The 51,741-nt window shown below is 51.3% G+C and carries 32 protein-coding genes and 12 pseudogenes (1 of these 44 cut by a window edge); 21 read left to right on the top strand and 23 right to left on the bottom strand.

Annotated elements, in window-relative coordinates; all coding sequences use genetic code 11:
* Window positions 1–281: 281 nt before the first annotated feature.
* Window positions 282–2,216: a heavy metal translocating P-type ATPase gene (locus JCM15908_RS05635; protein ID WP_025002608.1), complete on the bottom strand. Its 1,935-nt coding sequence runs from the start codon at window positions 2,214–2,216 to the stop codon at window positions 282–284.
* Window positions 2,217–2,431: 215 nt separating this feature from the next.
* Window positions 2,432–2,644, bottom strand: a complete 213-nt coding sequence (locus JCM15908_RS05630) for a heavy-metal-associated domain-containing protein (protein WP_025002607.1) — start codon at window positions 2,642–2,644, stop codon at window positions 2,432–2,434.
* Between the two features lie 396 nt (window positions 2,645–3,040).
* On the opposite strand from JCM15908_RS05630, the gene JCM15908_RS12575 reads away from it, so the two are divergent.
* Window positions 3,041–4,429 (top strand): tetratricopeptide repeat protein, encoded by a 1,389-nt coding sequence (locus JCM15908_RS12575; protein WP_025002606.1) that lies wholly within the window; start codon window positions 3,041–3,043, stop codon window positions 4,427–4,429.
* Window positions 4,360–4,731, top strand: coding sequence for a TPR end-of-group domain-containing protein (locus JCM15908_RS14110; protein WP_148295533.1), 372 nt, complete (start codon window positions 4,360–4,362; stop codon window positions 4,729–4,731). Before JCM15908_RS12575 ends, JCM15908_RS14110 begins: the two co-directional genes overlap by 70 nt.
* A gap of 358 nt (window positions 4,732–5,089) precedes the next feature.
* Here the strand turns inward: JCM15908_RS14110 and JCM15908_RS05615 are convergent, their stop codons facing one another.
* The 5 genes and pseudogenes from JCM15908_RS05615 to JCM15908_RS12565 form a co-directional block, all read right to left on the bottom strand.
* Entirely contained in the window at window positions 5,090–6,592 is a 1,503-nt protein-coding gene (locus JCM15908_RS05615; protein ID WP_025002604.1) for a BspA family leucine-rich repeat surface protein, read from the bottom strand.
* 785 nt (window positions 6,593–7,377) lie between these two features.
* Window positions 7,378–8,946, bottom strand: a complete 1,569-nt coding sequence (locus JCM15908_RS05610; protein ID WP_025002603.1) for a peptide chain release factor 3 — start codon at window positions 8,944–8,946, stop codon at window positions 7,378–7,380.
* 14 nt (window positions 8,947–8,960) lie between these two features.
* Window positions 8,961–9,835, bottom strand: a pseudogene (rfbD, locus tag JCM15908_RS12570) (dTDP-4-dehydrorhamnose reductase).
* Window positions 9,836–9,862: 27 nt separating this feature from the next.
* Window positions 9,863–10,471, bottom strand: coding sequence for a DUF4924 family protein (locus JCM15908_RS05600; protein WP_025002602.1), 609 nt, complete (start codon window positions 10,469–10,471; stop codon window positions 9,863–9,865).
* A gap of 37 nt (window positions 10,472–10,508) precedes the next feature.
* Window positions 10,509–11,182 (bottom strand): annotated as a pseudogene (locus JCM15908_RS12565) (LysE family translocator).
* Window positions 11,183–11,523: 341 nt separating this feature from the next.
* On the opposite strand from JCM15908_RS12565, the pseudogene JCM15908_RS12560 reads away from it, so the two are divergent.
* Window positions 11,524–12,287: pseudogene (locus JCM15908_RS12560) on the top strand (ROK family protein).
* Window positions 12,288–12,673: 386 nt separating this feature from the next.
* Here the strand turns inward: JCM15908_RS12560 and JCM15908_RS05580 are convergent.
* From JCM15908_RS05580 to JCM15908_RS12555, 4 genes and pseudogenes are all read right to left on the bottom strand, one after another.
* A complete protein-coding gene (locus JCM15908_RS05580) occupies window positions 12,674–13,549 on the bottom strand; it encodes a M48 family metallopeptidase (protein ID WP_025002601.1) in 876 nt (291 codons plus the stop codon).
* Window positions 13,550–13,874: 325 nt separating this feature from the next.
* A complete protein-coding gene (locus JCM15908_RS05575; RefSeq protein ID WP_025002600.1) occupies window positions 13,875–14,237 on the bottom strand; it encodes a DUF2023 family protein in 363 nt (120 codons plus the stop codon).
* 56 nt (window positions 14,238–14,293) lie between these two features.
* Window positions 14,294–14,782: a flavodoxin FldA gene (gene fldA / locus JCM15908_RS05570; protein ID WP_025002599.1), complete on the bottom strand. Its 489-nt coding sequence runs from the start codon at window positions 14,780–14,782 to the stop codon at window positions 14,294–14,296.
* Between the two features lie 228 nt (window positions 14,783–15,010).
* Window positions 15,011–17,109, bottom strand: a pseudogene (locus JCM15908_RS12555) (S8 family serine peptidase).
* 359 nt (window positions 17,110–17,468) lie between these two features.
* On the opposite strand from JCM15908_RS12555, the gene JCM15908_RS05560 reads away from it, so the two are divergent.
* Together JCM15908_RS05560 and aroC are read left to right on the top strand one after the other, a co-directional pair.
* Window positions 17,469–18,182, top strand: a complete 714-nt coding sequence (locus JCM15908_RS05560) for an FKBP-type peptidyl-prolyl cis-trans isomerase (protein WP_025002598.1) — start codon at window positions 17,469–17,471, stop codon at window positions 18,180–18,182.
* A 130-nt stretch (window positions 18,183–18,312) separates the two neighbouring features.
* Window positions 18,313–19,406 (top strand): annotated as a pseudogene (gene aroC, locus JCM15908_RS12550) (chorismate synthase).
* A 592-nt stretch (window positions 19,407–19,998) separates the two neighbouring features.
* Here aroC and JCM15908_RS05545 read toward each other — a convergent pair.
* The 5 genes and pseudogenes from JCM15908_RS05545 to JCM15908_RS05525 all read right to left on the bottom strand — a co-directional run bounded on the left by JCM15908_RS05545 (window position 19,999) and on the right by JCM15908_RS05525 (window position 26,090).
* Window positions 19,999–20,589, bottom strand: coding sequence for a GNAT family N-acetyltransferase (locus JCM15908_RS05545; RefSeq protein ID WP_025002597.1), 591 nt, complete (start codon window positions 20,587–20,589; stop codon window positions 19,999–20,001).
* A 118-nt stretch (window positions 20,590–20,707) separates the two neighbouring features.
* Window positions 20,708–21,136 (bottom strand): BT0820 family HAD-type phosphatase, encoded by a 429-nt coding sequence (locus JCM15908_RS05540; protein WP_025002596.1) that lies wholly within the window; start codon window positions 21,134–21,136, stop codon window positions 20,708–20,710.
* A 71-nt stretch (window positions 21,137–21,207) separates the two neighbouring features.
* Window positions 21,208–23,727 carry a GumC family protein gene (locus JCM15908_RS05535; protein ID WP_025002595.1) on the bottom strand — a complete coding sequence of 840 codons (2,520 nt, stop codon included), beginning with the start codon at window positions 23,725–23,727 and terminating at the stop codon, window positions 21,208–21,210.
* A gap of 26 nt (window positions 23,728–23,753) precedes the next feature.
* Window positions 23,754–24,630: pseudogene (gene rfbA / locus JCM15908_RS12545) on the bottom strand (glucose-1-phosphate thymidylyltransferase RfbA).
* Between the two features lie 35 nt (window positions 24,631–24,665).
* Window positions 24,666–26,090: an undecaprenyl-phosphate glucose phosphotransferase gene (locus JCM15908_RS05525; protein ID WP_025002594.1), complete on the bottom strand. Its 1,425-nt coding sequence runs from the start codon at window positions 26,088–26,090 to the stop codon at window positions 24,666–24,668.
* A 180-nt stretch (window positions 26,091–26,270) separates the two neighbouring features.
* On the opposite strand from JCM15908_RS05525, the gene JCM15908_RS05520 reads away from it, so the two are divergent.
* The 7 genes and pseudogenes from JCM15908_RS05520 to JCM15908_RS05495 all read left to right on the top strand — a co-directional run bounded on the left by JCM15908_RS05520 (window position 26,271) and on the right by JCM15908_RS05495 (window position 32,210).
* Window positions 26,271–26,897: a DUF8491 family protein gene (locus JCM15908_RS05520; protein WP_025002593.1), complete on the top strand. Its 627-nt coding sequence runs from the start codon at window positions 26,271–26,273 to the stop codon at window positions 26,895–26,897.
* A gap of 120 nt (window positions 26,898–27,017) precedes the next feature.
* Window positions 27,018–27,311, top strand: coding sequence for a coiled-coil domain-containing protein (locus JCM15908_RS05515; protein WP_025002592.1), 294 nt, complete (start codon window positions 27,018–27,020; stop codon window positions 27,309–27,311).
* A 10-nt stretch (window positions 27,312–27,321) separates the two neighbouring features.
* Entirely contained in the window at window positions 27,322–27,615 is a 294-nt protein-coding gene (locus JCM15908_RS05510; RefSeq protein ID WP_025002591.1) for a cell division protein ZapA, read from the top strand.
* 29 nt (window positions 27,616–27,644) lie between these two features.
* A pseudogene (rny, locus tag JCM15908_RS12540) lies at window positions 27,645–29,185 on the top strand (ribonuclease Y).
* A gap of 620 nt (window positions 29,186–29,805) precedes the next feature.
* Entirely contained in the window at window positions 29,806–30,072 is a 267-nt protein-coding gene (locus JCM15908_RS14590; protein WP_148295532.1) for a hypothetical protein, read from the top strand.
* A gap of 127 nt (window positions 30,073–30,199) precedes the next feature.
* Entirely contained in the window at window positions 30,200–30,904 is a 705-nt protein-coding gene (locus tag JCM15908_RS12535) for a PorT family protein (RefSeq protein WP_234396386.1), read from the top strand.
* A gap of 34 nt (window positions 30,905–30,938) precedes the next feature.
* A complete protein-coding gene (locus tag JCM15908_RS05495; protein ID WP_234396385.1) occupies window positions 30,939–32,210 on the top strand; it encodes an acyloxyacyl hydrolase in 1,272 nt (423 codons plus the stop codon).
* Between the two features lie 117 nt (window positions 32,211–32,327).
* Here JCM15908_RS05495 and fmt read toward each other — a convergent pair.
* From fmt to JCM15908_RS05480, 3 genes and pseudogenes are all read right to left on the bottom strand, one after another.
* Window positions 32,328–33,346 (bottom strand): annotated as a pseudogene (fmt, locus tag JCM15908_RS12530) (methionyl-tRNA formyltransferase).
* Window positions 33,347–33,476: 130 nt separating this feature from the next.
* On the bottom strand, window positions 33,477–35,264 hold the full coding sequence (locus JCM15908_RS05485) for a chloride channel protein (RefSeq protein ID WP_025002589.1): 1,788 nt from the start codon (window positions 35,262–35,264) through the stop codon (window positions 33,477–33,479).
* A 26-nt stretch (window positions 35,265–35,290) separates the two neighbouring features.
* Window positions 35,291–35,860 (bottom strand): L-threonylcarbamoyladenylate synthase, encoded by a 570-nt coding sequence (locus JCM15908_RS05480; RefSeq protein ID WP_025002588.1) that lies wholly within the window; start codon window positions 35,858–35,860, stop codon window positions 35,291–35,293.
* 857 nt (window positions 35,861–36,717) lie between these two features.
* Here JCM15908_RS05480 and JCM15908_RS05470 point away from each other — a divergent pair.
* Both JCM15908_RS05470 and JCM15908_RS05465 read left to right on the top strand, forming a co-directional pair.
* Entirely contained in the window at window positions 36,718–37,239 is a 522-nt protein-coding gene (locus JCM15908_RS05470; RefSeq protein ID WP_025002586.1) for a zinc-ribbon domain-containing protein, read from the top strand.
* Window positions 37,239–37,580: a hypothetical protein gene (locus tag JCM15908_RS05465; RefSeq protein WP_025002585.1), complete on the top strand. Its 342-nt coding sequence runs from the start codon at window positions 37,239–37,241 to the stop codon at window positions 37,578–37,580. Before JCM15908_RS05470 ends, JCM15908_RS05465 begins: the two co-directional genes overlap by 1 nt.
* A gap of 539 nt (window positions 37,581–38,119) precedes the next feature.
* Here JCM15908_RS05465 and JCM15908_RS15405 read toward each other — a convergent pair.
* The gene (locus tag JCM15908_RS15405) at window positions 38,120–38,428 is read right to left on the bottom strand and encodes a hypothetical protein (protein ID WP_304621698.1); all 309 of its coding nucleotides are present in this window, start codon (window positions 38,426–38,428) and stop codon (window positions 38,120–38,122) included.
* Between the two features lie 6 nt (window positions 38,429–38,434).
* Window positions 38,435–38,796, bottom strand: a pseudogene (locus JCM15908_RS15400) (SAM-dependent methyltransferase); the annotation flags it as partial.
* Between the two features lie 415 nt (window positions 38,797–39,211).
* Here JCM15908_RS15400 and JCM15908_RS12520 point away from each other — a divergent pair.
* Window positions 39,212–41,193 (top strand): annotated as a pseudogene (locus JCM15908_RS12520) (OPT family oligopeptide transporter).
* Window positions 41,194–41,545: 352 nt separating this feature from the next.
* On the opposite strand, the gene JCM15908_RS12515 reads toward JCM15908_RS12520, so the two are convergent.
* Window positions 41,546–42,376, bottom strand: a complete 831-nt coding sequence (locus tag JCM15908_RS12515) for an SGNH/GDSL hydrolase family protein (protein ID WP_051530764.1) — start codon at window positions 42,374–42,376, stop codon at window positions 41,546–41,548.
* A gap of 40 nt (window positions 42,377–42,416) precedes the next feature.
* A complete protein-coding gene (locus JCM15908_RS05445) occupies window positions 42,417–43,394 on the bottom strand; it encodes a bile acid:sodium symporter family protein (RefSeq protein ID WP_025002583.1) in 978 nt (325 codons plus the stop codon).
* Between the two features lie 566 nt (window positions 43,395–43,960).
* On the opposite strand from JCM15908_RS05445, the gene JCM15908_RS05435 reads away from it, so the two are divergent.
* The 6 genes and pseudogenes from JCM15908_RS05435 to JCM15908_RS14355 form a co-directional block, all read left to right on the top strand.
* Entirely contained in the window at window positions 43,961–45,466 is a 1,506-nt protein-coding gene (locus tag JCM15908_RS05435) for a glutamine synthetase family protein (protein WP_025002581.1), read from the top strand.
* Between the two features lie 174 nt (window positions 45,467–45,640).
* Window positions 45,641–46,890 (top strand): annotated as a pseudogene (locus tag JCM15908_RS12510) (nucleotide sugar dehydrogenase).
* A 43-nt stretch (window positions 46,891–46,933) separates the two neighbouring features.
* On the top strand, window positions 46,934–47,893 hold the full coding sequence (locus JCM15908_RS05425; protein WP_025002580.1) for an alpha/beta hydrolase: 960 nt from the start codon (window positions 46,934–46,936) through the stop codon (window positions 47,891–47,893).
* A gap of 608 nt (window positions 47,894–48,501) precedes the next feature.
* Window positions 48,502–49,011 (top strand): hypothetical protein, encoded by a 510-nt coding sequence (locus JCM15908_RS05420; RefSeq protein ID WP_025002579.1) that lies wholly within the window; start codon window positions 48,502–48,504, stop codon window positions 49,009–49,011.
* Window positions 49,012–49,221: 210 nt separating this feature from the next.
* The gene (locus JCM15908_RS05415; protein ID WP_025002578.1) at window positions 49,222–49,632 is read left to right on the top strand and encodes a hypothetical protein; all 411 of its coding nucleotides are present in this window, start codon (window positions 49,222–49,224) and stop codon (window positions 49,630–49,632) included.
* A 634-nt stretch (window positions 49,633–50,266) separates the two neighbouring features.
* Window positions 50,267–51,741: pseudogene (locus tag JCM15908_RS14355) on the top strand (DUF4922 domain-containing protein) (it continues 2,307 nt past the right edge of the window).

Raw genomic sequence — 51,741 nt, 5'->3', positions numbered from 1 at the left:
TATAAATTTTCCGCTTGCCGCATATAAATTTTCCGCTTGCCGCAGGCGGCTTTCCGGCTGTCGTACTCCGGCTTTCTCTCCGTTGGCTTTCCGCCTGCCGGCGGCTTGGCTCGCCTGACGGAGCAGGGCCATCCCCCCGTCGGGAGACAGCCCTGCAATCCGTGTCGTCCTGTATGTCTGCCCGTATCCGTCTGTCGTAACGGAAGGGCAAAAAAGTTTTTAGGCTTTTCCTGTCAGTCTGTCAGCCTTCTGCAACTGTCTGATAATAAGAGACCGGGATGTTAAAACCGCTGACGGCCTGACAGCAGCTTCAGCCGCAGGCTGTTCAGCACGACGCTGACACTGGAGAAAGCCATCAGCGCACTGGCCCACGAGGGCGTTATCTGCCAGTCGATGCCGAAGAGATGGGGCAGCCCGGCGGCGAGGGGGATGCAGACGATGTTGTAGACGAACGCCCAGAAGAGGTTTTCCCCAATCATCCTGACGGTCAGCCTGCTCAGCCTGACCGCCTCGGGAAGCGTCGCGAGGTCGTCGCCCATGAGCGTTACCTGCGCCACGTCCATTGCCACGTCAGTGCCCTTCCCGATGGCGATGCTGACGTCGGCCAATGCCAGAGCCTGCGTGTCGTTGATGCCGTCGCCCATCATGGCCACGGTCTTCCCCTCGGCCTGCAGCTGCCTGACGAGGTTCTCCTTGTCCTGCGGCAGCACCTTGCTGCGGTAGTGGCCGATGCCTGCCTTCCCGGCCCAGTAGCGGGCGGCCTCCTCCCTGTCGCCGCTCATCATGTAGACTTCTATTCCCATCTGGCGGAGCGCGTCCATCGCCTCTCGCGCGTGTGGCTTCAGATGCTCGCGCGCTTCCGGCGGCAGGTCATCGGCCTTGGTGAAGTCTATGCTCTGGTTGGGTATGGTCAGCGTGCCGGTCTTGTCGGTGACGAGCGCGTCCACCTTGCGCAGGCGTTCCAGTGCGGTGGCGTCCTTTATGAGAATCTGACTCTGCGCCGCCCTGCCTATGCCCACCATGAGAGCCGTAGGCGTCGCCAGTCCCATGGCGCAGGGGCAGGCTATCACCAGTACGGCAACGGCAGACATGACGGCCTGCGGCAGCGAGGCACTTCCGCCTGCCGCCCACCACGCAAGGAAGGTAGCGAGGGCGATGCCTGCAACGACGGGGACGAACACGCGGGCCGCCCGGTCCACGATGCGCTGCACGGGGGCTTTGCTCCCCTGCGCCTCCTGCACCATGCGGATGATGTGTGCCAGTGCCGTGTCCTCGCCTATCTGCCGTGCCCGCATGCGGAACTTTCCCTGACTCGGGATGGTTCCTGCCAGCACCTTCGACCCTTTCCGCTTCTCTGCCGGGGTAGGCTCGCCCGTAATCATGCTCTCGTCCACGTAGGCAGCGTCGGCGGTCATGAAGCTCTCCGCCCGGACTACTTCGCCGTCGACGGGCACCTTCTCTCCCGGCCGCACTTCGAGCACGTCGCCTTTCTCTATCGTCGAGATGGGCACTTCCTCTATCCTGTCGCCGTCTACGATGCGTGCCGTCTTCGGTGCCATGCCCATCAGCTGGCGGATGGACGATGCCATGCCGTCCCGGGCTTTCTCCTCAATCATCCGCCCCGTAAGGACGAACGTGATAATCATTACCGAGGCGTCGAAATAGGTGTGCCACTCAATGCCGCGGCTGCCCCATACGCGCTCGCCCCAGAAGGTGTTGAACGCGCTGAACAGGAAGGCGATGCCCGTGGAGAGGGCAACGAGCGTGTCCATGTTGGCCGTGCCGTGCCGGAGCTGCCGCCATGCCGTGGCGTAGAACTGCCGGCCGCAGTAGAGCATGTTGGCCAAGGCCGTCAGCAATGCCACCTGATTGGCGACGGCGGGCGGCCCTGCCGGAATCCATCTCATGGAGACGCACATCACCGCAACGGCAAAGCCCCACGAGACGACCGTCCTGCGCCGGAGCAGCGTGTATTCGCGCTTCTCTATCTCTTCCGCCGAGCGGTCTTTCTCTATGATGAGGTCGTAGCCGATGGCGTTTATCTCTGCCTTCATCTTTTCGGGCGTAATCTCTTCCGGGTCGAAGTCTACTACGACGGAGCGTCCCGGCAGCGAAACCTCGGCCGTCTTTATTCCGTGCAGCGAGTTCAGTTTCCGTTCCACGTTGGCAGAGCACGCAGCGCATGCCATGCCCGTTACTGGTATGGTCTGTTTCATAAAGCGTCTGTTCGGAGCCTTTCCGTCGTCTCCGCGAGGGGGGGAGACGCAGGGAAGATGCTCCTTGATTGATTATTCCGTATGTTATCCCTGACAATCTGGGCTGTCCGCCCGATAATTCCGATTGTTCCCGACGGGAATCCTCCCCTCCTCCTCCGAAAGACGGGAGAAGACAGGGAGGATGATTCGTGCCTCGGCAGCGACGGGAGAGGGGCTTATAGTTCCATCTCGTATCGTCCGCTGTTCTCGACGGCATCCTTGAGCTGTTCCGGTGTAACGGCCTTCTCGTCGTACTCCACCGCCACACTGCCGTCGGCAAGGCTCGCCTCGGCCGAGCTGACGCCACCAAGACTGCGCAGGGCGTTCTCAACATTCGCCTTGCAGTGTTCACACTTCATACCGCTGACTGCAAATACATTCTTTGTCATAGTTCTTTCCTTTCTGTTTTATGTTGTCTTTTGTTCGGATGAGAGGTGCGGAGCCGTCCGGCGCGCATCTTTCCGACGACTGCAAAGGTACGAATATATTGTGTAATCCGTGTTACGTAATTATGGATAAGAGTTATGATATTCCGTCGCCGCGCTCCCTGCCATGCTCCGTAGCGCAGCTTGCTGACCATATTCCTGTCTCTGACATCGGCCTTCCGGTGTGGAGGGAAAACTGCTCCCGCACAGCGAAAGTGCCGTCCTCATGCAGCGAAAACGGCACTTTCACCACGTCAAAGTGCCGTTTTCGCAGGGCGATAGCAACGGTATGAAAAAACGGCAATAAAATTATGGCAAAGCCTTTGTGTTGTCGGAGAAAATCGCTACCTTCGCAACATAATGGCAAAGACTTCCGTCAGACGGCATGGCGACGTAGTGCCGCACGAAATATCACATTATCATAACTATATAATCAACTTGAAAATGAAACACATCAAAGCAATCTGGTTATTTCTCTTTGCCGTGCTCGTCTTGTCCGTACAAGGCGTGAAGGCACAGCAGAACACCTACAACTACACCCATGCCGTACAGGCATTGCAGGAGGGCGACATCGCCAACGGGCAGGCCTACCTGTTCAAGGAGCTGGCTATAAACCCGAAGAATGGCTATGCGTGGTCGATGCTGTCGGCATCCTACGCCATCGAAACAAACGTGGACAGTGCGCTGATAGCCATAGACAACGCCATCAGGTACTTGCCGAAGACCGACGAGCAGACGCTCGTGAAATGCTACAACGCCAAGACCAAGTATCTCTCTGCCATCAATGAGGACGGGAAGATACTGGAGACCATCAACGAGGCCATCAAGAGGCTGCCCAACAACTCCGACCTCTATGCCCTGCGCGGCGACTACTACACCAACCACGAGCAATACGACCTTGCGCGGAAAGACTTCAAGAAGCTGCTGGACATCGACAAGGGAAGCGTGGACGGAATGATACTGATAGGTCATGCGTTTCTGAATGAAGACAAATACACCGAAGGTCTGGAATGGTACGACAAGGCACTGGCTGCCGACGCAAGCAACGACGACGCCCGAATGGGAAGGGTGTTGGCCCTGTTGGCAATGGAGAAGACAGAGCCGGCACTCGACGACCTGCTGACGCTGCACAAAAGCGGAAACGAAACATCGGGAAACCTCCTCGTAGCATTGACGGACAGCATAGAGACGCGCGAAATAGTACTGACGAAGACAAAGGCCCGCCAGGCAGCCGAGCCGGCAGAGGGCATCTGGCCCTATACCTTGGGAGGGCTGTATGCCCAAATAAAGCAGCGCGACGAGTCTATCAAATACTATAAGCAGGCATTCGAGATATACAAGGATGCCGAGACGGCTGAAAAAGTCGGCAGGCAGTACTTCGCCGTCAACCAATACAAGGAGGCGGAAGAATGGGCAGACAAGGCCGTGGCCCTTGCCAAGGATTCCGACCTGTTGGTAGGAGACTACTACGAGTTCAAGGGCGATATTCTGAAAGACCAAGGCGACTATGACGGTGCCATCAGGCAGTATTCCGAGACCCTCAAAGAGGACGACGAGAGAGCCAATGCCTACTTTCAGCGCGCATTGTGCCATATCTATCAGGGCAAGAACGAGGAGGCACTGCCCGACCTTGATGCCGCTGTCAGTCATGGCGAGAACGGTGTGGCAGTCGCCTATGCTTGGCGCGGCTGGATTTACAAGATGTCAGGAAAGACGATGGAGCACAGGGCGACTTCCGCAATGCCGTAGAGAAAGACAGCGTGGGGACGCCCATCATGCCGACCTTCATGGGGCAGCACTTCCTCGGTATTGACAACATGGCCAAGGAGAGTGCCGCAAGATGCCTGAAAGAGAACGGTGAACCCGACGACTATTTATGCGTGGCCTGCCTCTATGCACTGATGGACGACAAGCCCATGGCTGTCCGCCATCTTGAATTGGCCATAGAGAAAGGCTTCAACAGCTGGTACGTGCTCCGCGACCATCCTTGGCTGAAGAGCCTGAAAGGCTATACCGACTATGAGGCGTTGCTGAAGAAATATCTGAAATAGTCCCCCCTATTTATGCCAAACAAAGGGATTCCACACGCAAATGGTGGAATCCCTTTGTTCTTTTGATGCTTTGATATTGTAAAATATCCATTACGCCTGAAATAATAGATTGGGTGTAAGTGACAAAAATCTATTTGCTCATCGCTTGCTGCTTGCATCTATCCCAAAAACAAAGCGAGTCCGGCTGCAAATGCAAACTGGACTCGGTTATATTTAATTTCATTTGGTTTCTGCCTATTGACAGAATAAAAGTTATAGAGGGATGTAAGGAAATACTTATCCTATTTCAGCAAATCCCCGGCAATGTCTTTCGTTGTATTTAAGAGTGCTTTTCGGACGCACTCCCTACTATCCGAGGCTACTTCTTCATTTCTTTCTTTCCGTTCACAATATAAATACCCGCGGGCAGACCGTCAAGCGAGACTCCAAGATACACGCCCTGTAGATTATAGACGCCCTTGCACTTTTGTGGTACGTCGGTAATGGTAGAGACAATGCCGGTTTCTCCTTTCTTGGTGAAATATCCTGTCGTGGGGTTAGCCATAGTTACGTCTGTTCTGCCCTCGTCGAATTCTACTGCCCCCACAAGTTGTCTGCACGCAAAGAACATGTCAGTGGAACTTTCGCACGTCCACGCATCATTACAGAAAATGGTAGTCAGGGATTTGCAATCGCCGAACATAATGTACATTTCGGTTACATTCTTTGTGTTGAAGTTTGTAAGATCAAGTATTGTAAGAGCTTTGCAACCGCCAAACATGCCTTCCATGTCGGTCACGTTCTTCGTGTTGAAGTTTTTGACATCAAGCGATGCAAGGGATTCGCAATTGAAGAACATGTTGCGCATTCTGGTTACGTTTTCCGTATTGAAATGCGTGACATCAAGCGATGTCAGGGATTTACAACCACCGAACATGCCTTCCATATTAGTCACGTTCTTCGTGTTGAATTTTGTAACATCAATCGATGTAAGGGCTGCACAACCGCTAAACATACCGTTCATGTCGGTAACATTATCCACCTTGAAGCTCGTGACATCAAGTGATGTAAGGGTTTCACAACCATAGAACATATACCCCATATTGGTTACATTCTTGGTGTTAAACTTCATGACGTTGAGCGATGTCAAGACTTTACAACCAAAGAACATGTAGCTCATGTCGCTCACATTCTCTGTATTGAAGTTCGTAATATTAAGCGATTCCAAGGCTTCGTCGAAACAGAACATACCTTCCATTTCGGTTACGCTTACCGTATTGAAATTTGATAGGTTGAGCGAAGTCAGAACTTTACACTCATAGAACATATAGCCCATGTCAGTTACGTTCCCTGTATTGAAACTTGACAAATCAAGTGATGTCAAGGATTTGCAGCTACCGAACATGTTTCTCATATTAGTCACATTTTCCGTATTGAAGTTCGTGACATCAAGCGATGTCAGGGATTCGCAACCAAAGAACATGAAAGACATGTCTTTCACTTGTGAAGTGTTGAGGTTTTCTATTCCCGAGACTTGCTCTAAGGCATTCATGTTATAGAAAAGCCGAAGGGTACTTGTGAGACGGAAGTCTTTGAACGAGGTATCGAATATGACATTGGTTATGGTCTTATTCGGTTCGGTATCATTTCCACTCCAAGCAGGATTCTGATCCGTTTCCTGCTTATCATCTATGCCACACACGGTACCTGTGCGCGAGTTTTGCTTAGTGTCGTAATAGAATGTGAGGGTCTTTTCATCGGTACTTTTCACTACATAGGCTTCCTTGGTCTGTGCTTGCGCCCGTTGCGGAAAGGCGAGTAGGGTGAAAAACAGCATGATAATAGCCACTACATGTTCTTGAGTAATCTTTGCTTTTTTCATGAGATTTCCGTCCCCCTGTTAAAATCCCCTTATACGGAGCAATGTCTTTAGAGGACTCGGACATTTGGTTTTGATAAATCTTTTATTTGAACAATACACAATTTAATCTATTTAGGCTATAAATAAACGGATATTTTTTGAGATAAATGCTGGATTATTGTTATTTTTTATTAAATAATAACACAAACATAAATATTTTTCAGGAAAGAGATGGATAGTTCACAATAAACACTTTTTTGCACTCTAAAATAAACAAAAGCCTTTAAAAGACAATAAAATATAGGCGTAATGAACATTTGACTGGCTGAAATCTCTCAAAGATTCTTTATTTATTACCTTTGCAACATTTGAAAACCCATAAATAACTATATTTTCCGTAGCAGCTCAAATGTTAAAAAGAACAACCATCGTCAGTCCATTCAAATGTACTTTATACACCGCTTGCGGTAAATAGTTTCAAGTAGATCACCGGATAGACAAAGTTCATTTGTGGCAAAGTTATCTTATAGAGAAACGTACCATAGCCGAGTTTTCTGCTTTCCACAAATGTGCAGAAAAAACAATACGGAAGAGACTAAGGCCAATCGCAGATAACGTTGTCGAATTCCATCCCATATCAGCCGTCGTTATAATTTATACGAGACGTAATAGCAATGAGACTGCCTCGCTTTTCGGAACTTTTTGCAGCGTCTATTTGTCCTTACAAGGCAAGACTCTTTGCCGCTCTTTGAGCATTACTTCCTAAGAGTCAAGAAAACTTCTTCATGTCAAGTTTTCCACACTGCTTAGAACTCACTCGTGAAGTGGAACTTGATGTGTTCAAAGTCCTGTTGTGCCATGCTCAGCACGTAGCCGGAATCAGCGAGAAACACGTCCCTGCCCTCATTATCCTTCGCCATATACTGGTACTTCCGCTTCTTGAAATTGTCCAGTTCTGCCTCGCTGTCGGCTTCTATCCAGCATGCCTTGTGAAGATGGACGGGTTCCCAACGGCACTTGGCGTTATATTCGTGTTCCAAGCGGTACTGAATCACTTCGAACTGAAGCTGCCCTACCGTTCCGACAATGCGGCGGTTGTTGAACTGATTGACAAAGAGCTGTGCCACACCTTCATTCATCAGCTGTTCGATACCTTTCATAAACTGCTTCGACTTCATGGGGTCGTCGTTCTCAATATACTTGAACAGCTCCGGGGAGAAGCTCGGCAGCCCACGGAAGTGGATGTTCTCACCTTCGGTCAGCGTGTCGCCAATCTTGAACACGCCACCGCTGTCCGGCAATCCGACGATGTCGCCGGGATAAGCCTCGTCTACCGTACTCTTGCGCTGCGCCATAAACTGCGTCGGAGAGGAGAAACGGAGCGTCTTTCCATTGCGGACATGCAAATAGGGCTGATTGCGCTGAAACTTGCCGGAGCATACTTTGCAGAAGGCAATACAGCTGCGGTGGTTCGGATCGATGTTGGCGGTAATCTTGAAGATGAATCCCGTGAATTTCTGTTCGGCAGGTGCTACCATCCGCTCCTCCGCCTTCGTGGGACGGGGACTCGGTGCTATCTCCACAAAACAGTTGAGCAGCTCCTGCACACCGAAGTTATTGAGGGCCGAGCCGAAGAATACGGGAGCCACTTCGGCCGAACGGTAACTCTCTACGTCAAATTCCGGGTAAACGCCGTTGACGAGTTCGAGGTCGTTGCGCAACAAGCCGGCAAAGTCGCTGCCTACCTGTCGGTCAAGCTCCTCGGAATCTACGTCCACCTCTATGGTCTCCGTAACGCGCTGTTTGTTCGGTGTAAAGAGGTTGAGCTTCTGTTCGTAGATGTTGTATACGCCCTTGAAGCGTTGCCCCTGCCCGATAGGCCACGACAGGGGGCGCACTTTGATTTTGAGTTCTTCCTCCAATTCATCAAGCACATCAAAGGGGTCGCGTCCCTCGCGGTCCATCTTGTTGATGAAAATAATAACCGGTGTGTTGCGCATACGGCAAACTTCCATCAGCTTTCGGGTCTGTGCCTCCACACCTTTGGCGGAGTCTACCACGATGATGGCGGAATCTACGGCGGTCAGCGTGCGGTAGGTGTCTTCGGCAAAGTCCTGATGGCCCGGTGTGTCGAGGATGTTCACCTTATAGTCCTCGTAGTCGAACTCCATCACGGAGGTGGATACGGAGATGCCGCGCTGCTTTTCGATGTCCATCCAGTCGGATGTTGCCGTCTTGCGTATCTTATTGCTCTTAACCGCACCCGCCACTTGGATTTGCCCACCAAAGAGGAGGAACTTCTCGGTAAGGGTCGTCTTGCCGGCATCCGGGTGGGAGATGATGGCAAAGGTTCTTCTGCGTTCTATTTCGTTCATTCCTGTTTCGTTGCTTATGCGTTAAGGTTTTTCATGCAGATCTTGAGGCTGTCTACCCAGTAAGGAATCCTGATGCCGAACGTTTCCTTAATCTTTGTCTTGTCGAGCACAGAGTAGGCAGGACGCTTTACGGGCGAGGGGAACTCGTCGCTATGGCATGGCTGGATGTCGCAGTCCCTGTTGCCGGCAAGCTCGGCTATCTTAATGGTGAAGTCATACCAGCTGCATACGCCTCATTGGAGAAGTGATAGATGCCGCTCTTACCCTCGTACTTTCGGTTTTCTACGATGTCAAAGATGGCATTGGCAAGGTCGCCGGCATACGTCGGAGTCCCACACTGGTCGAAAACAACCTTCAGCTGTGGCTTGGTAGCGGTAAGATTCATCATCGTCTTTACGAAGTTGTGCCCGAACTCGCTGTATAGCCATGCAGTGCGGAGGATGATATGGTTCACCCCGACAGCCTGTATCCGCTCCTCGCCATGCAGTTTGGTAAGCCCGTAAACGCCTGTCGGCGTACCTTTCTGGTCCTCCTTGCAGGGCGTGTTGTACGGATCGCCGCCAAAGACATAGTCGGTGCTGACATGGACGAGCAGTCCGTCGGCTTCCTTCATCGCCTTGGCGAGATTCTCAGGAGCCGTGGCATTGAGCGTCTCCACGATGTCTCCGGCCGTCTCAGCCTTGTCCACATTGGTCCAAGCAGCACAATTGATGATGCACTTCACATTGTTTTTCTTCACCACCTTGCGTATTTCGTCAAGGCAGGTAATGTCTAACTTCTCATAACCATCGCATACATCGGTGAAGATATAGTTGTCCTTGCTGTCTTTAGCGACTAACTGCATCTCGTTGCCGAGTTGTCCGTTGGCACCTGTTACAAGTATATTCATTTCTTTTCTCTTTAGTTTCGTTCATCCTTAATCGTCTTCAAACTTCAGCCCCTCGGTCTTATCCTTGATGTAATAGTCCGAGAGCATGCCTATGAGTGTCGTTATTTCCTTTACGGCATGGCTGGTTTCCTGACTGATTTCCTTTTTCTGCAAGCGCAGCATCATCACTCCGTAAAGCGTGTCGAAGCAGGTTTCTATCTCGCTTTTACCGAGTTGGGCAGCTACCGCCTTTAGTCTCTCGTCGTTCTTGCGTGCCATTTGGTCGGCCGCCTGTTTGGTCTTGCTGCGCAATTCCACTATATAGGGCAACACACGATAGTATTCGGCAGAATAGAACGGGAACTTTGACGATGCCAGCAACTGTGCATGAAGCTCCGTCAAGTCTTGTACGAGAATCTTATTGATTTGCAGGTGTCCGCTTTCGCGACATCCCTCCTGATTCATCATGCGTACCAAGTCGCCGAACCAGTCTTCCTCGTCTTCCTTCTGTTCCTCGGTGTAGTCGAAGCGGTCTATATACTCTTTGCGGATACGGGTCAACGAACAGCCGTAAACGCGTATAATGTCTTCTATCTGCCACATATAGAGCAGATATTCTGCTATGCTTTTCTTCCTGAGTTCTCTTGCTACAAACATAGATAAAACGATATTGAAATATTGGCTCCCCTGCCTGCTAATAGTAGGACGGCAGATGGTACAGGTTGAAGACCGTACCGACAAGAACAAGCAGCGAGAACAAGATGACGATAGAGCCTATCACCTTATTAATAATAAGGATACCGTTGACATCAAACTTCTCCTTTACCTTGTCTATGACCCACGTCAGCCCATACCACCATACCAAGGCACCCAGCGGAATACTCGCAAAGCCGACTATCATCTCCAACGGCCGCGATGGCTGCACAAAGGCAAACTGTGCGAAAGTGGCATGATGAGGAAGATGATAAGCGGATTTGAGAAAGTTACCAGAAAGGCCGTGAAGGTGTTGTGCAGCAAAGTCCCCTTGGTGTTTCCGCTCTTATGTATCTTCTTCATGGGATTTGACACGAAGCAATATATGCCGAAAAGCATTAAAAGAATACTTCCCGAAATCTGTAGAATGAACTGATAGGCGGGGTTCTGCAAAGGTTCCATAATGAAACTCATGCCCAGTCCTACGATGAGGGCATAGATAAAATCACTGGCTGCGGCACCGATTCCTGTAACGAAACCGTACCATCGTCCTTTATTCAAGGTTCGTTGGATACATAATATACCAACCGGACCCATTGGCGCGGACGCAATGATTCCGATTAACATACCCTTAAAGATAAAGTCGAGGATATCCAGCTGGATGGGAAATGGCATGTTCATAATTCGGGTGCAAAATTGCAAAAATAATACGGAATAAGCAAATTTCGCTAACAAAACTTTGTCGAATTGCGAGTTTTTTCATAACTTTGCCAGTATAAAGTTAAATCAAAAACTTATTATTTCATGGATATATTAGAACCACGGCCTTTCGTGATAGGCTTAGACTTAGGGGGAACTAACTCAGTCTTTGGTATTGTTGACCAGCGCGGTCAAGTTATAGCTACTAACTCAATCAAAACGCAGACTTACAAGACCGTAGAGGATTTTGTAGATGCAGGAGTCGAGGCCTTGAAACCCATTATAGCCAAGGTGGGGGGATTACCCAAATCAAGGCCATGGGCATCGGTGCGCCTAACAGCAACTTCTACCGTGGCACAATAGAATATGCTCCCAACCTTACATGGGCACATACGGGCGTCGTTCCTTTGGCAGAGATGTTCTCGACACGCCTGAATATTCCCGTAGGACTTACCAACGATGCCAACGCTGCGGCCATCGGAGAAATGCAGTATGGCGTCGCACGCGGCATGAAGAACTTCATCATGATAACATTGGGCACGGGCGTAGGCTCCGGCATCGTACTTAACGGGCAGATGGTATACGGTTCCGACGGCTTTGCCGGAGAGTTAGGGCACGTTACCATGGTTCGCAGCAGCGAAGGCCGGACGTGCGGATGCGGCCGGACCGGCTGTCTGGAGCCTATTGCTCTGCAACCGGCGTTGCGCGCACGGCCCGCGAGTTTCTGCTAAGCTCGGAAGAACCGTCCGAACTCCGCAATATCAACCCCGAAGACATTACTTCGCTTGATGTTTCCATTGCTGCCGGAAAGGGCGACAAACTGGCCTTGAGCGTCTACGAGTTCACAGGCAAGATGCTTGGCGAGGCCTGTGCAGACTTTGCCACCTTCGCATCGCCAGAAGCATTCGTCTTCTTCGGCGGTCTGACAAAGGCAGGCGACTTGCTGATGAATCCCATCAAGAGGGCCTATCACGACCACGTCATGCCCGTGTTCCGCGACAAGGCCAAATTCCTTATCAGTTCCTTAGACGATGCTTCAGCCGCCGTGCTGGGTGCATCTGCCATAGGCTGGGAACTCTGACGGACAATATTGCACTACGGGGTAAGGCGAAGCGTTTTTCGGTTCCCCGTTCAGAACATATAGGCATAAAGAAACAAAGACCTGTAGGCAACCACCTACAGGCCTTTTTGTTTGGACGTATCTTATCAGCTTATGCCCTCCCGGAGTTTGCCCATGAGGCAAACTCCGGGCAGTTGCTTGATGCCGGAATAGCGAAAGTGCCACTCTGACACTGCGAAAGTGCCGTTTTCGCTGTATGAAAACGGTACTCCCATGGTACGAAAACGGCACTTTCGCCTGACGCCTTCAAAAGTTTGTATATCAGACAATTACGGGCAGGCTATCTTAAACGGAAAAGGCAGCAGACCAAATGGCCTGCTGCCTTTTTACCATTCTGCCGTACAGGCCTAACGGCGCGTACCCTTCTTGCGCTTGGCTGTCGGCTTACGGCCAGTCGAAGCCGGCTTGGCGGTAGTGCCGGGCTTGTAGTATCGCATGGCCTCCGGCATCCATCCCTGAATGTTCTTGATACGCTTGGCATCGGAGGGGTGGTCGCTCAGGAAGTCGGACGTACTGGTGTTGCCCGACGACATGCGCTGCCAGAAGCCGACAGCGTTCTGTGGGTCGTAGCCCGCCATGGCTGCAAAGATAAGTCCCATGTGGTCGGCCTCGTTCTCATTATCGCGGCTGTACTTCAGGTTTCTGAAGGAGAAATAGGTGCTGGCTATCTCTCCGCCCGTCTTGGCAAGGCCGCTATTGCCCGTGATGGCACCGAGTATGCCTGCCCCGAGCTGGATGCCCGTCTGCTGATTCTGCTGCTTGGTCAGCTGCTCTGCGCTGTGCTTGGCTACGGCATGGGCTATCTCGTGCCCGAGAACGATTGCAAGACTTGCCTCGTTCTGGGTATAAGGCAGCAATCCTTCGTAGACTACAATCTTTCCGCCCGGCATACAGAAGGCATTGGCCTGCTTATCCTGCACGAGATTAAACTCCCAATGATAGTTCTTCAGGTCGTCGGCAAATCCGTTGTTGCGGAGGTAGGTCTCCACGGCAGTGGCAAGCCGGCGGCCCACGCGCTGTACCATCTGGGTATTCTTTGTATCGGCCGACTTCTTGACAGAAGCCATGAACTTGCTGTATTCCTGCTGACTAAGGCTGAGAATCTGCTCGTCCGAAACACTGATTCTATGAGTGCGGCCCGTGAGGGGCACCGTGGAAGTAGTGCCGCAGGCGGCAAGCGTGGCAACGAAAGCAGCCACCAAAACATACTTAATTTTCTTCATTGAACTTTTATTTTATAACTTTCTTGGGGCAAAATTACAAACTTCCCGGGACAAAAGGAAAGGTTCGGGACTTTTTTTAGTTAAAGCAAGGGAAGTATGCACTTATGTTGCTGGCTGTGAAACGGGACAACACCAACCATGACAGCTGCACCTCCGAATTGTTGTGGACAACTGACAAGCCGAAGAAAATGAAAAGGCTGACTTCGCAGCCAGCCTTAATCCTTACAAAAACATTATGAAATAATTTTATTTCGCGAACAAGATTTTCATTTAATAAATTAACGTAGCCGCTGCCATCGTCATATAGTTTGGTCCTTTCTAAGGCTTACTGGGCACGCTGACAGGTACGGCACTTACGCTCGCAGTAGCGTTCGCATTGTACGCGTATGTCATATCCAAGCATCGCACCAAGGATAAAGTCTTCCTCGGGAGACAGCTGATTAAGCGGCTTCGTAACCATTAGCTGGATGGCATCGAGACATTCGCGCCTTCCAAAGAAAAGATTCAGACGGTCGTTTCCGATAGGACGGACGATGTAGGGGATGTTCTGGCGTGTAAGCCGTGCGGTGGCATATTCCTCATACTTCTTGTTACAGGTGAAGAGTACCATCTGCCGGATGCCTTTCTGAAACTCGTAGATGTGGTTCATCAGAACCTTCATGTCGGTCGGTATCATTTCCTTATTCATTCCCCTTGTCGTTCGTCATACATTAGTTCAGCCCCCTGACGGGGCAGGAAGGGCGGTTACAATTCGCCCTTGATGTTCTCCAGCCATGCGTCGATGCGCCCTTCGGTCTGGTCTTCCTCGTTCACATCGTCGAGAACAAGTCCTACGAAGTTGCCGTCTATCACGGCTTCGCTGTCGTCGAAGGTATATCCGGCCGTTGAAACTCCCGGAAGGATGTTGGCACCTTGGCAGGCATCGTAGATTTCCTTTAAGGCTCCGCAAAACGTATCGGAGTAGGACTCGCTGTCGCCACAGCCGAAGAGAGCTACGGTCTTGCCTGTGAGGTCGGCCTCTTTAAGGACATTGATACCGTCGTACCAGTCGTCCTGCAATTCGCCTGCGCCCCAAGTGGAGGTTCCGAGGATAAGATTGTCGTTTTCAGCAACCACGTCTGCATTGAAGTCTGCAACGTTAACAGCTTCTGTACCGAGCTTCTCGGCAATGGTATTTGCTATATTTTCGCATGTGCCGGTTGAAGAACCGTAAACTACAACTGTTTTCTTCATTTTCCTAACTTTTAGTTCTTGTTTGTTTAACTTTCGATTGCAAAGATACGATGATTGTTTTATCCTTGCAATACCTAAAAATAGTGGTTTCGTCAAAATACCTAACTATAGGTAGTTGAAAATAAGGAAGAAACAGCCTGTAGGCTTGTTTGCCCCGTCGGGCAAACCGGGCTTATCGGAACAACCGGGCCAGACCGTCCAATTACTCCGATAAGCACGACAAGCGAATCAAGGTTTCACGAACTTCCGGCCACCTCTTATATATATGCCGGAAAGCAGTTTCCCCGTATCGGTTCCGCAATATCTGCCATCCAAGGTATAGACATGCAGGCCGTCAGGCCGCCCTGCCGTAGCTGTCATCTCTTCTATACCCGTTGCCAAGCGCAAGGCCTCCTGCAAGCCGGCATAGACGTCTATCTGTCCGTAGCCGTAGAGATTATTGGGCACGGGCAGCGAGCTGTCGTATCGGGTACAGGTCTTTCGGAAGATGGATATGCAGTCTTCGGGAGTCAGACGGGGATTGACTTGCAGCCAAAGGGCTATTGCGCCGGCCACAACGGGCGACGACATAGAAGTCCCGGCATTGGAATTCCATGCAAATGTACGCCCGTTGAAGTCGAAATGACGGACATCCGACGAAAGCGCAGACAAGGGTTGGGAAGGATTGGAAATAAAGAAAGAGCTGTAAGACGAGATGACATTCTGTCCCGGAGCGACCACATCGGGCTTCACCCGACCGTCGAAGGCCGGGCCTACTCCAGAGAAAGGTATGCGCTTACCGTCCGTCCCGTGATTATACACCTTTGTCTCGCCTAAGTAATTGACAAACTGCGTGCGGTAGCCCGTGGCCCCTACAGAGATGGCACGCGGCGCACTCGAAGGTGAATGGATGCTGTACGAATTGTCGCCGGCATTGAGCTGAGGGTCGAGCGGCCGCTCAATGAGATAGCCGCTCATGCGGAACAGCTCAACATCGGCATCGCTGCCAACCAGCTGGAGCGACGCATAGACACCGCTGCCCAGCCTGTCAGAACAGGTCAGCACAAAGTCGTAGGCAGTCTCCGTGGGTTCGTAATAGTTCGGATAGGCCATAATCTGCCAGTCGTAGCGTCGTCCGCCTATCGTGATGGTGTCGGCAAAGAGGGAGTCCGGAGCCGAGATTACTCTGCCGGTGGGAATATCTACTACCGTGGGATGAAGCTCGTCGGCATAAATAGTCGTCCGAAAGACAAAGGGACGGGAGGACTTGCAGGTGAAGAACGCTTTGTCGGGATTACCTATGATAAACGATCCGGCACTCTCCTGTCCCTTTGGCTTATGGATATGGTTGACCAAGTTACCGTCATTTCCTGCCGAGGCAACAAGTATATGTCCCGGACCTAACAGTGAGTCAAGCACTTCATAGTAGAGTGGATCATACCCATGCAGGTCTTCATGTCCGCCCTCGCTGAAGTTGATGACGCAGGGCTGACGGTGGCGGTCGGCATAGTCGAAGATATATTTGAAGCCAAGTGCATCCGTGGCATAGGTGTACTTATAGTAGTCGGCAGAATCAATGAGGGCAGCATTATTGGACGTTGCGTTGGCTACCATCACTATATCGGCATCGGGAGCCATCCCCTGATAGGGCGACACCACCCCGTTGCCCTCGGCTCCACTGCCTGCCGCAATTCCCGCGGTGTGCGTTCCGTGTGTCTGGGTCAGCCCATCGAGCGGACAGCCCACGCCAAGCAGGGCATCCTCACCCACATAGTCGCGCCCCACCACCAGCGTAGAGGCTATGGTATCGTGAGAGAGCTGATCCCACATGGCCTTGATACGATAGCGGCTCATATCCTTGCTGAAGAAGTTGGGATGGGTCAGGTCGAAGCCAATGTCCTGTACTCCCACAACAACTCCTTTCCCCGTATAGGCTTGCGGCAGCCGGTAGCTTCGTAAACGGGCTGTGCGTTGACGACAAGAATGGTCGTATCCATCTGCACCGAGCATGGCTTCCCGGCTTCAATCCGGCTTACCTGACCGTCCAGAGAGAGCGAAGCCAACTGCCCGAGGGGGATGGAGACAATGCTGATGCTGCCAAACTGCGCCCAGACCCGGCAACCATGATTGGGCCACAAGTCATCAGCATTGCCCGTTGTCCGCACAAAGGCGGTCAGAGTCCCTTGACGGGGCAGCGTAGAGGCTGAGGAGGGGCTTCTCCGTCCCTGCACCATCGTTTCGAGAACTGCCTGCCGCACGAGGGGCGACATCTTGTAGAGGCAGGGGCGTTGTGCTGCTGCCACTATCGGAAGAATCAGAAAAAGAAGATTGCTAAAGGCTCGTTTCATTGGCTAAAGTTTTTCCCGAAACGGTCATTGTCCCGTTGCCGGCATTTCATCCACAAAGAAACGAAGAAAAAACGAGATATACAAATAAAAGGACTGTAAATCAATGAAGTTCACCTTACAGCCGCTTCGCATAGCAGGCGACTCTTAAAGACTTTTCTGCCATTCTGGCATGCCACTTCCGGCAAACAGCACCCAAACTGACACAAAGCAACAATAAAACTGCCTTGCCAGCCATATTGCTGCCTGCAAACTGCCGACCCACTACCTCACAAAAGGAAAATTCAACAACGTATATGCCTGATTTACATATAAATTAATTAACTTTGCACTTCTGTAATCAACAATATAAAGAGGTAATAATGGAGAACAACATTCACAGACTCATCGTAGTAGACTACGAACTATACAGTGTAGAGAACGGCAAAGAGACTTTCATAGAAAAGACCGAAGGCCAGAAGCCCATGCAGTTTTACACCGGCTGCGAGATGACTATTCCTGCCTTCGAGGAGGAAATTGTCCGTTTCGAGACCGACAGCGACTTTGCCTTCTCACTCGAAAAGGCACGCGCCTATGGCGAATACGACCCCAAGAGCGTGCTGGCACTCGACAAGACCACCTTCATCCGCGACGGTGTGTTCGACGAGGAGACTATTTGCAAGGATGCAGTCATCCCATTGCAGAATCAGGAGGGACAGCATTTCCTCGGCAAGGTGCTCGACATCGGCGACGAGAAAGTTACCATTGACCTCAACCATCCCCTTGCCGGCAAGGACCTTCACTTCAAGGGGCACGTCCTACAAAACCGTGAGGCGTCGGAAGAAGAAGTTCGCGACTTCTTCGAGCAGATGAACCAACACCATTGTAGTGGCGGATGCGGAGGCTGCGGAGGCGACTGCGGAGAACACAAGCACGAACACGGAGATGGCGAACACTGCTGCGGAAAGCACGGACATGGAGAAGGAGAATGTTGCGGAGGCGGCCACGGAGAACACAAGCACGAACACGGAAAGGGCGAACACTGCTGCGGAAAGCACGGGCATGGCGAAGGAGAATGTTGCGGAGGAGAGCATTAAGAAGGCTCTCCCCCGCCCTCACGCCCTCACATCCGCCATATCACTAACCGGCATCCCCGGTTCTGCATCCTGCAACAGGACCGCAGGCTAATCGGTCATCCCCCATCCTCAACCCCAAACCCCTACGCTTATGCGCAATACATTTGGAAATCTCTTCACGCTGACGACCTTCGGCGAGAGCCACGGAGCCGCCGTGGGCGGCGTAGTAGACGGTATGCCTGCCGGCATCGAGATAGACTTGGACTTCATACAGGGCGAACTGGCACGACGACGCCCCGGACAAAGCCACATCACGACCGAGAGGAAAGAACCAGACCAAGTGGAACTGCTCAGCGGAGTCTTTGAAGGACGCTCGACGGGAACGCCTATCGGATTCATCGTCCGCAACACCAACCAACACTCAAAGGACTACGACAGCATCCGCGACCTGTTCCGCCCGTCGCATGCCGACTATACTTACTATAAGAAATACGGCATCCGCGACCATCGCGGTGGTGGACGCTCGTCGGCCCGCATCACACTGGCAAGGGTCGTAGGGGGGGCGTTGGCCAAACTCGTCTTGCGACAATACGGCATCAGCATCAGTGCCTACACGTCGCAGGTGGGCGACATCCGCCTCAACAGCGACTACCACCGCTACGACCTGTCCCTTGCCGAGACCAATGCCGTGCGCTGTCCGGACCCTGAGAAAGCTAAGGAGATGGAGAGCCTCATCGCCCAAGTCAAGCACGAGGGCGACACCATCGGGGGCGTGATAGCCTGCGTAGTGAAAGGCTGTCCGGTAGGACTGGGCGAGCCGGAATTCGACAAGCTCCACGCGCGATTGGGAGCGGCAATGCTCAGCATCAATGCCGTCAAGGGATTTGAATATGGAGAAGCTTTGCCGGTAGCTCGTGGCGAGGAAGTCAGCAGAACGACACCTTTGTCCCTTCAGCCTCCAGTGCAGGGCATCCGTCGTCCATCGCCACCCAGACCAACCACAGCGGAGGCATCCAAGGTGGCATCAGCAACGCCGAGGACATCTACTTCCGCGTAGCCTTCAAGCCTGTGGCAACCCTCCGGAAGGAACAGCCGACGGTAGACAAGGAGGGCAATTCCACGACGATAGACGTACATGGGCGACACGACCCCTGCGTATTGCCACGGGCAGTACCCATCGTCGAATCGATGGCGGCCATGACCTTGCTCGATGCGCTGTTGCTTTACAAATCGGAAACAAGATAGTACAAAGTTGAGAGCAATACTCAAAAAACAGGGCAAACAGGCCTGTAATCAATATTTTTATACTATTTTTGCACTGCGATAGGATGGTAGTTTGCGACAAATCACCCCTCATCGTTTAGTTAAGTCTAATTTAGTTTTTGTGTTGGTTGAGAGCAATCGTATGATTGCTCTCAAATTTTCATACCTCCCTTTCCTCTCCATCATGGCGTTTCAGAATTATTTTTATAAACAGAGTCCTCGTGTCTTACTTCCCCAAAAACATCCGTTCAGAATCCGACATGACAGACCTTTGATAATCAATAAGATACAGGAAAAGTACAAGATTGGCGTTTTTTCACGGCAAAAGCATCGTTCTCGTCTGGCGAAAACGGCACTTTGACGTGGTGAAAGTGCCGCTTTCATTTCATGGTTAACCCGAAGTCAATCACCGGGCTTTGCACAACCCGGTAATTTCCCTTATATCATTGCAGAATGATGACGGAGAACCTGAATCTCCCATGAGCCATAGACGACTTCAATCGCCCTGCATCTGCCTGTGGCATTGCACAATTATCGCTCTGCCTGCCCCGACACGTCTTTCCTGTCCGTAGGCTTAGTCCTCCGGCAAAAGGGGTGCAAAGGGATGAACCAAGTGGCGCATGGCATGCCCACCCCACTCACTGTCGTTCACATGGCGGAAACCGATGCGCCGGTAGAGACGCTCTGCCCGTGGATTCCCCATGTCTACAAGAAGCCCGGTGGGCAGGTTCATCCCCCGGCCTTTCTCAATGGTTGCCTGTAGCAATCGCGTAGCAATGCCCTGCCCACGAAACTCCGAGGCGACACAAAGCGAGTCTACATAGAGTTCACCCGGCTGCGTTTCGTCCTTCATATCAGAGAAATCTCTCCCAAAAGCCTCCAATGCCCCATCTATGAAAGCCCGGCGAAGAGGACGGAGCAATGCCCCGTCATAGCTGATGCAGATACCTGCCACCGAGCCGTCTTCTGTCCGTGCCGCCAGCGTGTTAAGGTAGGAATATTGGGTGTCTTCCCTTTCCACAAGGCCTTTCATCAGCCGGTGAAAGTCATCCAGTGTATGGCGAGGTCCGGCAAACCACTGACAGCACTCGTGGTTCATAGCCTCCATTACCAAGCTCGCAATGACGGCCGCATCTTCCTTCCGTCCCCGTTCTATTATTATCATTGTTTTAAAATAAAGAAATCTTATATCTGCCTTGCCTGAAGCAGGAGCCGATACGGCAGCATCAGGCGGACAAGAATCAAAAAGAGGACATCCCGGCCTGCGAAATGTCCTCCCTCTCTTATCCTCTGCTCCACCAGTGCTTCTTCCTTGGAGGCTCGTGGTCTTCAAACGAAGTGTTGTTGAATCCCCGGCTCATCCAAGTCTCGTGGTTCTTTATCATCTGATAGATGGTCCCCCAGTCGGGCAGACCTCCCATATTTCGGTCGTCGATAAACATGTCTGCCTTTATCTTACGGGAAAAATTCCTGTTTTTGGACTCTTCCTCCTCGGGGTAATCCTTGTTGACGGCCCAGAACTCCACGCCACGGGAGCGGCACCAGTCAACGGCTTCCTGTAGCAGTCTGCCTTCGCGTACACTCCAGAGTATGAGCTGATGTCCATCCTGAATCAACATCTTTAGCGTCTCGGTAGCAAAAGGAACCTCCTCGCCGATAGCGGGATAACGGTGCTCGACAATCGTACCGTCAAAATCAACAGCTATAACCATAACTTCTTAATCTTTCATACGGGCATGCCCCTGCCCGGCAACAATCCGGCAAAGGCACGGCCACTTAAATACTAACGTTTAATAGAATTGTCTTTCTTGTTGCCGTAATGGCTGTTGCTATAGTTGCCATAGTTACCATAGTTTCCATACTGGCCGTATGAGCTGTTACGACGGCTGTTTGCCTGTCCGTAACGGCCATACTTGCCGTAATTTCCGTAACCATAGTAATAGCTATACTTGCGCTTGGACATATCAATGCCGTTCAGCACGATAGACATGTTAGGCAGCTTCTTGTCGTTGGCCAAGCCGTTGATCATGTCGAAACTAGACTTCGGCGTATAGTCTGCGCGACACATGTAGACCGAAGCGTCTGCCACACGTGCTATCTGCAACGTATCGGTTACCAGACCTACAGGAGCCGTATCGACAAGAATGTAGTCGTAGTGCTTCTTCAGCTGCTCGAAAATGATTTCCAAAGACTTTCTCGCAGCTAATTCTGCCGGGTTCGGCGGCACAGGGCCTGCCATCAGCAGGTCGAGATTGTCGTTTACGCCGGACGGCAGAATCTGCTCCATCAGCTCTTCCTCCGTAGGGTTGGCTTTAACAAGAAGATTTGTGATGCCGTGCTTGTGGTCGTTGATCATGAACAACTCTGCCAGACGCGGCCTACGGATATCCAGACCTACCAGAATGACCTTCTTGCCTAACAGACCAAAGCTGACGGCAAGGTTGGCAGCGGTAAACGTCTTTCCCTCTCCCGACGTGGAAGAGGTGAAAAGTACCACCTTCTGGTTTTCCTTCAGCATGAACTGCAGGTTGGTACGTATAGATCGGAATATTTCCTCCATCTGATTGTTCTTGTTCTCATGCACGACAATATCGGCCTTTCCCTTAGCTGCATTGCTGGCAACGGCAACATCGGCAAGAATCGGCAGCTTGGTCAGACGGGCAACGTCCTCATGTCCCTCTATCTTATAGCGGAAGAACTGAACCAAGAACACAATAAGGGCCGGAATGGCAAGGCCTATAAGCAATGCTATCAGCATAATCATGGAAGATTTTGGGGAAATCTTTCCAACATATTGCGGCTCGTCAATCAGCTTACCCTTATCGACTGTAGCAGCCAAGGAGATACTGTTCTCCTCTCGCTTCTGCAACAGCATCAGGTAAAGGCCCGACTTGACTTCCTGCTGACGGCCAATCTGTGTCAACATGCGCTCCTGCTCGGGTGTCTCGGCAACTTCCTCATTGTATCGGCTCAACCGCTGTGCCAACGCATCGCGCTGTGTTTCCAGATTGCGCTTGGTGGTATTGACAGTGCGGCGGATGTTGACGTTCATCTCGCGAATCTGTTCCGTCAGCGGTTCTACGACAGGAGAGTTTTCCGAAGCACTGCGGAGAAGGCGATTGCGCTCCAAAACGAGTTCGTTGTACTTGACAATCAGTGCGCCCGTACTTTGGTCGTTCAACCCTATATTGGCAGGGAGCACCTGCGTAAGGTTGCGTGCCGAAGACTCAAGCTCGCCGGCCATCGTTCCGAAAAGCTCTATCTGGGTCTCCAAGTCCATCAGCTTCGCATCGGAAACGTTCTGGTTGCTGACCGAGTTGGAAGCGTTTATCTTCAGTTCTACCATTCCGTTCTTCTGCTTGTAGTCCTGAAGCTCGCCCTCGGTCTTTCCAAGCTCACTGTTGATTTTCTCCAAACGGGAGGTGATAAACTTCTCCGTCCGCAGGGCAATGGTGTTCTTGTCCTGATTGGCCTGACGGTTATAGACTATCGCAAGCTGCTTAAGGTAGTCAAGGGCACGCTGTGGAACCTCATCCGTCATCTGAAGTTGGGCAATGGTTGTCGTCTTTGAGGTCTGGGCAACCTGCAACTCTTTCACGTACTTATTGGATGTCATCTTAGGCGACTCAATCTCGACGAAGAGCGTTTCACCGTCGTGAAGCATGCTGCTGCCGCTTGAACTGATGGTGATAATACCGGCACGGGTAGCGATGGTAGCCGGCAGAGATGTAAACCTGCGCGTAATGGAGAAAGGACCTTCGGCTGCATTTTCGTCGATAGGCACAGAATAAGTACCATTAACAATATAGGAAGCCCTTTCGCGGGTAATGGTCAGCGAAATAGGACGGTTGAGGCGATTAAGGTGGGCAAGGTCTACATCTACGAGAAGAGGCTTGTCCAAATAGAGAATCTGCGCCTTCACGCGTCCCTGTCTGCTGTAGTTCACATACAGCTTCAAGTCCCTGATGGCATCCTCTGCCAAAGAGTGCGAGGTCAGAATCTCCATCTCATTGTCAATACCATTGGAATTGGAGATAATTCCCAAGTTGGCCATATTCTGTAGGCTTTGTCCTCCTCGGCCGCTGCTATTGTTCTCGTCCTTGATAAGCAGCTTGGCTACGACTTGGTATATCGGCGTCGTATATCGAAGGTAAATAGCCGCCAGACCGCCACAGATAATCAGCGAGAGGATAAACCAATACCAGTTGAGGATAACGGTACGGTAGATGGCCTGAAAGTCAAGAGAAAATCCCTCATCTTGCTCCTGCACATTGTCAGGCGCAATATTCTTGTTTTCTTCCATTATGTTTTTATTTTGTTATTTTCCCTTTAGTCGTTCTCCACAAGGCCGATAAGATACTTTCCATAGTCGTTCTTCGCCATCGGACGGGCATTTTCCAACAGCATTTCCTTGTCTATCCAACCTTTCTTGTAGGCAATTTCCTCAAGGCAGGCAACCTTCAGTCCCTGTCTCTTTTGGATGCACTCTATAAACGTGCTGGCCTCGGAAAGGCTGTCGTGGGTACGTGTCAAGCCATGCAAAGCCCCTTTGGAGCGTCTGAACCTTCAGGCTCTGCCTCGAGAGATAGACCTGATTGACCGTCGTTATTTCCAATTCGCCGCGTGCGGACGGCTTGATGTTCTTCGCAACGTCCACGACGCTGTTCGGATAGAAGTACAATCCCACCACGGCATAGTTGCTTTTAGGATGTTCCGGCTTCTCTTCAATACTCAGGCAATTGCCTTTCGCGTCAAACTCTGCCACTCCGTAGCGTTCGGGGTCATTGACATAGTAGCCGAAGACCGTAGCCTTGCCTTCCTCCTCGGCCGCCCTGACACTCTCGCGCAGCAATCCGCTGAAGCCGGCACCATAGAAGATGTTATCTCCCAATACCAGACAGACGCTGTCGTCTCCGATAAACTGCTCGCCTATAATAAATGCCTGAGCAAGTCCGTCAGGCGAAGGCTGCTCGGCATAATCAAAGTTTACGCCCAACTCGTGGCCGTCTCCGAGAAGCCGGCGGAATCCCGGAAGGTCATAAGGAGTAGAGATGATAAGAATATCCCGGATTCCTGCCAACATCAGGGCAGAAATAGGATAATAAATCATAGGCTTATCGAAAATGGGAATCAGCTGCTTGCTGACACCTTTGGTGATGGGGTAAAGACGCGTGCCTGAACCTCCTGCAAGTACAATACCTTTCATATTATATATGTCTTTGTTATTTTAATCTATGGGCATCAGTAAGCATGCCTGTCGGGACGAATGATACTGACAGCCGTCATAAGCATTATCTTTATGTCAAGCCAAAAGCTCCAGTTCTCAATGTACCATATATCCCTGCGTACACGCTCCTCCATCTGCCACAGCTCTTTGGTTTCGCCACGGAATCCCGTTACCTGCGCCCATCCGGTAATGCCCGGCTTGGAGAAGTGGCGAACCATATACTTGTCTATTAGTTCCGAGTAGACTTCCGTATGGTACAGCATGTGAGGCCTCGGACCGACAATGCTCATGTCTCCTTTCAGCACATTCAGGAACTGGGGGAACTCGTCTATGTTGGTCTTTCGCATCAGTTCGCCGAACGGGAACTTACGCGGGTCGTTCCGGGTGGCCTGCATCTTGTCGGCATCCTTATTGACGTGCATGCTGCGGAACTTGAGACAATAGAACGTCTCGCCGTTCATGCCCGTCCGCTTCTGCCTGAAGAATATAGGGCCGGGACTCTGTATCTTGATTATCAAGGCTATTATAGGAATAAAAGGAAGCATGCAAAGCAATATAATACCGCTCACCAATATATCAAACAAACGTTTTTGGAACCGCTTGGATATATCCTGCAACGGCTCGGTATGGTTCGTGAACAAATCAAGAGACCCCACCCGTTCTGCCGTCAGGTTCAGACGATAGTTACCAAACATACGGGGAACATAGTAAAAGTGGATAACGTGCTTGTCGCAGAACTTCATTATCCTTACAATCTCTTCCGAATCACCATGCGACATACAGCAAAACAGCTCATCGGCAATCCGCCTGTCGTCTATGGAAGTATTTTCTTCCTCTTCCTTCATCAGCTCATCAAGGTCAGCAATGCTTCCCAACCGAACCAGTTTCTCCGGTGCCCCATCGAGCGTATGCGCCGAATAATAGCCTCTCACCTTGTATCCCGTGGCAGGATTTTCCGATAATTCATGGTAGACCGTAAGCAGGGCAGGGTCGTTTCCCACGAAGATGACCACACGGGTATTTCCTCCTCGCTGCCGATACCGCCTCAGCATGAAAAGCTCCAAGACACGGCTGAACAGCGTAACTGCAAATAAGATACAGAAAAAGACTAAGGCAAAATGAAACAGACCGCCTGTATTGCGGATGAGGCGAAACAAGACAAACGCCATTCCCACCTGCATGCCAACAAGACTGAGCGTCTGCTTTACAACGTCAACAATACTTGAATAACGCAAATGGATAACCGTCGAAAAGAAATACTGCGCAATTACCATTGCACAATTGGCTACGAAGAAGAATAATTTAGTCTCTTCGTATACTATACAAGGCACCCAATCCCAAAAGGAAAGGACTAATAAAAGCAAGATAGCGTTTAATATGACAAAGTCAAGAAACACCACCAACCACTGTATAATTTCGTTACCGTTATGTTTACGCATTTCCAAGTTATCACTATAATGCAAGCAAAGGTAATCATTTTAGTTGATATAACTGAACGTAGATGAAAAAAAATACACTTCAGATACAATTTCTTATTTTATTTTATTAACTTTGCAATCAACATCACAAACAGAAGCGATCATAACGTATAAAACAAACAGATAAATAAAGAAAACAAAATGAGTATTCTGTCAAAAATATTCAAGAGAACAGAAGGCGAAGAAAAGGTAGGCGGAATGAACGACTACATGACTTTGGTCAGGGTCTATTTTCAGGCAGCACTGGCAGCCCGGCTCGGCATAACCAATCTGGGCATGCTCCCGGACCTGCGCACCTACAAACAGACATTCCACGTTCCGACCGTCAACAACAAGCTCGGAATCGGCGAGAAAGCCAGTCTGAGGAAGACAATGAAAAGTATCTACGGGCTGGAAGACAACTTTTTTGACGAGATAGACACAAGTATCAAGAAGAACTGCAAAAAGATACAGGACGTGCAACCCTATCTCTATCAGTTCCAAGGCTTCACGCAGGACATGATGATGCTCATCGGAAACCTCATGAAGTTCAAGCTCCGCATACCGGGATTCTTCAAGAAAGCCATCTATGCCATGACGGAAAAGACCGTCAACGACATTTTCGACAAGAACAATTTCAGCGATGCAGGAGTCATAAAGACCGTCATGTCTATCCGCCAGCTCAATCAGAGACTCGGATTCTCCCGCAAGTGGATAACCGATTTCGTCTATCAGATTATCCTTTTGGCCAAGAAAGAACCCCGGCAGGACGACGACCAGAAGGCATAACCCCTTGCGTCAACAGACTGCGCAAGACTGCCTGCTCTATGAGAAGAGATAAATATTTGGTCAATAATTTTGAGAAATCGGCAGATTAATGTAATTTTGTAGCCAAAAGACCGTAAGTATATGGAAGCGAATGAGAAAACACTGAATACGTTTGCCACTCGTGTTAGACAAATGATACTCCAATATAAGGAGGTCAAAGCGGAAAACAACGAGTTGTATACGCTTGTGGACCAGCGCGACCAAGAGATAAAGCGGCTTCAGGAACAGCTCAATCAGGCGCAGGAAGAGTACAGACTGCTCAAAATGGCAAAGATGCTGGAAATCACCGACGGCGACATGGAGACTACTCAGAAGCGCATTGCCAAGCTCATCCGGGACGTTAACAAATGCATTACCCTCCTCAGCGATAAATAATCTTACATAAATGGCAGACGAAAAACTACATATCAAACTGCATGTCTACGACACAGACCTTCCCGTAAACGTACCGCGCGAGGACGAAGCATACTACCGTTCCGCGTCAAAGCTCATCACGAAAGTAGTCAACACCTACTCCAGCTATTTCAAGGGTAAGAAGAGCGAAAAGGAAATATTGTACATGGCCATGCTCGACATTACCCTCCGATATGAAAAAGAAGAGGCGCGCAACGACACGGAGCCATTCAACGACATCCTCCTCAAGCTCACTGCCGAGATAGAGGAGACACTTAAGAAATAATGAATTTATCAATCAATCACAAAGAATAAATGACAATCATTGGAACAATCGTAATAGCCGCCCTATGCCTTGTGGCAGGATGTGCGGGCGGATATGCCATCTTCCGCTATGTAGTCAAGGGAAAATATAACGAAGCCTTGGACCTTGCGAAGAAAGATGCAGAAGTAATAAAAGAGAAAAAGCTACTCGAAGTAAAGGAGAAATTCCTCAACAAGAAGGCCGAACTCGAAAAGGAAGTACAGCAGCGCACGCAGAAAATACAGCAAAACGAGAACCGCCTGAAGCAGCGAGAGATTTCCCTGAACCAGCGACAGGAGGAACTCGGCAGAAGAAAACAGGACGTTGACCAGCAGCAGCTGCGCATTGACAACGAGAAGAAGCTCCTGCAAGTAAGGCAGCAGGAACTGGAGAAGATGCAGGGACTGGAGCGCGCCAAGCTCGAAGAGCTGTCTGGGCTGAGCGCAGAAGAAGCCAAGAACAGACTGGTAGAAAGTCTCAAGGACCAAGCCAGGCTCGACGCGGCATCCTATATCAACGAAATCGTAGACGATGCAAAGCTGAACGCCAATCAGCAGGCTAAGAGAATTGTCATCCAGACCATTCAGCGCGTTGCCACCGAAACCGCCATCGAGAACTCTGTCAGCGTCTTCCACATTGACAACGACGAGGTTAAGGGCCGCATCATCGGACGCGAAGGACGCAACATCCGCGCACTGGAGGCAGCGACGGGCGTAGAAATCGTCGTAGACGACACGCCGGAAGCCATCGTCATATCCGCCTTCGACCCTGTACGCCGCGAGGTTTGCCGTCTCGCCCTGCACCAGCTGGTAGCCGACGGACGCATCCACCCGGCACGAATCGAGGAGGTTGTAGCAAAGGTAAAGAAACAACTGGACAACGAAATACTCGAAACCGGCAAGCGGACAGCCATCGACCTCGGCATACACGGCCTGCACCCGGAACTGATACGCATTGTAGGAAAGATGAAGTACCGTTCATCATACGGTCAGAACCTCCTTCAGCATGCCCGTGAAACGGCCAATCTCTGTGCCGTCATGGCCAGCGAGTTGGGTCTGAACCCTAAGAAGGCCAAGCGCGCAGGCTTGCTCCACGACATAGGCAAGGTGCCCGACGAAGAGACGGAGCTGCCTCACGCGCTGTACGGAGCAAGATAGCCGAGAAATTCAAGGAGAAACCGGACATCTGCAACGCTATCGCCGCCCACCACGACGAAGTTGAGATGTCGACCCTGCTGGCCCCGATTGTTCAGGTGTGCGATGCCATCTCCGGTGCACGCCCCGGTGCACGCCGCGAAATCGTAGAGGCCTACATCAAGCGTCTCAACGACCTTGAGGCAATAGCCATGAGCTATCCGGGCGTAACGAAGACGTATGCTATCCAAGCCGGACGCGAGCTGCGTGTCATCGTCGGTGCCGACAAGATGGACGATGCAGAGAGCGAGAAGCTCAGCACGGAAATTGCAGAAAAGATTCAAAACGAAATGACCTATCCGGGTCAGGTGAAGATTACGGTCATCCGAGAGACACGCAGTGTGTCTTACGCCAAGTAGGCCGCATAGAGAGGCTGACGGCGCGTAACCTCTCCATTCCAACCACAAAAACGGTGCAGATGCTTTCCCATCTGCACCGTTTTTTGTTGTCTGCAAGCTGTCTTCCGCTGATTTCCGCCCCATCTCTTCTAACACTATAAGCCTTACACGTCCTCCTTTACCTTTCCGTTCCATACGTTGCCACACTATCCCAAGCCTTTAGTTTTCCCACATTTAACATTCAGAAGAATCTTTACAAGCTCTTCATCAAAACTCGCTCAAAACCAACCGACACCAATCCTGCTTGCAAATAATCGATTCTCGTGCCATCCGCGCAACCTCCTCATCATCAACCAATTAAAAGAACACTAAGTGAAAACCGCCTGAAAAATTGCTTATTTTTATTCATAAATTCCGATAAAAATACGTATTCAAGAACAGAATTGGAAAGATATGCAAGCCAAGTCTCTTTTCCCTTCCAAGCGAAAGTGCCGTCCTCATACGGCGAAAGCGGCACTTTCGCATAACGGGAAAGGCTCTTTCATCTTGCCAAGGCTGCAGAATGGCAACACGGGCAGGTTTTTACAGGCTCACAAAGCCTGTCCTCCGCGTTATCGAAAGTTAAATAACCGTCAACAAATATGACAAAAAGACAATGTTTTCCTGACAAGAACCGGGAGGCTGTCCCTTATGGGAAAACTCTTATACAAGGCTTCCGTCATCGCAGCGACGCGACCATAGCCCGACCAAGACAGCATACCCGACTATCCATCGGCAAAGCTACCCTACGCGAAAGGGGATTTTCCGTGAAAAGCCAATTCATCATTTCCCATGCTGACTTCGCCAGTCTGTCCTTCCATCTGAACACGACAGCCGCCTACAGGCAAAGTATCCGCCTCATGAATTAAAGTGCACAATTGTTTCCAAACAACCATAATATTCTGTATCTTTGCAGCTGACAACAACCGAACAAGGCGGGACGGGTGGTCTGTCCTGCCGAAAGAGCTGCATTTTCGCACACAGAAATAACATCAAATGAAGAGATTGCTTTTATTGTCGTTTATTGTTTTGGGTGCTCTGAACGCCCGTGCACAGATAGTAAACGAAAGAAACAAGGAGAAGATTTCACAAGCCGTCAAGGATGGATACAAAGAGGTCATGCAGACCATCAAGCAGGATGCACACCCGACAGGCGTACACACGCAATGGGACTTGTACGTAGGGGCACGGCTGGGACTCAACGCCTCCAACCTGCCGGGACTCAACGGGAACATGAAGACAGGAATCACAGGGGGCGTCTTCATGGAGGTCTTTGTCTTTCCGAACCTTGCAGCAGACATAGAGGTGGAATATTCGCACCAAGGTTCCGGCAATGTCTACCACACGGTAGCTACGGATGCCGATGCCGTCTTCCGCAGCGGACCTTACGACTACAACATCAAGTATATCAATACCAACTATCTGGCAAGATGGTATCCTTGGGCCGACAAGCATGGAGCTTCTACACAGGACTCCACATGGCACGTGCCATCAGCATGCACACACACCTCAAAGGGGGCGAAAAGAAGGACATTACCGACAAGATACACCGGGGAGACTTGGCAATCCCCGTCGGTGCAAGTTTTGAGTGGAAGCAATGGCAGCTTGACATGCGCTATAACATCTCCTTCAGGAGACTTGCCGACGACAGCGATGCCAAGCGGTTGCTGGGTGCGGCACGCAACAGCATGCTGCAGCTGACCATCGGCTACAAGATTCAAATGTGGTAAACGATATGGGCAGAGGACTTCTCACTTTTCTTGTCATGCTGTCGTTCGGCTGCACAAAGGCATTTCCAAGGGCGCAAATCCTGCCGGATTCCTGCCTCAACCATTTGGGAGCGGAGGTCAGGATAGCCCCCGGGCGTGTACTGGCACTCGACGAATATACCAAGAAGTGGCTGAAGACGAAAGACGTATATTCCGTTTCCGCCCAACTGAACATCATTCCTCCCAACGACGAATACGCCAAAGACTACGGCTACCCGACCTTCGCTGCCGGACTGCGCTACAACTTCAACCACTCCGTAAGGATGCACCGCGAGACCGACCCGGCATGGGGCGACCTCGTCCCGGTAGACTACGACAGCCGGCTGGGCAACGTTCTCACGCTCTACGGCACATTTTCGCGTCCGCTGCTCCGCCTTCCGAAATGGCAGGCCGGCTACTATCTCGGCACAGGCGTGGGCTATTCCGCCGTCAAATATAATACGGAAGACTGCATAGACAACGAGTTCATCGGCACGCACTGGAACATCTACTTCACGGCAGGGCTATACGCCCGATACCGTCTGGGGCGCAACATCGGCATAACAGGCGGACTGGACTTTGCCCACCACAGCAATGGTGCACTCTACCGTCCGAATAAGGGAGCAAACTATCTGAGTCCGTTTGTCGGCATAGCCTATATGCCGCAGACCGACAGCCACACCCAATCCAAGAATCACTCAAAAGACTCCGTCTTCCACCGCCATGCCTTCATAGAATTATCGGTAGGCGCAGGCGCAAAGACACTGTTGGAAGACTGGCAGCATACACAGTTTCATACGCCAATGGGGCAACCCGGCTACCGGACATCCAAGTTTTCCGTATATGGTGCCTGCTCGTTTCAGGCATCGCTCATGTACCGCTATGCCCGACGCTGGGCATCGGGCATAGGCATTGCCGCCTTCTACGGCGACTATTCGAGCAAGGTGGAACGACTGGACAGGCAAGACGGATATACCGACGAACCGCACAGCCCTTGGTCGGTGGCCTTATCGGCAAGGCACGAGGTCTTCTACGGGAGATTAAGCGCAAGGATGGGCGTAGGCTATTACCTTTACCGGCATGCCGGGTATTCTGCCCGGGAGATAGAGAAACCTTATTACGAATGTATAGGTGTGTTCTACTCTTTCCCCAAGCTGAATGGTCTGGCCGTCGGGTTTAATGTCAATGCGCATGCCACGAAGGCCGATTTCACGGAGCTGAGGATTGACATTCCCTTCCGGCTGGGCAGCAAGAAATAGTTCAGAACGGCACCTGACAGAGGGCACACGACTGTCTTGCCTGCCCAAATTCCCCCTTGCCTACGCGGATGCAACCATCTCTGCCTGCCGGCATATCCTCACGGATGTTCCTCTTTCTTATGGCCGCGACAGCAAGCGATAGGTTTCCAAGTCGTGGAAACCATTCACGAACGAACGGGCATCCATCCGCTTCTTGCCCGTCAGCTGAACCTCAAGCAGCTCGAGCAGGCTGTCGGACGTGCAGACATAGAGTCTTCCCCTCTCTACAAGCAGTTCACCCGGCTCTGCAACGGCCTTACGGTCGGTCTTTGCAGCCTTGTAGACTTTCAGAACCGCTGCCTTCTCTTTCCCGTTTGCTCCGTCCCGGACCATCTTGCACCACGTACCGGGATAAGGACTCAATCCCCTCACAAAGTCATAAACGCGCTTGGCTGGCTGGTTCCAGTCTATCCGGCATGTCTCCTTGAATATCTTGGGGGCTGATGGTAAGGCTATGTCTTCCTGTTGGGGTACGCTGACAGCTTCGAGCAACTCGCTGAAACTGCCGTACTTTTCTTCCGACAGCTTGGAGGCAATCAGGTCAATGGTCTCCACGGCTATGCCGGCTCCCAGACGCATCAACCGTCGTACACATATTCCACATCGGCATCGTCGGGAACAGGAAACCGCTTCTGCATAATAACACGCCCGGTATCTATGTCTTTATCGAGGAAGAACGTAGTAACCCCTGTCTCGGTCTCGCCATTGATGACCGCCCAGTTGATGGGAGCAGCACCGCGGTACCGCGGCAGCAGAGCGGCATGCACATTGAACGTGCCCAAGCGCGGCATGGACCACACAGCCTCGGGAAGCATACGGAAAGCCACCACCACCTGTATGTCCGCACGGTACGAGCGCAGCTTCTCCATAAAATCAGCATCCTTCATCCTGACCGGCTGCAAGACCGGCAGACCCGCCGACAGGGCATATTGCTTCACGGCAGGGGGCTGCAACTGCTCCTGATGCCGGCCTACGGGCTTGTCTGGCTGTGTTACTACCGCTACCACGTTATAATCGTTCTCTACCAGTGTTTTCAGGGATTCGACGGCAAACTCCGGCGTTCCCATGAAAACAATGCGCATATCCTTACTATTCATAGACTTTACTTCTAAATTGGTTACTGAACAAATGCCTTTGCCGCAACTCCATTGCCATCATGCCCGCAACTCCGTTGTGGCAACGGGCGTTGCGTCGCTGCCTTTCCATAACAAAATTGAGGCTCTGTAATTACTCCGTACTGAAATCGGCAACCGTCTGCCTGTACATGTTAAACAGCCTTGTCCGGGATATATACCCGACCAGCTCTCCTTCCAGTCCTACCACGGGAAGATTCTTTGCACCCGTTTTTTCGAAGGTCTTCATCACCGACTCCATCGGGTCATTGACCCCAATCGTTCCCAACGGAGGCACCATCAGCTGGCTGACGTAGAAGCGGTGATACAGCTCAGTACGGAAAACAATGTGCCGTATCTTCATAATGTCTATCTCGCCCAGCAGCGTCCCGTTGTCATCCACCACCGGTATATAGGTGTTACGGCTGCGGCTGATGGCGTGTATCAGCTTACCCAGCTCCAAGTCAGGCCCGACGAAGGTATAATCCTTGTCTATAATGCTGTCCATGCTCATCATCGTGAGCACCGAACGGTCAGTATTGTGCGTCAGCAGCTTTCCCTGCCGCGCCAGCCGTACCGCGTAGATGCTATGATGCTCAAAGATATTGATAGTCAGATAGGAGCAGATGGAAACTATCAACAAGGGAATGAAGAGCTGATAGCCGCCTGTAAGCTCGGCAATGAGGAACATTCCCGTCAGCGGAGCGTGCATTACGGCCGCCATCACGGCTGCCATGCCATACAGGGTGAAGTTTTTCTCGGGAATATACACGCCTATCTGGTTGATGTTCCAGACACGCGCAAAGAAGAAACCGCCAAATCCGCCAATGAAGAGCGAAGGTGCAAAGGTTCCGCCGCATCCCCCGGCCCCGTTCGTGGCACTGGTGGCGAAGACCTTCATCAGCGTAACCAACCCTACATAAAGCACGAGAAACTTCGTCTGTCCGGCAAACATAGACCCTTGGAGCACCCGGTTCCAGTCGGCCTCGGTACTCCCCTCTATCAGGATACCCAAATTATTGTATCCTTCGCCATAAAGAGAGGGAAACACGAAAATCAACGAAGAAAGCACGATTCCGCCAACAACAAGTTTCAAATAGGGATACTTCGAGAGCCTGCCATACCCATCCTCGCACCATGACATGACACGCATGAAATACAGCGAAAGGAATCCACAGCCTATTCCCAAGAGGATGGTTGCCGGAACACGCTCCAGACTCCACAGGTAATCCATTTGGAAATTATACATGGACGACGAGCCCGTGAAGAAATACGAAAAGCAAGTCGCCGTTACCGAGGAGATAAGGATAGGCAACAGGGCAGCCATCGTCAGGTCGACCATCAGGATTTCCAACGTGAAGACAAGGCCTGCAATGGGTGCCTTGAATATCGCGGACACCGCAGCCGTAGCTCCGCAGCCGACAAGCAGCATCATCGTCCGCTTGTTCAAGTGGAAGATACGACCCAGATTGCTGCCGATGGCAGAGCCGGTGAGCACGATAGGAGCCTCTGCACCGACAGAACCGCCAAACCCGATAGTAATAGCCGAGGCCACGATAGACGTCCACGTATTGTGAGGCTTCAGCTCCGACCGCTTCGAGGCAATGGCATAGAGCACGCGCGTGATACCGTGGGAAATTTGGTCGCGCACAATATATTTGACGAACAGGCTTGTCAGCCAGATTCCGACAACGGGATAGAGCAGATAGAGCCAGTTGATGGTCGTCAGATGAAAGCCCGAAGTAATCAGCTTCTCTATCTCCCTGATGATAAGATGCAGCACAAAGGCCGCGACCGACGCAAGGAATCCGATGACAAAAGCAAGGATATGAACAAACTGGCGATCAGAAACGTGTTTCTGTCGCCATTGCTCCAGCTTCTCTATAAAGCCAATGTCCGCCATTCCCTATAAAAGAACTATAAAAACAATTATTTCCTTATGATGGTTACCTCTCCGTCGCTGCCCAACTTGATGATGCTCGACGGCTCGTGGGGCTTGTGCTCCTGCCGGCGTGCCTCGCAAACGTAGTCTACCGCCGAAAGTATCTCCTCGGAAATATCGCAGTAGTTCTGCGCCGCCGGCTCTCCGCTGACGTTGGCAGAAGTGCTGACAACCGCCTTCTGAAAACGATAGCACAACTCCTTCGAGAACGGTTCCTTGGTAATCCGCACACCGATGGAGCCGTCTTCGGCAATAAGGTTCGGGGCAAGGTTTACCGCACCGTCAAGAATCAGCGTCGTAGGCTTCGTAACGGCATCTATCAGCTGCCAAGCCACATCCGGCACGTTCCTGACATACCGCTGCAGACGGTTGTCCGAGTCAACCAGACAGATAAGGGCCTTCGAGTCGTTCCTGCGCTTGATTTCATATACCTTGGCAACAGCGTCGGGATTCGTAGCGTCGCATCCGATTCCCCACACCGTATCGGTCGGGTACAGTATCACGCCGCCTCTCTTCATCACCTCCACTGCGTTTCTTATATCGTCTTCCTGCTTCATGTCTATGGAATGTCGTTTGTGTATTTATGTTTTATGACACGCAAAGTTAGACTAAAAAAACGAGAAACCAAAACAATTGCACCAAAAAACGGAAAAGAGCAGCACAAAGCGGAGGAGAGCAAGACCAAGCAGACGGCCGCAGGCAGACGGCAACAGGGCTACCACCGGCCCGGCAGACATTCCTCCAACGCCGCCCTACCAGTCTTCGAGCCATCGGGACAGCCCAGTCCAACCACGCTGCAAGACCGCCGCCAGAGCCTGACAAAACGTCCTCCGGGAACAGGATTTAGGCCCTCCAAAAGGCAATCTCACAACATTCAGGTTATCAGCCTTTTAGGGAAACGTGGCGAAAACGGCGTTTTCAGCAACCGAAAGTGGCGTTTTCACACCGCGAAAGTGCTGCTTTCATGTCACGAAAGCGGCACTTTCACCATGTCATTTATAACCTATTGATAATCAGACTTTTGCTTTCTTTCATTTTCTCTCACTTCACAAGGGGGCAATACAATCTATTGGGGCAAACAAGGGAGCGTCCGAAAACATACGAGCTGTTGAGAAAGAATAACGAAAAGAAGAGGTCCGGATACGGTGTCGCTTAACGACGGCATTTTCTTTCCGGCAAATTAACAACAGAAGACTGAAAGAACAAAAAGGGCAGACTCTTCCTATTGCGCTAAAGGGACATTTCACCAAGGTTTCTCCATGAGTTATACTTCCCTGCGAGAAATCTTCAGAGTGGGTATTTGCAAGGGTCGGTAAGGGTCTGCGCACCCCGACACAAACAAAACAAGGCATTTATTTTGATTTATGTACGATTTGATGTAACTTTGCCATCAAAATAAAAAAGATTTCTGTCTATGAAATGTCCAGAATGTCATACTGAAGTAAACGACAACCAAGAATACTGCCCGAACTGCGGCTCTCCGCTCCCCCACTCCCAGCACAGCGTTCAGGACGACGAGCCGACCATCGGACGCGGACTGGTCGTCTTCATCATTATCGGAACCATCTTTCTGGTGGCGTTCGGCTTCGCCTACTATGCCAACCACAAGAACGACCCGGAATATACCCAGACTGCCATTGAGCCAGACTCTAACCTTGCCGACAAGAACACGGTACACTTCGATACCGTGGCACAGGACACCGCAGCCAAGGACTCCATTGACAAGATGGAAAACAATCAGGCGGAAAAAGTCTTCAACAGTATCCGCGGACGGCACCGCAGCCGCCATACCGACAGACACGACGATGGCGGACTGGAAAGTCAGACGGCAACGGAAAGCAGCAGCGAAAACTCGGCCGGAAGCAATGCCGAAAGCGCACCACCAAGCACTCCGACGGCACCCAAGCCACATGTAGAATCATTGGAAAGTGAGTAATGAAGATATTCCGCACCCGATATTTTCCGCCCAAGAACTTTGACGCCATCAACGTTCTTGGGTGTCTTTTTGCTCATCCCGACGTGCCACTAACATCGGAAATCATCAACCACGAACGCATACATACCCGTCAGATGACAGAAATGCTTGTCCTTCCCTTCTACATCTGGTACGTCGTCGAATGGCTGCTGCGACTGACCATGAAAGGACGCGCATACTATAATATTTCATTCGAGCGCGAGGCCTACCGCAACATGCACGACCTGACGTATCTGCGCCGCCGCCCGCCCTTTGCATGGGTCAGATACCTGTGCAGGAAAAGCAAGGTGCACCGAAGATAAGGCTAATCTTGCAACAGAACATTTTCTACCCGTCTGCCTCCTTGTTGCACATAAAAAACACAGCACATCAACGCAGGGGGAGGTTTCTCCGACCCGACATGATGAGCTGTGCCCGTATAGTCTGCGCCTTCCCCGAACGGAGACAGGCGGTACAGAACAAGACTGAGAAAACGATTACGGCATGCAGGGAAATTCTTCCCGTACATCCATAAACGGAGACAAGAAGCCGCAGCAGGCTACTTCTCTTCGTTGAGGCTGAAAGCCTCGGTTACAGCTGTTGCCATAAACGCGAAAACAGAGAGTATGATTGGTGTTACCATTTTTGTTATCCTTTCTTGTCAATAGAGTGATGCAATTCATCACTGGGGTTGATACTAACTTTTAATCTCAACGCAAAAATAGTAAAAAATATTCAGATTAGAAAGGAAACGCGAGCTTTTAGGTGTATATATGACGTTTATTTAGTTTATATTAATGTTATTATTGGCCTTTTCACACTATTTATTCCGATACGCCGTCGTTTCTCCGTCTGTGAATCTTCATGGCAATTCGGCTATATCCACAATCGTCAAAACACCGTCTTCCACCTTGAATCTGACATCCTTTCCTGCGAACGGCATACCGTAAACACGGCGACTGTCGTGTTGGTAACTGGGACGGGGGTCTTCGGCAAGCGTCGCTGTCAGTGCGGCACGCTCGCCCTCAGAGAAGACAGCCTGAAATTTCTCAGGATACACCACAGAAAGGGCGTGCCAGCCACACTGGTCTGTAAATCCGCCCCGTGCTTCGGGATGGCTGTCGGCAGATGGCAGATAGGGCTTGATATCATAGATGGGCGTGCCGTCCATCAAGTCGGCCCCTGCCACTTCTATTGTTCCTTTGCCGATGCCGACAATGCGCACCGACGACAATCCCAGCCCGTTGGGGCGAAAAGGCGAGCGCGTGGCGAAGACGCCCATCCGCTCGTTTCCGCCAAGCGCGGAGGGCGCACGGTGAGGCTCTGCCCGTCATTGCGTGTAGCGCGGTTAGCAGAAAATCCCCAGATAAGCCACAGATAGTCGAAGCCATCCAGTCCCCGGAGAGCCTCTTCCTTGCTGTATTTCGGCACAAAAACTATTTTCCCGTGCAGTTCGCTGACAATCCCGCTCTGACGGGGAATACCAAACTTAGAGGTGAAAGGAGAATGGAATATGGCTATGGGTTCTATTTCTTTCATACGGCAAAGATAGTGCTTTCCGCTGAAAATGCTATAAAACGACGGCAAAATGTTTACGATAACTCCATGCACGGCATACTTTCAAGAGCATATCTACCATGCACGAGATACTTAATATCTGCAAAAGCTGCTGTCAGCCCGTCAGTCGTTTTAACATTTCAACCCCTGATAATGAGACGGTTGCAAGGGGCTGACAGACTGACAGCAAAAACACGGAACTATTATACGGACGTTTAGCCACAGCAGAAGAACCGTTTCCGCACCGGCCCGACAGGCACAGGGAGAGGCGTATAACAGCAGCTGAGATTCCTGATAAATGACATTCGGGATGAAAGAATGGGAGTTTTTTGCGTCAATAGGCTTATAATTTCAAAAAAATATATAAATTTGCAATCAGAAGTAATACTATAAAATAATGGAGAATAAAGAAAAACAAAACTTCGATTTGCCCGAAAACGCTTTTCGGGAATTGAAAGACGGTGAGGAATACGAGCCGGTCATGAAATCAGGGCAGACCTATCGTGAGGTAAGCCCTTGGTCGGTAACATGGGGTATTCTGATGGCTGTGCTGTTCTCGCAGCCGCAGCCTATCTGGGACTGAAGGTCGGTCAGGTGTTCGAGGCCGCCATTCCGATTGCCATTATCGCCATCGGCTTATCGTCGGCCACCAAGCGCAAGGGCGCACTGGGCGAGAACGTGATTATCCAGAGCATCGGAGCCTGCTCCGGGGCAGTGGTTGCCGGCGGCATCTTCGTAATGCCGGCCATCTACATGCTCGACTTGCAGGCCGACTTCTTTCAGGTATTCATCGCGGCAGCACTGGGCGGCGTACTGGGCATTCTCTTCCTGATACCGTTCCGAAAATATTTTGTCAAGGATCAGCACGGCAAGTATCCTTTCCCCGAAGCGACGGCAACGACACAGGTGCTCGTCAGCGGAGAGAAGGGCGGAAGTCAGGCCAAGCCACTGCTGCTGGCCGGACTGGTGGGCGGCCTGTACGATTTCGTTGTGGCTACCTTCGGCTGGTGGAACGAGAGCGTAACGAGCCGCATCGTCGGCTTCGGTGAGACGATTGCCGAGAAGGCCAAGCTCATTTTCAAGGTCAACACGGGCGCAGCCGTGTTGGGTCTGGGCTACATCATCGGACTGAAATACGCGTCCATCATCTGCATGGGTTCGTTGGCAGTATGGTGGCTGATTGTCCCGGGAATGGCACTCATCTTCCCCGACAGCGTGCTGAACCAGTGGGACCCGACCATCACGACGGCCGTAGGCGACATGTCGCCTGAACAGATATTCAAGTCCTACGCGCGCTCCATCGGTATCGGCGGCATCGCCATGTCGGGCATCATCGGCATCGTGAAGTCGTGGGGAATCATCAAGAGTGCCGTCGGACTGGCTGCACGCGAGATGAAGGGAAAAACTGCCGATGACAAGGCCGTGATACGCACCCAGCGCGACATCTCGTTCAAGATTATAGCCTTCGGCAGCATCGCTACGCTGCTGCTGACATTCGTCTTCTTCTATTTCGGCGTGATGGACTTCAATCTTCTCCATGCCGTAGTGGGTATCCTTTTGGTTACGGTCATAGCCTTCCTCTTCACGACGGTGGCTGCCAACGCCATCGCCATCGTAGGCTCAAACCCCGTGTCGGGCATGACGCTGATGACGCTCATCCTTGCCTCGGTAGTAATGGTAGCTGTCGGACTGCGTGGCAATGCCGGCATGCTGGCTGCACTGCTGATGGGTGGCGTGGTCTGCACGGCACTTTCCATGGCAGGCTCGTTCATTACCGACCTCAAGATAGGCTACTGGCTCGGTACGACACCCAAGAAGCAGGAGACATGGAAGTTCCTCGGAACTATCATCTCGGCCGCCACGGTGGCAGGCGTGATGATTGTGCTTGACAAGACCTACGGATTCAATTCCGGGAAACTCGCTGCACCGCAGGCCAACGCCATGGCTGCCGTCATCAAGCCGCTCATGAGCGGACAGGGCGCACCTTGGGCACTCTACGGGATAGGTGCCGCTATTGCGCTGATACTTGACCGCTGCAAGATTCCTGCACTTCCCTTCTCGCTCGGCATGTTCATCCCGTTGGAGCTGAACATTCCGCTCCTTGTCGGCGGAACCGTCAACTGGTTCGTTACCAGCCGTTCAAAGGACGCCAACGTAAATAAGGAGCGTGGCGACAAGGGTACGCTCATAGCCTCGGGCTTCATTGCCGGTGGTGCGCTGATGGGCGTCGTTTCGGCCCTGCTGAAGTTCGGCGGAATTGAGTTCGACTATGCAGACTGGTGGAACAACCATCTTTCCGAGGTATTCTCCATCGTCGCCTACGCGGCCCTGATAGTCTACTTCATCCTTGCCACCAAGCCGGGCAAGAAGACAACATAAGGACAGACATCCTTCCTAAGACAAAGGAGCGGCAAGTTTTACTTTCGTAAACTTGCCGCTCCTTTCTTATTTTTCACGCTTTACTCCAAACCGGCTATTGGCAACAGAACAAAGTCAGGAATAACCGAATCGGACACTGTCAGCCAGCGTCTCCCCACACTTTTTTGAACAAGAGACGTACATTGTAAACTCAAGTAACGTGCAGGGAAGAATCAAGTACGGAGCATTTGGAATTTCCCAAGGTGTGGGAATCACTTTCCCAACTGATGGGGATTGTTTTCCCAAGCGACGGGAATCCGTTTCACACGCCTTGGGAATTTTACGGCCGGCAGGTGGTAGTCTGACAATCGTCCTACCTTCTGCCCCGATAGCTCGTCGGGTGCAGCTCGTCGTGTCGGAAACGGGTCGTATAATCGGGCTTTTCAAGCTCAAGAATATTCCCCAACGCCTGCGTCCGGCTCATCCACTCGGCTATCGCATCCGCCCATCCGGCTGCGCCCTGCCTTGTCGGATGCACGCCGTCTACACGCGAGCAGGCCGTGAAGCTGCTGTCGAAAAAACGCTCCTCGCCCGTACAACCGCGTATAACGTCCACTATAGTCCTGTCCTTCACCTTGTTCCAAGGCAGCGGTCCTATCCATGTATAGGGAATGTCGCCCACACGGCTGAGTATGGTTCTTACGGCCTCCTCACGACGGCCGTAGTCTCGGTAGCCCAAGTCGTTCGTCCCAAGGCTGATAAGGATGTAGGTAGGGTGCAAACGCTCTATCTGGTACTGGAGGTCGGAGGCTATTGCCCAGTCGCGGGTGGTGCTTCCGTTCCACACAATGGAATGGAACTCGAAGTCGTTCTTTACCGCATAGTCGTTAAAGCGTGCCCCCAAGCCGCCCACCATCGAGTCGCCTATCAGCAGGACGACCTGCCTCGCCACCCCAACGGACGCGACGGGGACGGCAGCTGATTCGCTTCCTGCAAAGTCCATCGCCCCAGAAGCGGCAGACACCTCACACCCGTCAAAGTGCATCACTTCAGCAACGCCACTGGGACGCTCAGGCGACATTTGCCGCGGCATCGCATCGGGCTGCCTCTCCGCGTCATTGCCCTCACCGGACAGAAAACCGTCCTGTGCGGATACCGACACGCAGGCGGCCACAAATATCCATGTCAATATACTTCTATACATCTTGTTCTATGCTATTCGGTTCGCAATGGTGCGCCATCTGTCAGGCCGCACGCAACTTTTCAGCCTCCGTCTTCTGATGGTGCCATATCTCTGCTGAATTAATGATGTTCTGCCAGAGAATGTAGCAGCCCGGTCCGATGGACGAGAGAGGGTTCAGGTAGGTATAGGCTACCCAGATGGCAAACGTCGTATTCTTCTGTCCCAATGCCTGTCCGGCATTGACGGTGCTGTGAAAGTAATGCCCTATATATCTGCCTACGGCAAACTGCACGAGGCAGGTCAGCAGTCCCAGCAGGGCAATCAGCAGCAAAAAGCCGGCGGGAGCATCGGCATGGACAATGTTTTTGACCGTTGTGCCTGTTACAACCAGCAGAGAGCCGCCCCATAGATAATAGCTCAGGTCCTTGACACCGACGACCCACCGATGGAAACGACGGAGCAGCCCGACATGCTTCGTAATGTAGGCCGCCACCATCGGTGCGACCAAGACCGTACATACCTTATATAATATGGCCCAAAACGCTCCGAAGAAACTGATGCCCGCCCCCGGCTCTATCAGCGGAAAGCAGAGCGGGATAAGCAAGGCGCAGACGAAGTTGGACAGAAAGGTATAGGTGGTCATCTCCTCAAGGTTTCCCCCGAGCTTCTGCGTAACGACCGGAGCCGCCGAAGCACAGGGTCCGATGATGCACGTCAGCACTGCCTCGAGCAGAATCAGTCCGTCCCCGGCAATGTGAAAGCCGAGTATGGCAGCCACGATAACGACGACCGAAAGCATCTGGAACGCTCCCACCCATCCGTGCCACCCAACCGGCATCAGCTTGCGGAAGTCTACCTTGCAGAAAGTGACGTAGAGCACAAGAAACATGAACATCGGCAGCATCCCGTTCAGTATCGGGTCGAAAAAGACCGCGGCCGCATCCAGCTGTGGGACGTAGGCAAAAATCAGATAAACAATGGCCCCTGTGGCAATGGAAACAGGCAGAGTCCAGTCCTTTAAGAATCTTATAATACTCATCACATCGTAAGTTGCGGACGCAAAGTTACTAAAAATCAACGGGATATGAACAATGGTTAGCTAACTTTCACATTTCAGGGGCCTGTCCGGCAAGCTGCTGCCCCTCTCCCATCCAATTAAACTCATCCCACAATCCACACAGCAAACAGGCACCTTGACGGCTGCACGGAAGGGCGTTTTCGTCAAAATCCGCAAGCAGTTCAACCGCTTTCAGTCCATCAGAAAGACTTCATCTTCATACGGCCTGTGTGGCTTTGCGTTGCAACACCATATAGACGGGAAAACGAAAGTGCCGCTTTCGCTGTGTCAAAGTGCCGCTTTCATGGCATGAAAGCGGCACTTTCGTTTTCCCGTCAAGCCTCGGCCGAAGAACTGAAATAACAAAATGAAAGATTACTTTCCCCTTTTTGGCCATAACTCCACAAGGAGAAAGCCCATTCCGAAGGGCTGTAGCCACTAAAAAACACAATTTGTTCAACATTCCTTGAAATAAAGTTGGAACATTCAATTTTAATTCGTACATTTGCCCTTACCAAACAAGCAACAACTTAAGCAATAAAAACATAATGGAAAACAAACAATTCAACCGCTATGCCAACAAGGTGGAAGCACACCTCGGCAAGCCATCCTGCGAGTTTACAAAGGCAGATATTCTGCAAGTGGTAGAGGATTTGGACATCCGCATGCTCAACCTGATGTATCCGGGTGGCGACGGCAGACTGAAGACCCTGAACTTCATGCTTCAGACTCCTGACTATCTCGAAACCATACTGACCTGCGGCGAACGTGTAGACGGCTCATCCCTGTTCAGCTTCATTCAGGCTTCGAGCAGCGACCTTTACGTGATGCCACGCTTCTCCACCGCATTCATCGACCCGTTTGAGGAGACCCCGACGCTTTGCATGCTCTGCTCATTCTTCAACCGCGACGGCGAGCCGCTCGAATCGGCTCCGGAGTACACGCTGCGCAAGGCCATGGAGGCCTTCACCAAGGTAACGGGAATGGAGTTCCATGCCATGGGCGAACTCGAGTACTACGTTATCCGTCCCGACGAGCACGTATTCCCGGCAGTAGACCAGCGCGGCTACCACGAGAGTGCACCCTTCTCCAAGGGCAACGACTTCCGTACCCGCTGCATGAAACTGATTGCAGAATGTGGCGGCAAGATTAAGTACGGTCATTCCGAGGTAGGTAACTTCTTCGAGAACGACCTCTGCTACGAGCAGAACGAGGTAGAGTTCCTGCCCGTTGCAGCCAACGAGTGTGCCGACCAGCTCCTTTTGGCCAAGTGGATTATCCGTAATCTCGGCTATCTGGAAGACCTCGACATCACCTTCGCACCGAAGATTACCGTGGGCAAGGCCGGTTCGGGCATGCACATCCACATGCGCATGATGAAGGACGGCAAGAACATGATGCTCAACGGAGGCCAGCTGTCAGACGAGGCTCGCCGCATGATTGCCGGCATGATGGAGCTGGCTCCGAGTATCACGGCTTTCGGCAACAAGAATCCTACTTCCTACTTCCGTCTCGTTCCCCATCAGGAGGCACCGACGAACGTATGCTGGGGTATGAGCAACCGTTCCGTACTCGTCCGCGTACCGCTCGGATGGACTTCCGGCAAGGACATGTGCCACAAGGCTAACCCAATCGAGCCTCAGACCGACCGCGACTATACAGGCAAGCAGACGGTAGAGATGCGCTCACCGGACGGTTCTGCCGACATCTATCAGCTCCTTTCAGGTCTGTGTGTGGCTTGCCGCCACGGCTTCGAGATGGAGAACGCACTGGAGGAAGCCGAGCGCACATTCGCTGACGGCGACATCCACGACCCGAAAAATGCAGAACGCTACGCCACACTGGCACAGCTGCCCGACAGCTGCGCTGCTTCTGCCGACTGTCTGGAGCGTCAGCGCGCTGTCTTCGAGCAGTACGACGTATTCTCTCCTGCCATGATTGACGGCATCATTGCCCAGCTCCGCGCCTTCAACGACCGCACCCTGCGTCAGGATGTAATCGGCGACAACAAGGCTGTAGCCGCGCTCGTAAAGGAATATTTCCACTGCGGATAAGCGTCAGAATCGCATTTATCCGGGCAGACGCCCATTATCCAACGGCCGTACCTCCTTTATGGGGATACGGCCGTTGCCGTTTCAGACAGGGAGTCCCACTATATTTTTGCATCAAACTTTGCACGATTAACAGAAAAAACGCTACCTTTGTCTACAGAACAGAAACAAACAGATATGGAAAACAATCTTAAGATAGCCGTTGCCGGAACGGGATACGTAGCCTCAGCATTGCCACGCTGCTCAGCCAACACCACGACGTAGTGGCAGTGGACGTAGTTCAGGAGAAGGTAGACCTCATCAACCACCGCCGTTCTCCCATACAGGACGACTACATTGAGAAGTATCTTGCAGAGAAAGAGCTGCGCCTGACTGCCACCACCGACGGGGCAGAAGCCTACAGGGATGCCGATTTCGTCGTCATTGCCACTCCGACGAACTACGACCCGGTGAAAAACTACTTTGATACGCGCCACGTCGAAGAAGTAATAGAACTTGTCGGCAAGGTGAATCCGAAAGCCATTATGGTCATCAAGTCCACCATCCCTGTCGGATATACCGAAAATGTACGCCGGAAGTACGGCTACGACAACATCATCTTCGCCCCCGAGTTTCTCCGCGAGAGCAAGGCCCTCTACGACAATCTCTATCCCAGCCGCATCATCGTGGGCCGCCCCGATGGCGACAAGCGTCTCGACAAGGCAGCGCACGACTTTGCCAGCCTGCTGCAGGAAGGGGCTATCAAGAACGACATTCCCACGCTGTTCATGGGACTGACCGAGGCCGAGGCCGTGAAATTGTTTGCCAACACCTATCTTGCACTCCGTGTGAGCTATTTCAACGAGCTGGACACCTATGCCGAGGTGAAGGGACTGGACACGGCACATATCATTCAGGGTGTCTGCCTCGACCCGCGCATCGGCTCATTTTACAATAATCCATCGTTCGGATATGGTGGATATTGCCTCCCCAAAGACACCAAGCAGCTCCTTGCCAACTATAAGGATGTGCCCGAAAACCTGATTCAGGCCATTGTTGAGAGCAACCGAACACGCAAGGACTTCATTGCCGACCAAGTACTGCATCAGGCCGGATATTACGACTACTTCGACCGGGGTGACTATAGTCCCGAAGAAGAGAAGGAATGTATCATTGGCGTCTACCGACTGACAATGAAATCGAACAGCGACAACTTCCGCCAGAGTTCCATTCAGGGCGTAATGAAGCGCATAAAGGCAAAGGGAGCACAGGTCATCATCTACGAACCGACGCTCAAAGACGGTGCAACGTTCTTCGGAAGCATGGTGGTCAACGACCTCCAGACTTTCAAGCAACGCTGCCATGCCATCATTGCCAACCGATACGACCAGTCTCTCGACGACGTGAGGCAGAAAGTGTACACGCGGGATATCTTCAAACGCGACTAACCACATGCACGCCCTATCAGCATCATCAGGCAAAAAGAAGACAATGAACAAACAACGACAAGAGTCTGAACGCATCGAAGCCCTCTCGGTTTTTGAGGGAACTGAGCCGGCAAGACATTTCCGCATGCAGGTGAAGGTTACGGCTCCGCGTATCGACACCATCAACGAGGTAGTCTATGCGCAACACTTCCACAACGGCACACGCTCCCTTCACATCACGCTTTTCGTACCCAACACGAAAGAGCCCAAGCCCTGCGTGGTCTATTTCCCCGGTGGCGGCTTCACCACCTCCGACTACGGGAAATGGAGCCGGCTCCGAATGTCTCTCGCACTCGAAGGTTTCGTGGTGGCAGCCGTGGAGTACAGGGCCATTCCCGACCCGTTCCCGGCTATCCTCATCGACGGAAAGACAGCCGTGCGCTATCTTCGCGCCCATGCCGGGCAGTTCGGCATTGATACCGGGCGCATCGGGGTAATGGGCAATTCTGCCGGCGGCTATCTGGCGCAACTGGTAACCATGACTGCCGACGAAAAGGAGTTCGACGTCGGCGACTTCCTTGACCAGTCGTCTGCCGTACAGGCCTGCTGCGACGTTTTCGGTCCAACCGACTTGGCATCGCTGGACGAAGGATTCCCTCCCGAGGCCCACGAATACCACAAGTCGCCCAGTGCAACCGAAGCCCTTCTGCTCAACGGCGTAACCTATGGGCACAACCAAAGCTACGACATACACGAAGACTTGGAACGGGCACGGTGGGCAAGTCCGATGGGACATCTTAAACCGGGGCTTCCGCCCTTCCTCATCATGCACGGAACAGCCGACAGAATGGTCTCAAAATGCCAGAGCGACCATCTTTTCGAAGCCCTGAAAGGTCTCCATGTACCTGTAGACTACATAGAATTGGAAGATGCCGGACATGGCGACGACCATTGGTTTCAGCAGCCTGTCATTGATATCATCGTCAATTGGTTCAGCCGGCAGCTACAGAATAAAAGATTTTAGATATGGCTGCATATACAAAACACATCACATACACTTCTCTCATCATTCATAACAAAAAGCCTTTAGCCGGACGAATGGCACCTCATGAAAAGAAAAATTCACCTTACTAAGATTATTTTTTTCAGGAACCAAACATTTAACCAGGAATTTTATTTATCTTTGCAGTTGAACTTCCAGTACACCTGCGTGCAGGTGTATGCCATAAAGAGTTCTACTTTTAAAAAGAGCGTTTGATATATTGTCCCGTGTTCAGAATCTGCAAAATTCAACTACCGGGGATGATAGACAGTACGCTCACGCTTGGGACTATTGTACCCTTTCCCAAGGGCATGATATACCTCAATGCGTGGGCTATTGTTTGTTGTTTAGGTAGTGGGTATTGCAGAACCTTGAACACAACAACATTCAGTAGTTCCCACGCTTTTCCATTTAATATAATTACCAGCCGCTTGCTTCAGGGAAACAGTCAGCAAACCTATAAAGCCCAACTAATTCATATATGTTGATGCTATTATTAAAGATTTCATTCAACTTAAATAACATTCTAAAGCAAGTACATTATGAAAAAGAATTAAATTATAACTGCTCTTTCTGTTATTGTAACTCTGTTGATTGGTTATATCATAGGGGATAGGTTTCATTTTACAAAAACAGACAAGGGAAATAGTAAGTATATTCGGCAAGATGATGACAAATATAAAAACAACACAAAAGCCGAATCTCCTAGAAACACTGCAATAGATTTTTCTGACGAAAGAACCTACCAAATAAACGAAGAAACTTTTCTCACTTTATTTTCAGACCATACCGGCATGCTTAATGATGATGACAATATAACATTAAACTGGAAGATAATCGAAGATAAAATTAACGGAGAGATGATTCGCTGCATCTATATATTCCGTAACAGAGATACCTCCGACTCGGCTTTCATAATCTCTGAGGATGGACGCATACAGAGATTGTGGTTGGGGCTAAATGATTTTATGATGGGAACAATTGGAAAAGTTGAAGGAAGAATTTCAGCAAGGATATTTTGTAAGGCTGTAAAGGTTTCACTTAAAATACATCCAGACAACTGGATGAAATGCAAATATAAAGACGGAGTAAATACATAATAAATAATATTTTTCTTTTACCAAAATACAAAATAATGAAAACCAGATTACATTCTGATTATAGACGATGGCCTTCGTCCCCATATATCCGTCCATAGACAAAACTTCAACACCTTTTTATTAATCATGGAGAAGACTTTCCATGCTAATCATTCTTTTATTTCATCTTTTATTCCGATATTTGCAGCCTCAACAACGACCTGAACATATATGGAGATATACATAATACGAAAGAAATCAGGGAGCAGAAAGGAATTAGGCAGACAACTGATTACACTTAACAGCGACCCGGAAACATTATTTGACATCCTTCACGACCTCACCCGGCAAGGCCTGATAGCAGCACAGGCACAACCAGACAATACGGCCTTTACTGATGACGAGATAGTATCGCAGGCAGAAGAGGGACGCATCAGACTTGCCGAAGGCTATGGAGAAAATTACGATACGTTGGAAAAAGCCTTGCAACGCACCTTGCAGGCATACGAGGACAGTCTCTTCCGCGTATTCATCGACGGCGAGGAAGCCGACTCACTGGATGCCCCGATAGCCTTGGACGACGGTTCCGAGGTGGTTTTCCTGCGGATGACAATGCTGACGGGGCTGTATTTCGCGTTCTGAACGCTTGAGGACCGAACTTTAAGAATGGAAGTCCGGCCTTTGGACATTGGCCTTTCCTCATTGGGATATAAGGCATGGCACATGCCCCTGCCGCACATGCAGAACCCCGGAAAAGACACGGGAAAACAGGGCTTCCCGAAGGCCTGAAATTTACATACGGTTAGCGGAAAATTTCTAACCGTATATAAATTTTTTTCTAACCGCTTCCCCGTAAATTTCTAACCGTATATAAATTTTCCGCTAACCGTATGTAAATTTTCCGCCCTCCGCAAACGCTTTTTCCACTCGCCGCAAACGGCTTTCCGGCCGGCCCGAACCCGGCCTTTTTCCGCCCACGGGCAGCACTCCCCCGGGCGCGCGCCCCCTGCGGCATGGATGACACATCCGCGCCCCGACCACCTTCCGGAAAGACAGAGAAAGGCTGATTATGAAAACCAGCCCCGACCTGCCGGCACGCTGCCGTTACCCCCCGGATGATTTTCCGAAAGAACAGACGACGCTCCCCAGCAGGCTGTTATCGTAGAATTATACCCAAAACAAATAGTCAGATTTCTTTTTTCTGCTAAAAACGGCAGAGATATGAAATAATAAAGGAATTTGTGTTATCTTTGCATTAAATAAAACAAAAATCCGAATGGAACAGAAAAAACGTATAGACTGCTTCCTGCCTTGTGCCCAGACGGGCGATGTGTTGCCATTGGTAGCACAGTTGCAGGAACAGGGGTCGGTCAGCCACATATACCTCATAGCCACCACGGCAGAAGCAGACGACAGCCTCCTGCCCGAGAATGTCAGCCTGCTGACAACCGACAGCCTGCTTTCTACACAGACGATGAAGCAGATGGCGGAACAGACAACGGCAGACTACGCCCTCTTCTATCTGAAAGCAGAACCGCTCACACTGGGCTACCATGCCCTTGACCGGATGCTGACGGTAGCCGACGACACTCAGTCGGCAATTCTGTATTCTGACCACTATACGGTCAGGGACGGACAGACGGAGCGACATCCCGTGATAGACTATCAGCAGGGCAGTCTCCGCGACGACTTCGACTTCGGGTCGCTGCTACTGATTCGGGGCGAGGCGATGAGAGAGTTCGGCCGTGAACATTCGCCCATAGCCTACACATACGCCGGATGGTACGCCCTGCGGCTTTGGCTGTCGCGCCATGGCCGACTGTTCCATCTGAACGAATATCTCTATACAGAAGAAGAAAAAGACCTGCGCACGAGTGGTGAAAAGCAATTCGACTACGTAAATCCGCGCAACCGGGAAGTGCAGAAGGAAATGGAATGGGCGGTTACCAAGCACCTTGAAGAACTCAATGCACTCATTGACACGAGACAATATGCACAGCCCGACTTCGACAGCGAGACTTTCTCCGTAGAGGCTTCGGTGGTCATTCCCGTCTTCAACCGAGAGAAAACCATCCGCGATGCCGTTACCTCCGCCTTAAGTCAGCAAACATCGTTCGGCTATAACGTCATCGTGGTAGACAACCATTCCACCGACAACACGACTGCCATACTCCGTGAGTTGGCGGCACAGGACAGCCGCCTCGTCCACCTCATTCCCCGGCGCAGAGACCTCGGCATTGGCGGATGCTGGAACTACGCCATCGACGATGCACGCTGCGGACGCTTTGCCGTTCAGCTCGACAGCGACGACCTATACTCTTCCGGGGAGACACTGCAAAAGATTGTCAATGCCTTCCATGCCCAAAAGGCTGCAATGATTGTAGGCTCTTACAGGATGTGCGACTTCGACCTCAACACACTGCCGCCCGGACTCATAAACCATGCCGAATGGACAGAAGATAACGGCTGCAACAACGCCCTGCGCATCAATGGACTCGGTGCACCACGCGCCTTCTTCACGCCATTGGCGCGCAAGATTCAGTTTCCCAACACCAGTTATGGTGAAGACTATGCGATGGGGCTGGCCTTCAGCCGCCGCTTCCGCATCGGACGAATATACGATGAACTCTACCTCTGCCGGCGATGGGGAGGCAACAGCGATGCCGCACTAAGCATAGAAAAGATAAATGCCAACAACCTTTATAAGGACAGACTGCGTTCCGTAGAGCTTGCAGCCCGTCAGCGGCTCAA

Origin of the sequence: Prevotella dentasini JCM 15908, from assembly GCF_000614065.1 — a bacterium.
GTDB classification, from domain to species: Bacteria; Bacteroidota; Bacteroidia; order Bacteroidales; family Bacteroidaceae; genus Prevotella; species Prevotella dentasini.
The sequence above is the reverse complement of the archived record's forward strand: the minus strand, read 5'-3'. Positions and strand labels throughout refer to the sequence as shown.

Coding starts and splice junctions, on each gene's coding strand:
- JCM15908_RS05580 (WP_025002601.1), bottom strand. CDS start 13,549: ATGAAGAAAATTAAGTATGTTTTGGTGGCTGCTTTCGTTGCCACGCTT.
- JCM15908_RS12535 (WP_234396386.1), top strand. CDS start 30,200: ATGAAGAGATTGCTTTTATTGTCGTTTATTGTTTTGGGTGCTCTGAAC.
- JCM15908_RS05435 (WP_025002581.1), top strand. CDS start 43,961: ATGGAAAACAAACAATTCAACCGCTATGCCAACAAGGTGGAAGCACAC.
- JCM15908_RS05540 (WP_025002596.1), bottom strand. CDS start 21,136: ATGGTTATAGCTGTTGATTTTGACGGTACGATTGTCGAGCACCGTTAT.
- JCM15908_RS12575 (WP_025002606.1), top strand. CDS start 3,041: ATGGCAAAGACTTCCGTCAGACGGCATGGCGACGTAGTGCCGCACGAA.
- JCM15908_RS14590 (WP_148295532.1), top strand. CDS start 29,806: ATGACAAAAAGACAATGTTTTCCTGACAAGAACCGGGAGGCTGTCCCT.
- JCM15908_RS05465 (WP_025002585.1), top strand. CDS start 37,239: ATGAAGATATTCCGCACCCGATATTTTCCGCCCAAGAACTTTGACGCC.
- JCM15908_RS05470 (WP_025002586.1), top strand. CDS start 36,718: ATGAAATGTCCAGAATGTCATACTGAAGTAAACGACAACCAAGAATAC.
- fldA (WP_025002599.1), bottom strand. CDS start 14,782: ATGAAGAAAACAGTTGTAGTTTACGGTTCTTCAACCGGCACATGCGAA.
- JCM15908_RS05560 (WP_025002598.1), top strand. CDS start 17,469: ATGGAGAACAACATTCACAGACTCATCGTAGTAGACTACGAACTATAC.
- JCM15908_RS05535 (WP_025002595.1), bottom strand. CDS start 23,727: ATGGAAGAAAACAAGAATATTGCGCCTGACAATGTGCAGGAGCAAGAT.
- JCM15908_RS05545 (WP_025002597.1), bottom strand. CDS start 20,589: ATGATAATAATAGAACGGGGACGGAAGGAAGATGCGGCCGTCATTGCG.
- JCM15908_RS05485 (WP_025002589.1), bottom strand. CDS start 35,264: ATGGCGGACATTGGCTTTATAGAGAAGCTGGAGCAATGGCGACAGAAA.
- JCM15908_RS12515 (WP_051530764.1), bottom strand. CDS start 42,376: ATGTATAGAAGTATATTGACATGGATATTTGTGGCCGCCTGCGTGTCG.
- JCM15908_RS05575 (WP_025002600.1), bottom strand. CDS start 14,237: ATGAATAAGGAAATGATACCGACCGACATGAAGGTTCTGATGAACCAC.
- JCM15908_RS05525 (WP_025002594.1), bottom strand. CDS start 26,090: ATGCGTAAACATAACGGTAACGAAATTATACAGTGGTTGGTGGTGTTT.
- JCM15908_RS05495 (WP_234396385.1), top strand. CDS start 30,939: ATGGGCAGAGGACTTCTCACTTTTCTTGTCATGCTGTCGTTCGGCTGC.
- JCM15908_RS05600 (WP_025002602.1), bottom strand. CDS start 10,471: ATGTTTGTAGCAAGAGAACTCAGGAAGAAAAGCATAGCAGAATATCTG.
- JCM15908_RS05610 (WP_025002603.1), bottom strand. CDS start 8,946: ATGAACGAAATAGAACGCAGAAGAACCTTTGCCATCATCTCCCACCCG.
- JCM15908_RS05415 (WP_025002578.1), top strand. CDS start 49,222: ATGGAGATATACATAATACGAAAGAAATCAGGGAGCAGAAAGGAATTA.
- JCM15908_RS05635 (WP_025002608.1), bottom strand. CDS start 2,216: ATGAAACAGACCATACCAGTAACGGGCATGGCATGCGCTGCGTGCTCT.
- JCM15908_RS15405 (WP_304621698.1), bottom strand. CDS start 38,428: ATGGACGGCACGCCCATCTATGATATCAAGCCCTATCTGCCATCTGCC.
- JCM15908_RS05445 (WP_025002583.1), bottom strand. CDS start 43,394: ATGAGTATTATAAGATTCTTAAAGGACTGGACTCTGCCTGTTTCCATT.
- JCM15908_RS05630 (WP_025002607.1), bottom strand. CDS start 2,644: ATGACAAAGAATGTATTTGCAGTCAGCGGTATGAAGTGTGAACACTGC.
- JCM15908_RS05510 (WP_025002591.1), top strand. CDS start 27,322: ATGGCAGACGAAAAACTACATATCAAACTGCATGTCTACGACACAGAC.
- JCM15908_RS05515 (WP_025002592.1), top strand. CDS start 27,018: ATGGAAGCGAATGAGAAAACACTGAATACGTTTGCCACTCGTGTTAGA.
- JCM15908_RS05520 (WP_025002593.1), top strand. CDS start 26,271: ATGAGTATTCTGTCAAAAATATTCAAGAGAACAGAAGGCGAAGAAAAG.
- JCM15908_RS05615 (WP_025002604.1), bottom strand. CDS start 6,592: ATGAAAAAAGCAAAGATTACTCAAGAACATGTAGTGGCTATTATCATG.
- JCM15908_RS05425 (WP_025002580.1), top strand. CDS start 46,934: ATGAACAAACAACGACAAGAGTCTGAACGCATCGAAGCCCTCTCGGTT.
- JCM15908_RS05480 (WP_025002588.1), bottom strand. CDS start 35,860: ATGAAGCAGGAAGACGATATAAGAAACGCAGTGGAGGTGATGAAGAGA.